Annotated in this window: 52 protein-coding genes, 2 tRNA genes and 1 other RNA gene (2 of these 55 running past the window's edge); 32 read left to right on the top strand and 23 right to left on the bottom strand. The window is 71.2% G+C overall.

Features of this window, described 5'->3' with window-relative positions; genetic code table 11:
• Both ABZU74_RS08140 and ABZU74_RS08135 read right to left on the bottom strand, forming a co-directional pair.
• Nucleotides 1–347, bottom strand: partial view of a hypothetical protein gene (locus ABZU74_RS08140; protein WP_355419699.1) — the 5' portion only. Its footprint begins 148 nt before the window's first position; 347 of the gene's 495 nt are visible here — the first part of the coding sequence; the start codon lies at nt 345–347; its stop codon lies beyond the left edge, outside the window.
• Between the two features lie 92 nt (nt 348–439).
• Nucleotides 440–994 carry a hypothetical protein gene (locus ABZU74_RS08135; RefSeq protein ID WP_355419697.1) on the bottom strand — a complete coding sequence of 185 codons (555 nt, stop codon included), beginning with the start codon at nt 992–994 and terminating at the stop codon, nt 440–442.
• Between the two features lie 24 nt (nt 995–1,018).
• Here ABZU74_RS08135 and ABZU74_RS08130 point away from each other — a divergent pair, with 24 nt between their 5' ends.
• A complete protein-coding gene (locus ABZU74_RS08130) occupies nt 1,019–2,836 on the top strand; it encodes a hypothetical protein (protein WP_355419695.1) in 1,818 nt (605 codons plus the stop codon).
• Between the two features lie 347 nt (nt 2,837–3,183).
• On the opposite strand, the gene ABZU74_RS08125 is transcribed toward ABZU74_RS08130, so the two are convergent.
• Together ABZU74_RS08125 and ABZU74_RS08120 are read right to left on the bottom strand one after the other, a co-directional pair.
• Nucleotides 3,184–3,375: a DUF397 domain-containing protein gene (locus ABZU74_RS08125; protein WP_355419693.1), complete on the bottom strand. Its 192-nt coding sequence runs from the start codon at nt 3,373–3,375 to the stop codon at nt 3,184–3,186.
• Nucleotides 3,366–4,133, bottom strand: a complete 768-nt coding sequence (locus ABZU74_RS08120) for a helix-turn-helix transcriptional regulator (protein ID WP_355419691.1) — start codon at nt 4,131–4,133, stop codon at nt 3,366–3,368. Before ABZU74_RS08120 ends, ABZU74_RS08125 begins: the two co-directional genes overlap by 10 nt.
• Before the next feature lie 191 nt (nt 4,134–4,324).
• Here ABZU74_RS08120 and ABZU74_RS08115 point away from each other — a divergent pair, with 191 nt between their 5' ends.
• On the top strand, nt 4,325–4,567 hold the full coding sequence (locus tag ABZU74_RS08115; RefSeq protein WP_355419689.1) for a flavin reductase: 243 nt from the start codon (nt 4,325–4,327) through the stop codon (nt 4,565–4,567).
• A 57-nt stretch (nt 4,568–4,624) separates the two neighbouring features.
• Here the strand turns inward: ABZU74_RS08115 and ABZU74_RS08110 are convergent, their stop codons facing one another.
• Nucleotides 4,625–5,461 carry a class I SAM-dependent methyltransferase gene (locus tag ABZU74_RS08110; RefSeq protein WP_355419687.1) on the bottom strand — a complete coding sequence of 279 codons (837 nt, stop codon included), beginning with the start codon at nt 5,459–5,461 and terminating at the stop codon, nt 4,625–4,627.
• A gap of 217 nt (nt 5,462–5,678) precedes the next feature.
• Between ABZU74_RS08110 and ABZU74_RS08105 the strand changes: the two genes are divergently transcribed.
• Together ABZU74_RS08105 and ABZU74_RS08100 are read left to right on the top strand one after the other, a co-directional pair.
• Entirely contained in the window at nt 5,679–6,026 is a 348-nt protein-coding gene (locus tag ABZU74_RS08105; RefSeq protein WP_355419685.1) for a YbaB/EbfC family nucleoid-associated protein, read from the top strand.
• Nucleotides 6,027–6,325: 299 nt separating this feature from the next.
• The gene (locus ABZU74_RS08100; RefSeq protein WP_355419683.1) at nt 6,326–6,472 is read left to right on the top strand and encodes a hypothetical protein; all 147 of its coding nucleotides are present in this window, start codon (nt 6,326–6,328) and stop codon (nt 6,470–6,472) included.
• Nucleotides 6,473–6,542: 70 nt separating this feature from the next.
• On the opposite strand, the gene ABZU74_RS08095 is transcribed toward ABZU74_RS08100, so the two are convergent.
• A tRNA-Ser gene (locus ABZU74_RS08095) sits at nt 6,543–6,627 on the bottom strand.
• A gap of 82 nt (nt 6,628–6,709) precedes the next feature.
• Between ABZU74_RS08095 and ffs the strand changes: the two genes are divergently transcribed.
• Nucleotides 6,710–6,799, top strand: an RNA gene (ffs, locus tag ABZU74_RS08090) — signal recognition particle sRNA small type.
• Between the two features lie 242 nt (nt 6,800–7,041).
• Entirely contained in the window at nt 7,042–10,143 is a 3,102-nt protein-coding gene (locus ABZU74_RS08085) for a DNA polymerase III subunit gamma and tau (protein WP_355419681.1), read from the top strand.
• Between the two features lie 62 nt (nt 10,144–10,205).
• Here ABZU74_RS08085 and ABZU74_RS08080 read toward each other — a convergent pair whose 3' ends face one another.
• A complete protein-coding gene (locus ABZU74_RS08080) occupies nt 10,206–10,901 on the bottom strand; it encodes a DUF998 domain-containing protein (protein ID WP_355419679.1) in 696 nt (231 codons plus the stop codon).
• A 202-nt stretch (nt 10,902–11,103) separates the two neighbouring features.
• Here ABZU74_RS08080 and ABZU74_RS08075 point away from each other — a divergent pair, with 202 nt between their 5' ends.
• The 7 genes from ABZU74_RS08075 (at nt 11,104) to ABZU74_RS08045 (ending at nt 18,256) form a co-directional block, all read left to right on the top strand.
• Nucleotides 11,104–11,412 carry a YbaB/EbfC family nucleoid-associated protein gene (locus ABZU74_RS08075; RefSeq protein WP_007466279.1) on the top strand — a complete coding sequence of 103 codons (309 nt, stop codon included), beginning with the start codon at nt 11,104–11,106 and terminating at the stop codon, nt 11,410–11,412.
• 8 nt (nt 11,413–11,420) lie between these two features.
• Nucleotides 11,421–12,014 carry a recombination mediator RecR gene (gene recR, locus ABZU74_RS08070; protein WP_030328135.1) on the top strand — a complete coding sequence of 198 codons (594 nt, stop codon included), beginning with the start codon at nt 11,421–11,423 and terminating at the stop codon, nt 12,012–12,014.
• A gap of 242 nt (nt 12,015–12,256) precedes the next feature.
• A complete protein-coding gene (locus ABZU74_RS08065) occupies nt 12,257–13,930 on the top strand; it encodes an ABC transporter substrate-binding protein (protein WP_355419677.1) in 1,674 nt (557 codons plus the stop codon).
• 97 nt (nt 13,931–14,027) lie between these two features.
• Nucleotides 14,028–15,035: an ABC transporter permease gene (locus tag ABZU74_RS08060; protein WP_355419675.1), complete on the top strand. Its 1,008-nt coding sequence runs from the start codon at nt 14,028–14,030 to the stop codon at nt 15,033–15,035.
• Between the two features lie 65 nt (nt 15,036–15,100).
• A complete protein-coding gene (locus ABZU74_RS08055) occupies nt 15,101–16,060 on the top strand; it encodes an ABC transporter permease (RefSeq protein ID WP_355419769.1) in 960 nt (319 codons plus the stop codon).
• 112 nt (nt 16,061–16,172) lie between these two features.
• Nucleotides 16,173–17,159 (top strand): ABC transporter ATP-binding protein, encoded by a 987-nt coding sequence (locus ABZU74_RS08050; protein ID WP_355419673.1) that lies wholly within the window; start codon nt 16,173–16,175, stop codon nt 17,157–17,159.
• Complete coding sequence (locus ABZU74_RS08045; RefSeq protein WP_355419671.1) at nt 17,156–18,256, top strand: oligopeptide/dipeptide ABC transporter ATP-binding protein; 1,101 nt, start codon at nt 17,156–17,158, stop codon at nt 18,254–18,256. The genes ABZU74_RS08050 and ABZU74_RS08045 overlap by 4 nt, the downstream gene beginning before the upstream one ends.
• A 74-nt stretch (nt 18,257–18,330) precedes the next feature.
• Here ABZU74_RS08045 and ABZU74_RS08040 read toward each other — a convergent pair whose 3' ends face one another.
• Together ABZU74_RS08040 and ABZU74_RS08035 are read right to left on the bottom strand one after the other, a co-directional pair.
• Nucleotides 18,331–18,720 carry a hypothetical protein gene (locus tag ABZU74_RS08040; protein ID WP_355419767.1) on the bottom strand — a complete coding sequence of 130 codons (390 nt, stop codon included), beginning with the start codon at nt 18,718–18,720 and terminating at the stop codon, nt 18,331–18,333.
• Nucleotides 18,714–19,355 carry an HNH endonuclease family protein gene (locus ABZU74_RS08035; protein ID WP_355419669.1) on the bottom strand — a complete coding sequence of 214 codons (642 nt, stop codon included), beginning with the start codon at nt 19,353–19,355 and terminating at the stop codon, nt 18,714–18,716. The genes ABZU74_RS08040 and ABZU74_RS08035 overlap by 7 nt, the downstream gene beginning before the upstream one ends.
• A 107-nt stretch (nt 19,356–19,462) precedes the next feature.
• Here ABZU74_RS08035 and ABZU74_RS08030 point away from each other — a divergent pair, with 107 nt between their 5' ends.
• Complete coding sequence (locus tag ABZU74_RS08030) at nt 19,463–20,956, top strand: MFS transporter (RefSeq protein WP_355419667.1); 1,494 nt, start codon at nt 19,463–19,465, stop codon at nt 20,954–20,956.
• Nucleotides 20,957–20,986: 30 nt separating this feature from the next.
• Here ABZU74_RS08030 and leuA read toward each other — a convergent pair whose 3' ends face one another.
• Together leuA and ABZU74_RS08020 are read right to left on the bottom strand one after the other, a co-directional pair.
• Entirely contained in the window at nt 20,987–22,738 is a 1,752-nt protein-coding gene (gene leuA / locus ABZU74_RS08025; RefSeq protein ID WP_355419665.1) for a 2-isopropylmalate synthase, read from the bottom strand.
• Nucleotides 22,739–22,975: 237 nt separating this feature from the next.
• Nucleotides 22,976–24,247 carry an MFS transporter gene (locus ABZU74_RS08020; RefSeq protein WP_355419663.1) on the bottom strand — a complete coding sequence of 424 codons (1,272 nt, stop codon included), beginning with the start codon at nt 24,245–24,247 and terminating at the stop codon, nt 22,976–22,978.
• A gap of 73 nt (nt 24,248–24,320) precedes the next feature.
• Here ABZU74_RS08020 and ABZU74_RS08015 point away from each other — a divergent pair, with 73 nt between their 5' ends.
• Nucleotides 24,321–25,307: an ArsR family transcriptional regulator gene (locus ABZU74_RS08015; protein ID WP_355419661.1), complete on the top strand. Its 987-nt coding sequence runs from the start codon at nt 24,321–24,323 to the stop codon at nt 25,305–25,307.
• Between the two features lie 12 nt (nt 25,308–25,319).
• Here the strand turns inward: ABZU74_RS08015 and ABZU74_RS08010 are convergent, their stop codons facing one another.
• Both ABZU74_RS08010 and ABZU74_RS08005 read right to left on the bottom strand, forming a co-directional pair.
• The gene (locus ABZU74_RS08010) at nt 25,320–25,859 is read right to left on the bottom strand and encodes a nitroreductase family protein (protein WP_355419659.1); all 540 of its coding nucleotides are present in this window, start codon (nt 25,857–25,859) and stop codon (nt 25,320–25,322) included.
• Nucleotides 25,860–25,943: 84 nt separating this feature from the next.
• Nucleotides 25,944–26,732, bottom strand: coding sequence for a hypothetical protein (locus ABZU74_RS08005; RefSeq protein WP_355419657.1), 789 nt, complete (start codon nt 26,730–26,732; stop codon nt 25,944–25,946).
• A gap of 258 nt (nt 26,733–26,990) precedes the next feature.
• On the opposite strand from ABZU74_RS08005, the gene ABZU74_RS08000 reads away from it, so the two are divergent.
• Both ABZU74_RS08000 and ABZU74_RS07995 read left to right on the top strand, forming a co-directional pair.
• Nucleotides 26,991–28,256, top strand: coding sequence for an aspartate kinase (locus ABZU74_RS08000; RefSeq protein ID WP_355419655.1), 1,266 nt, complete (start codon nt 26,991–26,993; stop codon nt 28,254–28,256).
• A 5-nt stretch (nt 28,257–28,261) separates the two neighbouring features.
• Nucleotides 28,262–29,323 (top strand): aspartate-semialdehyde dehydrogenase, encoded by a 1,062-nt coding sequence (locus ABZU74_RS07995; protein ID WP_355419653.1) that lies wholly within the window; start codon nt 28,262–28,264, stop codon nt 29,321–29,323.
• Between the two features lie 112 nt (nt 29,324–29,435).
• Here ABZU74_RS07995 and ABZU74_RS07990 read toward each other — a convergent pair whose 3' ends face one another.
• Nucleotides 29,436–30,845 carry a sensor domain-containing diguanylate cyclase gene (locus ABZU74_RS07990; protein WP_355419651.1) on the bottom strand — a complete coding sequence of 470 codons (1,410 nt, stop codon included), beginning with the start codon at nt 30,843–30,845 and terminating at the stop codon, nt 29,436–29,438.
• Between the two features lie 201 nt (nt 30,846–31,046).
• On the opposite strand from ABZU74_RS07990, the gene ABZU74_RS07985 reads away from it, so the two are divergent.
• Nucleotides 31,047–31,826, top strand: coding sequence for a phosphodiesterase (locus ABZU74_RS07985; protein ID WP_355419649.1), 780 nt, complete (start codon nt 31,047–31,049; stop codon nt 31,824–31,826).
• 7 nt (nt 31,827–31,833) lie between these two features.
• Nucleotides 31,834–32,484, top strand: coding sequence for a histone deacetylase (locus tag ABZU74_RS07980; RefSeq protein WP_355419647.1), 651 nt, complete (start codon nt 31,834–31,836; stop codon nt 32,482–32,484).
• 212 nt (nt 32,485–32,696) lie between these two features.
• Here the strand turns inward: ABZU74_RS07980 and ABZU74_RS07975 are convergent, their stop codons facing one another.
• Nucleotides 32,697–33,494 (bottom strand): alpha/beta fold hydrolase, encoded by a 798-nt coding sequence (locus ABZU74_RS07975; RefSeq protein WP_355419645.1) that lies wholly within the window; start codon nt 33,492–33,494, stop codon nt 32,697–32,699.
• A 277-nt stretch (nt 33,495–33,771) separates the two neighbouring features.
• On the opposite strand from ABZU74_RS07975, the gene ABZU74_RS07970 reads away from it, so the two are divergent.
• A complete protein-coding gene (locus ABZU74_RS07970) occupies nt 33,772–35,499 on the top strand; it encodes a bifunctional metallophosphatase/5'-nucleotidase (protein ID WP_355419643.1) in 1,728 nt (575 codons plus the stop codon).
• Between the two features lie 253 nt (nt 35,500–35,752).
• Here the strand turns inward: ABZU74_RS07970 and ABZU74_RS07965 are convergent, their stop codons facing one another.
• Nucleotides 35,753–37,036, bottom strand: coding sequence for an MFS transporter (locus ABZU74_RS07965; protein WP_355419641.1), 1,284 nt, complete (start codon nt 37,034–37,036; stop codon nt 35,753–35,755).
• A gap of 150 nt (nt 37,037–37,186) precedes the next feature.
• On the opposite strand from ABZU74_RS07965, the gene ABZU74_RS07960 reads away from it, so the two are divergent.
• The gene (locus ABZU74_RS07960) at nt 37,187–37,660 is read left to right on the top strand and encodes a hypothetical protein (RefSeq protein ID WP_355419639.1); all 474 of its coding nucleotides are present in this window, start codon (nt 37,187–37,189) and stop codon (nt 37,658–37,660) included.
• A 247-nt stretch (nt 37,661–37,907) separates the two neighbouring features.
• Here the strand turns inward: ABZU74_RS07960 and ABZU74_RS07955 are convergent.
• A tRNA-Pro gene (locus tag ABZU74_RS07955) sits at nt 37,908–37,984 on the bottom strand.
• A 220-nt stretch (nt 37,985–38,204) separates the two neighbouring features.
• The gene (locus ABZU74_RS07950; RefSeq protein ID WP_355419637.1) at nt 38,205–39,098 is read right to left on the bottom strand and encodes a metallophosphoesterase; all 894 of its coding nucleotides are present in this window, start codon (nt 39,096–39,098) and stop codon (nt 38,205–38,207) included.
• A 25-nt stretch (nt 39,099–39,123) separates the two neighbouring features.
• Between ABZU74_RS07950 and ABZU74_RS07945 the strand changes: the two genes are divergently transcribed.
• Complete coding sequence (locus ABZU74_RS07945) at nt 39,124–39,579, top strand: GatB/YqeY domain-containing protein (RefSeq protein WP_030328082.1); 456 nt, start codon at nt 39,124–39,126, stop codon at nt 39,577–39,579.
• Between the two features lie 112 nt (nt 39,580–39,691).
• On the opposite strand, the gene ABZU74_RS07940 is transcribed toward ABZU74_RS07945, so the two are convergent.
• Nucleotides 39,692–42,136, bottom strand: a complete 2,445-nt coding sequence (locus ABZU74_RS07940) for a transglycosylase domain-containing protein (protein WP_355419635.1) — start codon at nt 42,134–42,136, stop codon at nt 39,692–39,694.
• A 407-nt stretch (nt 42,137–42,543) separates the two neighbouring features.
• Here ABZU74_RS07940 and ABZU74_RS07935 point away from each other — a divergent pair, with 407 nt between their 5' ends.
• Entirely contained in the window at nt 42,544–42,864 is a 321-nt protein-coding gene (locus tag ABZU74_RS07935) for a WhiB family transcriptional regulator (protein WP_210780772.1), read from the top strand.
• Between the two features lie 5 nt (nt 42,865–42,869).
• On the opposite strand, the gene ABZU74_RS07930 is transcribed toward ABZU74_RS07935, so the two are convergent.
• Genes ABZU74_RS07930 through ABZU74_RS07920 form a run of 3 tightly spaced genes read right to left on the bottom strand, consistent with a single transcriptional unit; the run spans nt 42,870 to nt 45,789 of the window.
• Nucleotides 42,870–44,021, bottom strand: a complete 1,152-nt coding sequence (locus ABZU74_RS07930; protein WP_355419632.1) for an ArsA-related P-loop ATPase — start codon at nt 44,019–44,021, stop codon at nt 42,870–42,872.
• 53 nt (nt 44,022–44,074) lie between these two features.
• A complete protein-coding gene (locus ABZU74_RS07925) occupies nt 44,075–45,052 on the bottom strand; it encodes an ArsA-related P-loop ATPase (protein WP_355419630.1) in 978 nt (325 codons plus the stop codon).
• Between the two features lie 26 nt (nt 45,053–45,078).
• Nucleotides 45,079–45,789: a hypothetical protein gene (locus ABZU74_RS07920; protein ID WP_355419765.1), complete on the bottom strand. Its 711-nt coding sequence runs from the start codon at nt 45,787–45,789 to the stop codon at nt 45,079–45,081.
• A gap of 443 nt (nt 45,790–46,232) precedes the next feature.
• On the opposite strand from ABZU74_RS07920, the gene ABZU74_RS07915 reads away from it, so the two are divergent.
• The 7 genes from ABZU74_RS07915 (at nt 46,233) to ABZU74_RS07885 (ending at nt 54,139) form a co-directional block, all read left to right on the top strand.
• Entirely contained in the window at nt 46,233–46,715 is a 483-nt protein-coding gene (locus ABZU74_RS07915; RefSeq protein ID WP_355419628.1) for a hypothetical protein, read from the top strand.
• 44 nt (nt 46,716–46,759) lie between these two features.
• Entirely contained in the window at nt 46,760–46,915 is a 156-nt protein-coding gene (locus tag ABZU74_RS07910; RefSeq protein ID WP_007466198.1) for a DUF4177 domain-containing protein, read from the top strand.
• Nucleotides 46,912–47,373 (top strand): RidA family protein, encoded by a 462-nt coding sequence (locus ABZU74_RS07905; protein ID WP_091403351.1) that lies wholly within the window; start codon nt 46,912–46,914, stop codon nt 47,371–47,373. The genes ABZU74_RS07910 and ABZU74_RS07905 overlap by 4 nt, the downstream gene beginning before the upstream one ends.
• A 123-nt stretch (nt 47,374–47,496) precedes the next feature.
• Nucleotides 47,497–48,333: an MBL fold metallo-hydrolase gene (locus ABZU74_RS07900; protein ID WP_355419626.1), complete on the top strand. Its 837-nt coding sequence runs from the start codon at nt 47,497–47,499 to the stop codon at nt 48,331–48,333.
• The gene (locus ABZU74_RS07895; RefSeq protein WP_355419624.1) at nt 48,330–51,983 is read left to right on the top strand and encodes an adenylate/guanylate cyclase domain-containing protein; all 3,654 of its coding nucleotides are present in this window, start codon (nt 48,330–48,332) and stop codon (nt 51,981–51,983) included. Before ABZU74_RS07900 ends, ABZU74_RS07895 begins: the two co-directional genes overlap by 4 nt.
• Before the next feature lie 125 nt (nt 51,984–52,108).
• Nucleotides 52,109–52,612, top strand: coding sequence for a hypothetical protein (locus ABZU74_RS07890; RefSeq protein ID WP_355419622.1), 504 nt, complete (start codon nt 52,109–52,111; stop codon nt 52,610–52,612).
• Nucleotides 52,613–52,642: 30 nt separating this feature from the next.
• Nucleotides 52,643–54,139: a serine/threonine-protein kinase gene (locus ABZU74_RS07885; protein WP_355419620.1), complete on the top strand. Its 1,497-nt coding sequence runs from the start codon at nt 52,643–52,645 to the stop codon at nt 54,137–54,139.
• Here ABZU74_RS07885 and ABZU74_RS07880 read toward each other — a convergent pair.
• Nucleotides 54,126–54,467 carry a hypothetical protein gene (locus tag ABZU74_RS07880; protein ID WP_355419618.1) on the bottom strand — a complete coding sequence of 114 codons (342 nt, stop codon included), beginning with the start codon at nt 54,465–54,467 and terminating at the stop codon, nt 54,126–54,128. The genes ABZU74_RS07885 and ABZU74_RS07880 overlap by 14 nt on opposite strands.
• Before the next feature lie 168 nt (nt 54,468–54,635).
• On the opposite strand from ABZU74_RS07880, the gene ABZU74_RS07875 reads away from it, so the two are divergent.
• Both ABZU74_RS07875 and ABZU74_RS07870 read left to right on the top strand, forming a co-directional pair.
• Nucleotides 54,636–55,577: a transporter substrate-binding domain-containing protein gene (locus ABZU74_RS07875; RefSeq protein WP_355419616.1), complete on the top strand. Its 942-nt coding sequence runs from the start codon at nt 54,636–54,638 to the stop codon at nt 55,575–55,577.
• Nucleotides 55,574–56,412 carry the 5' portion of a hypothetical protein gene (locus tag ABZU74_RS07870; protein ID WP_355419614.1) on the top strand. It continues 370 nt past the right edge of the window, so only the first 839 of its 1,209 coding nucleotides appear in the window; it begins with the start codon at nt 55,574–55,576; its stop codon lies beyond the right edge, outside the window. Before ABZU74_RS07875 ends, ABZU74_RS07870 begins: the two co-directional genes overlap by 4 nt.

The following is a 56,412-nucleotide window of genomic DNA, read 5'->3' as shown; positions in this document are numbered from 1 at the left end:
TGTGGAGCGCGAAGTCGGCTGACCTCTGGATAGCGGTTCCAGACCTGGGCGACCGGCGAGCCCGCCGTTATGCCCTCCGGTGTCCGCATCGGTTCGCCGACCCAGAGCAGCACGAGTTTGTCCTCCATGAAGACCGGGCTGACCGTGTCGTGGCCGGCGAGCACCGGCCCGCAGGCATCCAGGCTGGTGCGCAGGATGCCGCGCCGGGTCAGCTCGTCTTCGGTGGCGCCGAACTCGATGTTCCGCAGGCCGTTCAGGTCGATGATCTCCACGCTGCCGGCGGGTCGGCCCTCCGGGATCGGCCCGGTTGGCGGTACGCCGCTGCCAGCGATCGAGGCGGCCGTCATCAGCATGGCTATAAACGCAAATTGTCGCAATTTCATGGAATCCCCCAGTCCCCAACGGAACGGGAGCGCTCAGGTTGCTGCCGATGGCCGGATTACTGGTTTTCCCACTGTTCGACCAGCTCGTCCCAGTAGTCGGCACTGAGTCGACGCCGCCCGTGGGCCAGCCAGCCGTCGGTGTTCCGCTCCAGGTGCAACCCCAGTTCGGCGAACGGGTCGATCCACGTGCCGGGCTCGACACCCAGTCGGGTCAGTGCCCCGTTGATCGGCCACTGTTCGCGCGGCGCGTCCAACTCGTCGTCGAAGCTCGGCCCCCAGGACAGCGCCCCGCCCAACCACACCGCCGCCGACTGGTAGCCCACGCCACCACCGAACTCCGCCTCCAGGTAGGCCACCGGCCCCGACTGTGACCAGCGGGTCAGCACCTCGACCAACGCCGTCGACAACACCAGGCCGAACGGTCGTGCGACGCTCCGGTCGTCCGTCGCGAAATCCGGCAGAGACCCGGTCAACTCGATCACCAACTGCGGGGTGACCGGCAGCAACGCGAAGTCCTGGCGCAGCTCGCCGAGGACCGCGTGATCCAGCTCGGCGGTCTGCTCGCGGAGCAGCTCAGCGTCCGCGACCACCGCGCTGAGCTGGTAACCCATCGAGCCCTCCGCCGTCCACAGCCTGTGGATAGAACATGTGTACGACGGATCCCGGGCCCGTCGGCTCCCGGACCGTACCCGTCGTCCGCGCCCGCCCCTCCAGCCCACTACCCGTTCGTCTCATTTCGGCAACCTAACCGCCCGCCTATGGTGTCGAGGCGCGCCTATCGAAACGGGGTCTATATGCGGCGAAGCGCAGCTTTTCTCATTCTTCCCACAGTTCTGGCCAGCCTGGTACTCAGCGCCCCCGCGAAGGCGGCGGAAGGGGTCCGGACCATCACCCGCGACGGCGTCGTTCTTCAACACCACAAGGTGTCCTGGATGAAGACGCCGACCCATTTTCGGGGCGCGGGTGTCGGCCGCTCCGACTTCGACGGCGACGGTGTCGACGACATCGCGGCCACCGGCGACCCGTCCGATTACACAGTGCCGAAGGAGCCCGCCGGCGTGGTCAACGTGCGCTACTCCTCGGCCCCGAAGGTTGACTACCTCATGGGCGTCCTGGGGGAAGGCGGCGGCTGCGTCTGTTTCGGCTTGGCGCTCGTGACGGGGGACTTCAACGGCGACCGTTTCGACGACCTGGCAATCGGCAACCCTGACGAGCCGGATCCCAAGAACAAGACCCACGCCGGCGGAGTCTGGGTCATTCCGGGTAGTGGCACTGGCCTGGCTGTGGACTCGGCAATCCACTTCAACCAGGATTCGCCGGGTGTTCCGGACAGTCCAGAGGACCTCGACCGATTCGGTGCTGCACTCGCGGCCGGTGACATCAACGGGGACGGCCGCGACGACCTCGCCATCGGTGCCTTCGGAGAGGCGATTGGAAGCAAGGCGACCGCCGGCGCGGTCACCGTCCTCTTCGGCGGGTCGGCCGGCCTCACAGGCACTGGGGCGCAGCACCTGCAGCAGGACCTGGCTGCGGTGCCCGGCGCGGCTGAGAGCAACGACCAGTTCGGCTACACGCTCGCGATCGGAAAGGTCGACAACAACAAGTACCACGACCTGGTCATCGGCACTCCTCGGGAGAACGACGGCGTGAGCTGGGACGGCAGTGGCATGGTCACCCTGATGTGGGGTTCGCCGAGCGGCGTGTCCTTGACCGGCGCCACCTCGGTCACGGGTTCGGTGGTGCAGACGAACGATGGGACCGACACCGTCGCGTGGTACCTGGGCGACGCACTAGCGGTTGGCGACGTGAACGGCGACGGGTTGGGCGAGGTGATCGCCGGAGCCCCCGGCGCCCAGACCCCGCACATCAATGGCGGCCTCGTCGCGGCTTTCACCGGCCGGGCCAGCGGCCTGTCCGGCAGCGGGGTGCAGATCATCACGCAGCGCACCGCCGGCGTACCGGGAGATCCTGGGAATGACGAATACTTCGGCGGTGCGCTCGCGGTCGGCGACGTGACTGGCGACGGCAGGGCGGACGTGCTCGTCGGTGCGCCCGGCGACCAAATCGGTTCCCGGACCGCGGCCGGCAGCGTCACCCTGCTCAAGGGGTCCGCCACCGGGCTGACGGGGGCCGGTGCCCAGGCGTTCGACCAAAACCACTCGGCCGTCCCGGACGGGTCCGAGAACGGCGACAAGTTCGGCTCCACCGTCGCCCTGCTGAACCTTGACCGCACCGGCGGGCTCGACGCCGTCGTGGCGTCGCCCGGGGAAGAGGTCAGCGGTGACCAGGGCGGGTACCCGTCCGGAGTGATCAATCCGTTCTACGGTTCGGCCAGCGGGCTCGTACCGCAGAACAAGACGTGGAGTGGCCGGTCCGAGCGGGCGGAGATCATCGGGCTCCAGCGTTACGGTCTCCGGATCGCCGGGCCGCAGAGCGGCGGCGGGTTGTTCTGAGCTGTGCACAGCAACGCCCGGTCGGTCTGTCATGGGCCGGCCGGGCGTTCGCGCGAGTCCCGGCCGTGAGCGTGCCGCCCGCCGACGGTCGACCGGCCCGCCCGCGACGCTCGACCGGCCTGTCGGCGACGGTCGAACCCGGCGGACAGGCGGTTGCACCGGCCCCTACCGGTACGACGGTGCCCGCCCATCAAGCCTTCCGGCATCAAGCCCCCAGATCTTGGACAGTTTCCGTTCCGCCGCCCGAACGGAAACTGTCCAAGATCTCGACGAAGTTGAGGGGGTGGGCCGCATCCGGGCCGTCAGGGCCGGGTAGCGGTCGGAACTGCGACGGTCGTCGAGGCCGTTCAGGCCCGCCGGGCGAAGTCGGTGACGAACGCGCGCCAGGCCGCTGGCGCGAAGGCGAGCGCCGGGCCGGTCGGGTCCTTCGAATCCCGTACGCCGATGACGCCGGGCAGGTTGTCGGCGACCTCGACGCAGGCGCCGCCGTTGCCGCTGCTGCGGCTGCTCTTGCGCCACCGGGCGCCGTTCAGCTCCATGACTCCGCCACCTCCTGGATGAGTTCGACCGACTGCGTGTGGGACAACGCCTCCCCGCGCACGTTCTCCCATGCCGCCATCATGGCGGCGATGTCCTCGGGGTCGCTAGCGACTTGTCCCTGAAGTTGGTTGTCGAGGTAGCCGGCGACCCGGTGGTCGTGGCTGTGCGCGATCACGAACGGCCCGTTGAGGCCGGCATAGGCGCCGACCGTGCTGGGCACGACGTGCACCCGGATGTGCGGCTCGACGCACGCCGCCGCCACGGCCAACAGTTGCTCGCGCATCGTCGACCGGCCGCCCACCGGGCGGCGGATGACCGCCTCGTCGACGACCGCCGTGAACTGCGGCGGGTCGTCGCGCTTGAGCACGCCCTGCCGGCCGAGCCGGACCGTGAGATGCCGCTCGATCTCACCCCGGGGGATCAGGCCCGCGCCGCCCAGCACCGCGCGGGCGTACGCCTCGGTCTGGAGCAACCCCGGCAGCACGGTCGACTCGAACCAGCGAAGCGACACCGCTTCGCGCTCGATCTCCTGCCACGGACGGAACCAGATGGGGTCACGACGTCGTGAAGTGTCCGGCCAGATGTCCGACACGTCCTTGTGGAGTGCCTCGGCGGCCGCCAGTCGGTGCCGCGGATGCGGGATGCGGTCCTCCGTCAACCAACGCCCTACGGTCTTCGGGTCGACGCCGACGGTCTCGGCGAGGGATTCGGTGGTGTGCCCGGTGTCGCTGAGCGCCACCCGAAGCGCGTCGTTCACGACTCCTCCATCAGATGTCCTGAATATCTGACGACCATATCGCTACGCGGTGTATCTGTCTCGTGACTCACCCGAGGGTGGTCCACAGAAGACGGCGCGACCGGTGGAGGCGCAGGAGCCCGGCGGCCGGCGTCAGTCCGGGGGTCGCCCCAACGGGGGCGGCCCCCGTCCACCACGAAGGAGGTCGGCCCGTGCCCCGCCGCCGCTACCGGAACCACCTGCCGACCCGACCCACCTGGCGCTGTGCCGCGTGCGGCATCGCCTGGCCCTGCTCGGCGGCGAAGCTGCGGCTGCTCGGCGAATACCGGCACGACCGGCTCGCGTTGACGGTCTACCTGGCGACGCTGCAAACGGAGGCCGGTGAACACCTCACCGACGTCGAGCCGGCTCGACTGACCGACCGCTTCCTCTCCTGGGCCCGCGCCCGCGCCTGATCGAGCGTCAGGCGAGGGCGCTTGGTCGAGCGTGAGGGGCCCGCGCTTGGTCGAGCGTCAGGGGCGCCAGATCGCCACCTCGATGTCGCTTCGTCGTTCGGCGAAGCTGCCGTTCCGTGCCGCGGCGGTCACGAGTCGGCGCAGGTCCGCCTCGAAGGCCGGGAGCCGGTCGGCGAACAGGTGTGGTGCCGCACTGGAGAGCGAGAACACCGCCGAGACGATCTCGTCCACCGAGCGCTGCACCACCATCCCCTGTTCGACGGTGATCCGGGTGGGGCCGGTGAAGCCGGCCGCGCGCATGATCTCCCCCTCACCGGACGGGGTGCCCGTCGGCAGCGACCCCTGCCCGGCCCGGCGGACCGGCCCCAGGTAGCTCGCCACCAGCTCGTCGATCCGCTGCCAGGGCGGTCGGGGGTACGGCAACGGGTCGTCGCCGGTCACACCCTGATGCGTAATGGCGCCGACGTGGACCCAGGCCCCGTCGGGCGTGAGCATGTCGCGGACACGACCAACCACGAGCGGTCGATCCATCCAGTGGAACGACTGGGCGAAGGTGACCACCCGGAACGTACCCAGGTCGGCCGGCAGGGCCTCGGCGCGCAGGTGCCGCCACTCGACGTTGCTGGCCCCGACCTCGTCGGCTCTGCGCTGAGCCTCGACGAGCATGTCCCGGTCCGCGTCGACGCCTACCGCCGCCTCGAACAGGGGCGCGAGCAGCAGCGTCACCGATCCGGGGCCGCAGCCGACATCAAGGAGACGGCCGGTGCCGTCGAGGCCGAGTGCGGCCCCGATCGCCTCGGCGAGGCTGGGCGGATAGGGCATCCGGCCGACGGTGTAGTGGCTGGAGCTGCCCGCGTACAAGGTCTCGTCCCACTCCCACATCGCGTCGGTCACGCCGTCGATGACACCACAGGGCAGGGCGTGCGGGCAGTCACCGACTCGCAGGTGGACAATCGTGCGGGCCCTCACATGTTAATCTCGCTCAGCTAAGCATGATCACCTTGAGCGACCGAGGGGACACATGACGGCCGAGGTTCCACACGCTGATGGGCTGCTGAACCCGGGCGGCGCCATGGATCGGCTCGCCGAGTGGAAGGGTCGCCTGGACCAGTTGGCGACCGCCACCGACGTGATGAGCGAGCGCATCCAGGAACTGCGGGTAACGGCCGCCGACGGCAACGGGTTGGTCGAGGTCACCGTCGACTCCGTGGGTGCGCTGGTCGATCTGACATTGGGTCAGCGAGTGCAACGGGTCGCCCCCGATGTCGTGGCCCGGACGATCATGACCACGATCGCCGTAGCCAAACGACAACTGGCCGACCGCGCTCAGGAGATCATCGGCGACACCCTCGGCACCGATTCGCCCGCCGCGCGAGCGATCGCCGAACGCGTCGGGCAGCAGTTGCGCGATGCCGAGCCCTCGGTTGGCGGCCCGGACGAGCCGCACGGCCGGTGGTAAGTCGGTGAGCGGCGGGTTCGAGGTCGACGCCGAACAGAACCGCCAGCACGCCCGCAACATCGAGGCGCTGCGCGCCCGCTTCGACGCGGTCAAGAACGCCAGCTCGAACATCACCCAGGACGACGCCGCGTACGGGCTGTTGTGCGGGTGGATCTCCGGGATTCTGGAGGGCCGGCACACCCGGCAGGACGAGCTGATCGCCTACGCCGAGGAGAACCTGTCCCTGGTCGTGAAGGGGTTGGGCACCACCGCCGACAACTACGCGAACGCCGACGTGGACTCCGACAACACGATCGAGGATGTTCGGCTGCCAGTTCGAGGGCGCGAAGGGTGCCGTCGTCGGCCCGGTCCTCGTCGACGAGGAAGCGACCCGGTCCCTCGGCGGCGCCGAGCTGGAGGCGTGGTTCTCGGCGCAGGGCGCGGAACACGTCCAGGTGGTGGGCTGACGCCACAGCACAGACGATTCAGGGCCGGTCCCGTCGGGGCCGGCCCTGTCGTTGGTGCTGCTCAGGCGAGCGGAGGATACGAGATTCGAACTCGTGAGGGTGTAAACCCAACACGCTTTCCAAGCGTGCGCCCTAGGCCTCTAGGCGAATCCTCCGCGAGCCAGGATACAGGCCCGTGTCGGCCGGGCCACCCCACCACCCCCTGAAGATCGACGGGCGGTCGGGTAGGCTTGGCGTCACCTCCCGTGCGGCGGTATCTCGTGAACCTCCCCAGGGCCGGAAGGCAGCAAGGATAAGCGAGCTCTGCCGGGTGCACGGGAGGCCTTTTTGTCTGTGGGCCGGTTGATCCACTCGGCATCCGTGATGTCGCGGTGTCCCGGCCACCCGGACACAGCGGTTTCCAGGAAGTCGAGTCGATCAAGCCCGGCGGTCCGGGAAGTCGAGTCGATCAGGCCCGGCGGCCGGAAAGCCGAGTCGATCAAGCCCGAAGGCCCAGGCGCCCCGGGGTGGTGGGTGGTCACCCGCGCCCGACCGGCGCAGAATGGCTCGGTCGAGAGGAGGCGGGACGAGTGACGCTGGCGCTCTACCGCAAGTACCGGCCGCGCACCTTCGCCGAGATGATCGGCCAGGAGCAGGTCACCGAGCCGCTGTCGCAGGCGCTGCGCAGTGGGCGGCTCAACCACGCCTACCTCTTCTCCGGGCCGCGCGGCTGCGGCAAGACCTCCAGCGCCCGCATCCTGGCCCGCTCGCTCAACTGTGAGCAGGGCCCCACCCCTGAGCCGTGCGGCAAGTGTGAGTCCTGCCGCTCGCTGACCACCGACGGCGCCGGCTCGATCGACGTCATCGAGATCGACGCGGCCAGCCACGGTGGTGTCGACGACGCCCGCGAGCTGCGCGAGAAGGCGTTCTTCGCGCCGGCCCGCAGCCGCTTCAAGATCTACATCATCGACGAGGCGCACATGGTCTCGACCCAGGGCTTCAACGCCCTGCTCAAGCTGGTCGAGGAGCCTCCGGAGTACGTCAAGTTCATCTTCGCCACCACCGAGCCGGAGAAGGTCCTCGGCACGATCAGGTCGCGGACCCACCACTACCCGTTCCGGCTGTACCCGCCGAAGGTGGTCCGGCCGTACCTGGAGCAGCTCACCCAGGCCGAGGGCGTCGCCGTCGAGCCGGCGGTCTTCCCGCTGGTGGTGCGCGCCGGTGGGGGCAGCATGCGGGACAGCCTCTCGGTGCTCGACCAACTCATCGCCGGTGCCGGCCCGGAGGGCGTCACCTACGCCCGGGCCGCCGCCCTGCTCGGCGTCACCGACGCCGCGCTGATCGACGAGATGTGCGACGCGTTGGCCGCCGGGGACGGCGCCGCCGCGTACGCCACCGTCGACCGGGTCGCCGAGGCCGGGCACGACCCGCGCCGGTTCGCCTCCGACCTGCTGGAACGGCTGCGCGACCTGATCGTGATCCAGCAGGTGCCGGACGCCGCCGCGAAGGGCCTGATCGACGGCCCGGCCGACCAGATCGAGCGGATGGCCGCCCAGGCTTCGCAACTCGGCCCGGCCACGCTCTCCCGTTGCGCCGACATCGTGCACGACGGCCTGGTGGAGATGCGCGGCACCACAGCGCCCCGCCTGCTGCTGGAGCTGATCTGCGCCCGGATGCTGCTGCCCGGCGTGGACGACTCCACCGGCGGCCTCCTCCAGCGCCTGGAGCGGATGGAACGTCGGCTCACCCTGGGCGGCACCGACACGCCGTCAGCCGCCGCCGGCTCCGCGCCGACCAACCACCCAGGGGTACGCCCACAGCCAGCCACCCCGGTCCCGGCTGCCGCCACCCCGGCACCCGTGAACGCCCCGACCTCCGCACCGCCGTGGGCGGTCGACCCGGCGGTGTCCCCGGCCCAGGGCGCCGCTGCCTCGGGCGCTCCCGCCCCGGCTGCTTCGGCCACCGGGGCACCTGCCTCGCCCGCTCCGACCTCCGGTGCACCGGCCTCGTACGTCTCGGCGGCCGACTCGCCGATCCCGGCGTCCCCCGGTGCGTCGACCGCCCCCGTCGACCAGGCCGTACCCGTCTCGCCCGCCGGGCCGGCCCCGCGCCGCGTGGTGCCACCGTCGGCGGTGTTGCCCGACCCGGCCACGCCCGCGCCGCCCCGACCGGGCGCGCCGGCCGCCGCGCTGGACGCGGTCGCGGTCCGCCGCGTCTGGCCCGACGTGGTCGGCAAGGTCAACCGGACCAACAAGCGGATCGCCGCTCTGATGCGCGATGCTGTGGTCCGCGAACTCGACGGCGACATGCTGGTGCTGACGGTGAAGTCCACAGTGCTGGCCAAGATGATGGCCGACCACGCGGCGGTGCTCACCGACGCGCTCTACGAGGAGTTGGGCGGGCGCTGGCAGATCCGGTGCGAGGTGGCCGGCGAGCGCGGTGGCGTGTCGCTGTCCGGCTCAGCCCGCTCGCAACCCGCCGCACCGGCCCGACCCGCCACCCCGCCGGCCACGCCGTCCGCCGCGACCCCGACGGCCGCCGGCCCGACGAGTGCGCCGCCAGCCGCGCCTGGCTCGCACCCCGCGCCAGGCGCGAGCCCCGTGCCAGGCGCGAGCCCCGTGCCAGGCGCGAACGCCGCGTCGGGCTCAAACGCCGCGTCGGGCTCAAACGCCGCGTCGGGCTCAAACGCCGCGTCGGGCTCAAACGCCGCGTCGGGCTCAAACGCCGCGCCGGGCTTCAGCGCAGCGTCAGGCGCGAACCCCGCGTCAGGCTCGAACGTCGTTCCTGGCTCCAACGCAGCGCCAAGTGCGAACGCCGCGCCAAGTGCGAACGCCGCCGGACCGGGGACTGTGGCATCCAACGCCCCGACCGCCGCTGCCAGGCCGACCAACGCCCCGCCCACCGCGGTGAACCCGACCGGCGCTGCCGGCCCGGCTTCGCATGGCGGTGGCGGCGCGGGTTCCGGTGGTCACGGTGCCGGTCGGCAGGGTGCAACGTCGTCCGCTCCGGCGGCGGACGACGAGGGCGACTGGCCGGAGGCTGCCCGCCCCGGCGGCGGTGCCCCGGCCACCGAGGCGACGGATGACGAGGACTGGCCGGAGGCCGCCCGACCCGGCGGCGCGTCGGCCGGAAACGACTCGTCCGCAGCGGCGTCGACCGGCACGAATGGCGGCGGCCCGAATGGCGGCGGCCCCAACGGCGGCGGCACGAACGGCAGCGGCTCCAACGGCGGTAACCCCAACGGCGGTGGCGCGAGCGGCACCGGGCCGGGCGGTTCGGGCGGTCCCGGGGCGGCGGCCGGTGGCGGTAAGCCGGGCGGGCGGGGTAACCCGACACCGGCGGCCCGGCAGCCGGCGACAGCCGGTGGTGCACCGGTGAGCAGTGCCATCGCCGCGGCTCGCGCGGCGGCGGCGGGGCGCGGTGCGCGTACCGGAGCGGCAGCCCGGCCTGTCGCGGACGCCGAATGGGCCGGCGAGCCGCCCTACGACCCGGACTTCGACGGCCCGGCGCGGGCCGGCCGGCCCGGCGGTGCGGCGGCGGCCCCGGCCTTTGAGGGGTTCGACCCGGGCGACGAGCCGTTGGACGAGATCATCGACGAGAAGACCGCGCGGGAGTCCAGCGAGGAGCAGGCGGTACGGCTGCTCCGGGAGACCTTCGGCGCCGAGAAGATCAACGAGGTCGACGCCCGCTAACAGCCCCGCCCGGCACCGTCGATCATGGAGTTGTGGTGGGTGGCAAATCCCCCATCGCTGGTCTATTCAGGCACCACAACTCCATGATCGACGCGGGCGGGGGCGGGGGTGCGGGCGGGGGCGGGGGCTTCGGCCAGCAGGACACCCAGGGCGCAGGCCCAGAGTGGGAAGGGTAGGACGGCTACCCGTTCCATGCCGCCGACGCCGATCCCTGGGCCCTGCTGGGCGAAGAACAGCACCGTCCCGACCAGCGCGATGAGCCCGGCGGTGAGGGTGAGCCGTCGCCACCGACCGAGCGTCGTGCTGTGTGGTGCGAATCCGGCGAGGAGCAGGCCGATGTTGCCCAACCCCATGATCAGGAATGCGCCGAGGACGTGCAGGTTCTCGTCGACGTCGGCCGGGTAGACGGCCGCCAGGGCGTAGCCGCCGGCGGCCAGCAGCAGCAGTGTCTGGGCCGAGCGCACCACCGGGCCGCGGCCGAGGATCTGCCAGGTCAGCAGGAGCCCGACGACGAGCAGTACGGCGGTGGCCAGTGTCGCGGTGTTCATCAGTGGGTGCCACGGTGAGCAGACGTAGCGGGGGCGGGTGGTGTCCCAGATCCCGCAGTGGGCGTTGCCGAGGTCGCTGATGTTGTGGGTGGCCCAGCTGTAGGTCGGCTTGCGCCACCGCAGCCCGGTGATCAGGCTGGCGACGAGGAAGATGGGCGCGGCCGCGAGCCAGCACAGCGCGCCGACCCGGCCGGTGCGGTTGAGGTTCATGCCACGAGCAGACCAGTGCGACGGCTCCCTGCGCACTACCCCCAGATGGCCGGTTCGGGGTAGTGGTAGCCGTACCCGGAAGGTTCGGCGTGGGCGGACGCACCGGGCGGGGCGAGGTCGGTCCCAGCGGATAGGCTGGTCGGCGGTCGAGCAGACGAGTGCGAGAAGGAGCCATCCCGTGCGCCCAGGTGGACAGCCGAACATGCAGCAGATGCTGAAGCAGGCGCAGAAGATGCAGCAGCAGATCGCCGCCGCCCAGGCCGAGCTGGCCGAGGCCGAGCTGACCGGCACCGCCGGTGGTGGGCTGGTCACCGCGACCGTCTCCGGCTCCGGCGAGCTCAAGGCCATCAAGATCGACCCGAAGGCCGTCGACCCGGACGACGTGGAGACGCTTGAGGACCTGGTCGTCGCGGCTGTGCACAACGCCGCCGAGGCGGCCCGGGAGCTGACCGAGCGCAAGATGGGCCCGGTCGCCGGCGGCATGGGCGGCCTCGGCCTGCCCGGTTTCTGAGCCGGCAGATGTACGAAGGTGCCATCCAGGATCTGATCGACGAGCTGGGGCGGCTGCCGGGCGTGGGCCCGAAGAGCGCTCAGCGGATCGCGTTCCACGTCCTCTCGGCTGATCCGGCCGACGTCAACCGGCTGGCCGGCGCGCTGCGCAAGGTCAAGGAGCTGGTGCGGTTCTGCACGACCTGTTACAACGTGGCCGAGTCCGAGCAGTGCCGGATCTGCCGCGACCCGCGCCGCACCGACGAGGTGCTGTGCGTGGTGGAGGAGCCCAAGGACGTGGTGGCCATCGAGCGGACGGGTGAGTTCCGCGGTCGCTACCACGTGCTGGGTGGCGCGATCAATCCGCTGGAGGGGATCGGTCCGGACAATCTGCGCATCCGGGAGCTGATGATCCGGCTCGGTGGTGGCGGGGTGCGGGAGTTGATCCTGGCCACGGATCCGAACACCGAGGGCGAGGCGACCGCCACCTACCTGGCGTTGATGGTGAAGCCGATGGGCATCTCGGTGACCCGGCTGGCCAGTGGGCTGCCGGTCGGCGGCGACCTGGAGTATGCCGACGAGATCACCCTGGGCCGAGCCTTCGAGGGTCGCCGGGCCGTCTGAGGCCGTACTTGCGAGGGTGGTGCCGTCGGCGACGGTGCCACCCTCCGCGGCATCCGGCCGTACACGGATCGATGTGTCGCCCCATGCATCCGCCGTGCCGTGGACTGTCAGACCCCCGCGGAAGGTGTCGGCTTGGTAGCGATTGCCTCCCGGCCGTTTCCCTTCACGTGTGACATGTCATAGCCTCCCGCACACGGACCGAGCCACAACTCGGGTGGTCATGCGCATGACAGAGGTGAGAGATGCAGGCGAGAAGGCTTAAAACGGCTGTGGCCATCGCGGCCGTTGCCGCTCTGGCGGTCGGCGCGGCCGGCTGCGCGGAGAGCGAGCGCGACGGGGACAGTGGCGAGGCCAAGACTGGCGGCACCTTCATCTTCGCGGGTGCCGGTGACCCGAAGAACTTCGATCCCATCTTCAACGATGACGGTGAGTCGTTCCGGCCGGTCCGGCAGATGTTCGACACCCTGGTGAGCCACAAGCCGGGCACCGCTGAGCTTCAGGGCGGCCTGGCTGAGAGCTGGGAGCACGACCCGGCCGGCAAGGTCTGGACGTTCAAGCTCCGCCAGGGCGTGAAGTTCCACGACGGTACGCCGTTCAACGCCGCCGCGGTCTGCTTCAACTTCGACCGCTGGTACAACATGAAGGGCGCTGCCGCCCAGTCCCAGATGATCTACTACATGGACGTCTTCGGGGGCTTCGCCAAGAACGAGAACGAGGCCGCCGGCAAGCCGGTCTACAACAAGTGTGAGGCGCAGGGCGACGGCACCGCGGTCGTCACGCTGAACCAGTACAAGGGCGCCTTCCCGGGTGCGTTCGCGCTGACCTCGCTCTCGATCGCGAGCCCGGAGGCGCTGAAGAAGTACGACGCCAACACGGTGAAGCAGAACGGCGACTCGTTCGAGTACAGCGCCTTCGCCACCACCAACCCGGTCGGCACCGGCCCGTTCACCTTCGGTGGCTGGGACAAGGCCAAGAACGAGATCACCCTGAACCGGAACCCGGACTACTACGGCGAAAAGGCCAAGGTAGACAAGATGATCATCAAGATCATCAAGGACGAGAGCACCCGCAAGCAGGAGCTTCGTGCCGGCACCGTCCAGGGCATCGACTTCCCGGCCCCGGCCGACCGCAAGGCGCTGGAGGGTGAGGGCTTCCAGGTCATCAACCGCCCGGCGTTCAACATCCTCTACCTCGGCCTGAACCAGAAGAACCCGAAGCTGAAGGACCTGCGGGTGCGCCAGGCGATCGCCTACGCGCTCAACCGTCAGCAGCTGGTGCAGACCAAGGGCCCGGGTGGCGCGAAGGTCGCCGACGAGTTCCTGCCGGACACCGTGCTCGGCTACGCCCCGGACGTGCAGAAGTACGAGTACAACCCGGAGAAGGCCAAGCAGCTCCTCAAGGAGGCTGGCGCCGAGGGTCTGACGCTCAACTTCTACTACCCGCCGGACGTCTCCCGGCCGTACATGCCGAACCCGCAGGAGATCTTCACCGTCCTCGCCAACGACCTGCAGGCCGTGGGCATCAAGGTCAACGGTGTGCCGCGCCCGTGGAACGGTGGCTTCAAGGACGACGTGCAGCAGTTCGGCAAGCACGACCTGCACATCCTCGGCTGGACCGGTGACTACAACGACCCGGGCAACTTCGTCGGCACGTTCTTCGGCCGGGCCAAGGCCGAGTTCGGCGACCAGTCGATGACCGAGATGTTCGACGCCATCACCAAGGCCGACGGCACCGTCGATGACGCGGGCAAGAAGGCAGCCTGGGAGCAGGTCAACCGGGACATCGCCGCCAAGTGGCTGCCGGCCGTGCCGGTCTGGCACGCCCCGCCGGCCATCGTCGTCACCAAGGATGTCAAGGGCCTGGTGGCCAGCCCGCTGACCGACGAGCGATTCAACACGGTCAGCATCAGCAAGTGACGTCCCTCGGCTGAGGCCGTAGGCGTGATCGGCCCGGGTCCGGGGTTCCTCCCGGCCCGGGCCGATCCGCGATCTTTGAGAGTCTGGTGTGTGAGAGATGTTGCGAGTCATAGTCCGCCGCCTGTTGCAGCTGGTGGTGACCCTCATAGCGCTGTCGGCGTTGATCTTCGTCTGGCTGCGGAACCTGCCCGGCGGTCCGGTCGAGGCGCTGCTCGGCGAGCGGGCCACGCCCGAGCGTCGCGTGTTGCTGACCAAGGCGCTCGGCTACGACCAGCCGATCCTGGTGCAGTACGGCAAGTTCATGCAGCGGGTGGTGACCGGCGACTTCGGCAACTCGATCCGGACCGGTGACCCGGTCACCGAGGTGATCGCCCGCGCCTTCCCGGCCACCATCGAGCTGGCCATCGCCGCGATGATCATCGCCGTCGGCCTCGGTGTGCCGCTCGGCTACCTCGCCGCCCGCTGGCGCGGACGGTGGCCGGACAACCTCACCATCGCCGGCACCCTGCTCGGCATCTCCATCCCGATCTTCTTCCTGGGCTATCTGCTCAAGGACGTCTTCACCCAGAACATCCACTGGTTCCCGCCGTCCGGGCGGCTCACCACCGGACTGGAGAACACGAACGTCACCGGATTCTTCGTGCTCGACGGCCTGTTGACCCGGGAGTTCGACGCCAGCGCGGACGCACTGTGGCACCTGATCCTGCCGGCGATCACGCTCGCCACCATTCCGCTGGCGGTGATCGTGCGGATTACCCGGGCCAGCGTGCTCGACGTCCTGAACGAGGACTACGTACGGACCGCCGAGGCCAAGGGTCTGCGACACCGTACGATCCGCGGGCGGCACATCCTGCGCAACGCGCTCCTGCCCGTGGTCACGACCATCGGCCTGCAGACCGGTGCGCTGCTCTCCGGCGCGGTGCTCACCGAGAAGGTCTACAACTGGGGCGGCATCGGCACGCTGATCACCGACTCGATCAGTGGCGGCCGGGACTACCCGGTGCTCCAGGCGATCATCCTGCTGGCCGCGCTGGTCTTCGTGGTGGTCAACCTGCTGGTCGACCTCTCCTACGCCTTCATCGACCCGAGGGTGCGTGTGCGATGAGTGACCCGATCACCCAGGCCGGCACGCCGGCTCCCCGCCCCGGGGACGACAAGCCACGTCCCGGCATGAGCGAGCGCAGCATCGGCCTGCTCGGCGACCGCAAGAGGGCACGGCTCGACCAACTGGCCCAGGCGAGTGCCGCCGACCGGGGCGGGATCAGCCTCGTCCGCGACGCCCTGCGCCGGCTGCGGCGTAACCCGGTGGCCATCGTCGGGGGCGTCATCGTGGGGCTGTTCGTCCTGGTGGCGATCTTCGCTCCGCTGATCGCACCGCACGACCCGGTGCAGCGCTTCGACGAGCTGACCAAGGGCCTCACCGTGGACACCATCCCGGGGGCCAGCAGTGGGTTCCCGTTCGGCTCCGATCCCCTCGGCCGGGACTTCCTGTCCCGGATGATCTACGGGGCCCGGCAGACGCTCTTCGTGGGCGTGCTCGCCACCCTCATCGGTCTCGTGCTCGGCGTGCTGATCGGCGCGATCGCCGGCGCCTTCGGCGGCTGGGTCGACGTGGTGCTGATGCGCCTCACCGACGTGATGCTGGCCCTGCCGAGCCTGCTGCTCGCGATCACCCTGGTCGCGATGGCGAGCCGGTCGAGCCAGTGGACTGTCATCTTCGCGGTGGCCATCGTGAGTGTGCCGATCTTCGCCCGGCTGCTGCGCGGCTCGATGCTGGCCCAGCGGGAGAGCGATCACGTGCTCGCCGCCCGCGCGCTCGGCGTCAAGGAGCACAACATCGTGCTGCGGCACATGCTGCCCAACTCGCTGACCGCGGTGATCGTGCAGGCCACCCTGACGTTCGCGGTGGCCATCCTGGACGCCGCGGCGCTCTCCTTCCTGGGTCTCGGCGACCCGGACATCAACCGGGCCGAGTGGGGTCTGATGCTCGGCGTCGACGGTCAGCGCTACTTCGAGGTCCGCCCGGAGTTGGCGTACTACCCCGCGCTCGCGATCATCGTGGTCGCGCTCGGCTTCACCCTGCTGGGTGAGGCGATGCGCGAGGCGATCGACCCGAAGAACCGGCGGTGACCACCGTGCGCGCAACCAGCACGATTGGCGTCCGCCTTCGGCGAGCGCGGGGAGTGAGCTTGCGAGGCCCGCAGTCGCGAGCGAAGAACCACAGCAGTGAGGAAGTGACCCGATGAGCCTGCTCGACGTCCGTGACCTGAGCGTCGTGTTCCAGCGGCGAGGCGAACGACCGTTCACCGCCGTCGACAAGGTCAGTTTCACAGTGGAGCCCGGGCAGACCGTCGGCCTGGTCGGGGAGTCTGGCTGCGGCAAGAGCGTGACCAGCCTGGCCATCATGGGCCTGCTGCCCAAGCGGGGTAACAAGGTCACCGGGGAGGTGCTCTTCGACGGCACCGACCTGCTCAAGCTGCGGCCGGACGACATGCGCGACCGGCGTGGCCGGGAGATCAGCATGATCTTCCAGGACCCGCTCTCCTCGCTGAATCCGGTCATCCCGATCGGCATCCAGGTCGCCGAGGTGTTGGAGCGTCACCAGGGCCGCGACCGCAAGCAGGCGCTGCGAGAGTCGCGGGACCTGCTCGACGCGGTCGGTATCCCCGATCCACAGCGGCGACTCAGCGAGTACCCGCATCAGATCTCCGGTGGAATGCGCCAGCGCGCACTGATCGCCATCGCGCTGGCCTGCAAGCCTCGGCTGCTGATCGCCGACGAGCCGACCACGGCGCTCGACGTGACCATCCAGGCGCAGATCCTCACCCTGCTCAAGCAGTTGGTCGACGACACCGGCACCGCGCTGGTCATGATCACGCACGATCTGGGCGTGGTGGCCGGGCTGTGCGACACCGTGAACGTGCTCTACGGCGGCAAGGTCGTCGAACGGGCGCGACGGCACGAGCTGTTCGCGCACGCCCGGCACCCGTACACGCACGGGCTGCTCAACTCGGTGCCCCGGCTCGACTCACCGCGCGGTGAGCGGCTGCACGCGATCCGTGGGTCGGTTGGCGACAACATCCCGTGGGTCGAGGGGTGTGCCTTCGCGCCGCGGTGCGACAACGTCGTGGACGCGTGCCTGGAAGGGCCTCCGCCGCTCGAACCCACCGCCAGCGGTGGTGACCTCCGCTGCAACAACCCCGTCTCCGAGGAGGTGGCGGTCCGATGACCGAAGAGACCACTCCGCTGCTCGAGCTGCGCGACGTCAAGGTCCACTTTCCGATCAAGAGCGGCCTGCTCTTCGACCGGACCGTCGGATATGTCTACGCCGTGGACGGCGTGTCGCTGAGCATCCGCAAGGGTGAGACCTACGGCCTGGTCGGTGAGTCGGGCTGCGGCAAGTCGACGCTGGGCCGTGGCCTGCTGCGGCTCGTCGAGCCCACCGATGGCGAGATCGTCTTTGACGGCATCGACGTGCGCGGTCTCAAGGGCGAGGCGATGCGGAAGGCCCGCCGCCGAATGCAGATGATCTTCCAGGATCCGCTCTCCAGCCTCGACCCCCGACAGTCCGTCGAGTCCCTGCTGGTGGAGGGCCTCAAGGCGCACGGGTTGGCCGGCGACAAGGCGGAGACGAACCGGCGACTGCGCGAGACGCTGGAGGCGGTCGGCCTGCCGGCGTCAGCCCTCAGCAAGTACCCGCACGAGTTCTCCGGCGGCCAACGCCAGCGGATCGGCATTGCGCGGGCACTGGTGCTCAACCCGGACCTGATCGTCGCCGATGAGCCGGTCTCCGCGCTGGACGTGTCGATCCAGGCCCAGGTGCTCAACCTGCTCGAGGATCTGCAGAACGAGCGCGGCCTGACGTATTTGATCATCGCGCACGATCTGGCGGTGGTCCGGCACATCGCCGACACGGTGGGCGTGATGTACCTGGGCGGGTTGGTGGAGGAGGCGTCCAGCGACGACCTCTACCGCGAGCCGATGCACCCCTACACCCGGGCGCTCATGTCCGCGGTGCCGGTACCCGACCCGGTGGTGGAGGACCGTCGAGAGCGGATCCTTCTTGCGGGCGACCTGCCCTCGCCGACCAACCCGCCGTCGGGCTGCCGGTTCCACACCCGGTGCCCGTGGGCGCAGCCGACCCGGTGCGCCGACGAGCGGCCGGAACTGCGTGACGTGGTCGGCGGGCATCGGGTGGCCTGCCACTTCGCCGAGGACATAGCGGCCGGCCGGATCCGGCCACACGAGGTCGAGGTGGAGTTGGTGCGCCCGACCGACGGCACCGGCCCGGTCGACCCGCCGGGCGAGCTGATCCCGACTCCGTGACGCCGCCAGGGGCCGTTCGGTACCGGACGGCCCCTGGTCCGCGACGCGGGCAGCTCAATCCGGTGTGGGCACGCTCAGCCCTCGGGGCGGTTCAGCAGCCCCACCGCGACGCCGTGCACCGCGTCCAACCCGGCCGGGTCGGCCAGCGTCACCGATGTGCCGGTCACCGCGTACCACTCGTCCGCGTCCTTGTACTGCACCCGCAGGGTGACCTTGCCGTCCGCGTACTCGGTGCGCAGCGTCAGGTCCCCGGTGACGACGCCGACCTCGTCGGTCATCACACCACCGGGGCCGGGCACGATGTCGGTGGTGCGGCTCTGCGGGCCGGCCGGGCCGCCCGAATCCGCGACCATGCCGGCACCCGGCACGGCGGCGGGGGTCTCGGCGGTGCCGTCGGCGGTCATGCCGGCGGCGGACGGGCCACTCTCCTCGGCGGCGGTCACGAATCGCTCCCCACTCAACAGCCCTCCAACATGTCGGTCAGGGCGGCCTTCTCGGCGCTGGTCACCGTCAGCCGCCAGTAGTGCTTGACCGTCACCCAGTCCTGGGCGTATTTGCACCAGTAAGATCGGTTTGCCGGCTTCCACTGCGACGGGTCCTGGTCACCCTTTGCCCGGTTCGACGAGGCGGAAACCGCGAAAAGCTGCGGACGTGTGGTGTCGTTGGCGAAATCGCCACGCTTCGCGTTGTCCCACTCGTCGGCACCCGAACGCCACGCGTTGGCCAACGGCACCATGTGGTCGATGTCCACGTCGGAGGGATCAGAGAAGCTGCGACCGTCGTACACGCTCTCCCAACGCCCACCGACCACGTTGCAGCCGGAGAGCTTCACGTCCTTGCCGTCGCGTTGGAGGATGCTGTCCCGGACATCGCAGTTCTTGCCGGTGTCCCGCCAGTGCGGGAAACGCTCCCGGCTGTAGCCCTTCATCGAGCCGGCGGTAGCGACGGTGAGCTCACTCAGCTGCTCCGCGGCGTTGCCGCCGCCGTCGCTCGGCGGCGGCGTGGTCGGCTCATCCTGCGGGACGCAACCGGCCACGCCGAGCGCCAGCGCCGCGGCAAGCGCGGCCACCGCCGCTCGCGGTCCTGATCTGGTACGCACAGACGACACCTCTCCAGCTTGGGGGCTCCCGGCGATTGCGCACAGTACCCGGGCACGGTTTCGGCGTTTCGTGGCGTCTCCCACATGATGCAGGGCAGATTGGTGGGATGACCGCACCCGTACCGGCGACCGCCCTCCGGATGGGCACCACCGCCGGCCGGGGCACGCTGCTCGCCGCCGTACTCGCCTCTGGCATGGTCTTCCTCGACAGCACTGTCGTCAACGTGGCGCTGCCGAAACTCGGCCAGGACCTCGGCGCGAACGTGGCCGATCTCCAATGGACCATCAACGGCTATCTGCTGATGCTCGCGGCGTTCGTGCTGCTCGGTGGTGCGCTCGGGGACCGCTTCGGCCGGCGACGAGTCTTCCTCATCGGCGTGGTCTGGTTCACCGCCGCCTCCGTGCTGTGTGGGCTCGCCCAGGGCACCGGTTGGCTGATCGGGGCCCGGTTCCTCCAGGGCGCCGGGGGCGCGCTGCTCACGCCCGGGTCGCTGTCGGTGCTCCAGGCGAGCTTCCACCCCGACGACCGGGGCCGGGCCATCGGCGCCTGGGCCGGACTGTCCGGGGTGTCCACCGCGCTGGGCCCGTTCATCGGAGGCTGGCTGATCGACGCGCTCTCCTGGCGCTGGATCTTCTTCCTCAACCTGCCGATCGCCGTGCTGGTGCTGCTGGCCGCCCTGCGCTGGGTGCCGGAGAGCCGGGACGAGAGCGCCTCCCGGACCCAGGGAAAGGGCCGCACCCGACGCCGGTTCGACGTCGCCGGAGCCCTGCTCGGAGCGCTCGCGCTCGCCGGCGTCACCTACGCCCTGATCGACGCGCCGGCCCGCGGGTTCGACTCCGCCGAGGTGCTGATCGCGGCAGTGGTCGGGGTGCTCTCCGCGGTGGCCTTCGTGCTGCTGGAGCGGCGGCGCGGCGACGCGGCGATGCTGCCCACCGGGCTGTTCAGCAGCCGCCTCTTCTCGGTGCTGAACCTGTTCACAGTCGTCGTCTACGCGGCGCTCGGCGGCTTCACCTTCTTCTTCGCCGTCTACCTGCAGAACGTCGTCGAGTGGTCGGCCTTCCGCACCGGCATCGCGTTGCTGCCGATGACCCTGCTGCTCCTGGTCGGGTCCGCCCGGGCCGGTGCGCTGTCCGCGCGGATCGGCCCCCGGCTGCCGCTCGCCATCGGACCGGTGATCGCCGCCGTCGGCCTACTGCTGCTGCGCGGCGTCGGACCGGGCGCGTCGTACTGGCGGGACGTGCTGCCCGGGGTGCTGCTCTTCGGCATCGGCCTGACCCTGGTGGTGGCGCCGCTGACTGCGTCGGTGCTGGCCGCCGTGCAGGACCGGTTCTCCGGGGTGGCCAGCGGGTTCAACAACGCCGCGTCCCGGGCCGGCGGCCTGCTCGCGGTGGCGGCGCTGCCGCTGCTGGTCGGGCTCTCCGGCGGCGGGTACGAGCAGAAGGCCGAGCTGACCGACGCGTTCCGGGCCGCGATGGAGTGGTGCGCAGGGCTGCTCGTGGCCGGGGCGGTGCTGGCCCTCGTGCTGGTCCACCGACCGCCCCGGAAAGCCCCGCCGTCCCAGCCCTGCCATTCGCTGCCCGCCGCCACGCCCCCGAGGTAGCGAACCACCCCGGGGACGCAGCGTCTGCGATCAGCGGCGCGCGCGATTGACGGCGCTGGTGACCGCCTTGATCGACGCGGTGACGATGTTGGCGTCGGTGCCGACGCCCCAGACCGTCCTCCCGTCCACCTCACACTCCACGTACGCGGCGGCCTGCGCGTCACCACCGGAGGAGAGCGCGTGCTCGTGGTAGTCGAGCACCCGCACGACAACCCCGACCGACTGGAGCGCGTTGACGTACGCGTCGATCGGGCCGTTGCCGACCGCGGCGAGGGACCGCTGCTCGCCGCCCACACCGACCTGGGCCTCGATCTCGACCTTGCCGTCGGCCGTGCCGATCGTGTAGCCAGCCAGCCGGACCGCCGGGTCGGGCTGGTGGTCGAGCAGGTAGTGCGTCGCGAAGATCTCCCACATGGCCCTCGGGTCGACCTCGCCGCCGTCGTGGTCGGTGACCTGCTGCACCACCCCGGAGAACTCGATCTGGAGCCGGCGCGGCAGGTCCAGTTGGTGCTCGCTCTTCATGATGTACGCGACGCCGCCCTTGCCGGACTGCGAGTTGACCCGGATGACCGCCTCGTAGGTGCGGCCCAGGTCCTTCGGGTCGATCGGCAGGTACGGCACCGCCCAGGTGTGCTCGTCGACCGGCACGCCGGCCGCCTTCGCGTCGGCGGCGAGGGCGTCGAAGCCCTTCTTGATCGCGTCCTGGTGCGAGCCGGAGAAGGCGGTGTAGACCAGGTCGCCCGCGTACGGGTGGCGCTCGTGCACCGGCAGCTGGTTGCAGTATTCGACCGCTCGCCGGATCTCGTCGATGTTCGAGAAGTCGATCATCGGGTCGATGCCCTGGGAGAAGATGTTTAGCCCCAGGGTCACCAGGTCGACGTTGCCGGTGCGCTCACCGTTGCCGAACAGGCAGCCCTCGATGCGGTCCGCGCCGGCGAGCAGGCCCAGCTCGGCGGCGGCCACGCCGGTGCCCCGGTCGTTGTGCGGGTGCAGGCTCAGCACCACGCTGTCCCGGCGCGGCAGGTGCCGGTGCATCCACTCGATCGAGTCGGCGTACACGTTCGGGGTGGCCATCTCGACGGTGGCCGGCAGGTTGATGATCAGCGGCCGGTCGGGGGTCGGGTCGATCACGTCGATCACCCGGGAGCAGACCTCCAGCGCGTACTCCAGCTCGGTGCCCGTGTAGGACTCCGGCGAGTACTCGTAGAAGATCTCCGTGTCCGGAGTGTGGATCTCCGCGTACTTCTGGCAGAGCCGCGCGCCGGTGGTGGCGATGTCGGCGATGCCGTCCCGGTCCAGGCCGAAGACCACCCGCCGCTGCAGCGTGGAGGTCGAGTTGTAGAAGTGCACGATGGCCCGCTTCGCGCCGCGCAGCGACTCGAACGTCCTGTCGATCAGGTGCTCCCGGCACTGCGTGAGGACCTGGATGGTGACGTCGTCCGGGATCATGTCGTCTTCGATGAGCTGCCGGACGAAGTCGAAGTCGGTCTGGCTGGCCGACGGGAAGCCGACCTCGATCTCCTTGTAGCCCATCTGGACCAGCAGCTGGAACATCCGCCGCTTGCGCTCGGGCGACATCGGGTCGATCAGCGCCTGGTTGCCGTCGCGGAGATCCACCGCGCACCAGCGCGGGGCGGCGTCGACGGTGCGGGTGGGCCAGGTGCGGTCCGGCAGGTCGACCCGGAACTGCTCCTGGTACGGCTGGTAGCGGTGGTACGGCATCCGGCTGGGGCGCTGCCGGGCGATCGGATCGGTGTCAGCGTCGGTGACAGGTTGAGCCATCTCAGAGTGCTCCCTGGAACATGTGGCGTCAGCAGATCGGAAGGTGTCGGCGGGTTGCCGGGCGACGGTGCGCGGCGGTGCCGAGAGGAAACTCAGATGTGCTGGACGGCGCGATGCGACTCCGCGACGAGGTGCCGGCCGGTCAGGCCTCGTCGCGGCGGCTAAGGAGAAGAAGCGCCTGCCACATGACCAGGTCACCCTACGTGATGGGACGGGGGGTGGAAAGGCCGGTCCGGACTATGGGATCGATGTCATCATCGGCTCCGGGGCCTGGGAACCCAGCCTCGGCGTCCGTTCGGCCCAGGCCACGGCGGGCACGATCGCCGCTCCGACCAGCACGAAGATCGCTGCCGTCGGTAACCAACCCCAGCCGCCGGTGGTCACGCCGAGCGCGGTCAACCCCGCCGGGGCGATCAGATACTGCACCTGCTCGCCGAGCCGCAGCGCCCCCACGTACGCGCCGCGTTGGTCGTCCGGCGGGAGGGTGGCGGTGAGCCCCCAGGCGCCCGCCGACTGGATCAACTCGGCCAGGATCAGCAGCGTCGCGGCGGCCACCAGCACCACGACGGTGAGCAGGCCCCTGGTGACCCCGGAGATCGGCAGGACCAGACAGGACACGGCGATCAGCAGGCCCCCACGACGGGAGGCCCGCGCCGCGCCCGCGGCGGTGTCGGCACCCCGGCTGACGCGTACCTGGAGCAGCACGATCAGGACCGTGTTGAGCAGCACCAGAGCGGCGATCACCGTCTTCGGGGCGTCGGTGTGAGTGAGGATCCACAGCGGCATCACCGTCAGGTAGAGCACCCCGTGCGCGGTGAGCAGCCCGGACAGCAGGGACACCGCCATGAACGGCCGGTCCCGCAGCACGGCGAGCCGACCCATCGGCTCCACCGGCCGGGCAACCTGCGGCAGTCGGGGCAGTCGTCGTACGAACAGGGCCGTCACCAGGATCACCGCCGCGATGAACCAGACCATTCCCCGGTACGCCTCGATCGTGTCCACGGCCAGCACCAGGCCGCTGATCACCGCGCCCAGCCCGAAGCCGACGTTCAGCGACGAACGCTGGTACGCCATCGCCGTGACCCGTTCGGCAGGCGGGAGCGCGTTGATCGAGTAGACCTGCCGGGCCACGCCTGTCGACGCGTCCACCGCCGCCAGCGCCACCACCACGGCGAGGAAGCTCGCGAATCCGCCCACGAACGGGTACGACGCGAAGAGCGCCGCGTCCAGCACCAGCCCGACCGCCCAGACCCGCTGCGGCCCGTACCGGTCGGTGAGCCCGCCCAGCGGCACCGTGCCCAGCAGCGACACCCCCGCCGCAATGGACAGGCCCAGCCCGACCTGGGCGGCGCTGAGCCCGAGCGCCCGGGTGAAGAAGACGGCGCTGCCGGCGTGGAACAGGCCGCTGCCGACGGCGTAGACCATGGCCTGCACGGCCAGCGCGCGGGTCAGCCCGGCCGGCGGTACGACGTTCTGGACAGCGGTGCGGATGGTTTCTCTGGCCCCCATGGGTCGGGAGTGAACCGTGCCCCCATGGGGTCGGTCGAGCCTTTTAGGCTGGACCGAATCCTGCGGGGTGTGTGTGTCCGAGTTGCGCTTCAGCCTGGCCGACGTCGCGGGTGTGCGGCTCGCCGTGTCGCCGGTCAACGAGACGGTCATGAGCATGTGGGCGCTGGCCAGCCCGATCCGCTACGCGGTGCACCTGCCCTGGATCGACCGGGCCCGGGTGACGTTGCGTCGTCCCGAGGTGGCCGACCGGGTCCGACCTCTGGTGGGGTTGGTCGTGCCGGGTCGCTGGCTGCCCGACTTCCTCACCCCGGCGGCCCGACCGAACGTGGAGATGGCCGAGCAGCTCGACCAGATCGCCGCGACGCCACCGGCCGTGGTGGTCCAGGACCTGCTGTCGACCACCTGGCAAAAACCGCTGAGCCCGTTCGGGCGGGCGCTGCTCGCCGACCCCGGCGGGCTGCTGCCGCAGGTCGTCGACGCGGTGCGGGTCTGGTACGACGAGGCGATCGCCCCGGACTGGCCGCGGATGCGGGCGCTGCTCGACGCCGACGTGGCGTACCGGGCCGCGCAGCTCGCCGAGAGCGGCGCCGGTCGGTTCTTCGAGCAGCTCCACCCGAGCCTGCGCTGGCACGGCGACCGGGTGATCAGCGACGACACGTTCGAGCGGGACTTCGACCTCCGCGGTCGTGGGCTGGCGCTGAACCCGACGGTGTTCACCGAGCAGCACGTGCTGTGGAACCTGCTGGAGGATTCGCTGCCGGCCGGCGCGTACCCGGTTCGTGCCGTCGGGACGCTCTGGGAGGCGACCGCGCCACCCCCCGGCGACCCACTGGCACGGGTGATCGGGCCGGGCCGGGCCGCGCTGCTGCACCTGCTCGAGACGGCGCTGACCACCACCGACCTGGCCCGACTCACCGGGATGTCCGCCGGAAACGTCTCCCAGCACCTGGCCGCGCTGCACGGCGCCGGCCTGGTCAACCGGTCTCGACAGCGCCGGCACGTGCTCTACCGCAACACCGAGGCCGCGACGGTCCTGTTACGCGCCAGCCGGGGCGAGTAGGCCGGTGGCCGATCAGCCGAGCAGGAGGTCGGCCAACGGTCGGCGGCGGCGGAGGCCGGTCTCCTCGGCGACGAGATCCGCCGGCAGGCTGAGTGGGTCGCCGAGCTGCCCGACGACGAGCACCGCGTACGGCCGCACGTCGGTGGGAAGGTGCAGGTCGGAGGCGAGTCCGGCGCGGTCCACGGTCAGCACCTGCCGCACGTGCAGCCCCAGCGCGGTGGCCTGCACGGTGAGATGAGCGACCGCCTGGCCGAGGTCGTACGCGATCCCGTCGGCCGGCGCGGCGTCCGGGTCGACGTGCGCGGCGAGCAGCAGCGCGGCGGCCCGGTGCGCCCAGCGTTGGTCGGGCTCGGGCAGGTTGACCAGGATGCGCTTCCACGTCTCGTCGTTCCGGTAGCCGAGGGTGAACCGCCAGGGCTGGCGGTTGCCCAGGGAGGGTGCCCAGCGGGCCGCCTCCAACAGGGAGGAAGCGTCGGCCGCGCTCAGCTCCTCGGTGGGGTGGAACGCCAGTGGACTCCAGCGGTAGGCGAGCAGTGGGGTGAGGTCGACCATGGGGTAGATCGTCCCGTATGGGTGATTCGCCGCTCAGGACGGGGTGCCTAAATGTGGGCAAGAGCACCCGTAACGGGACGAAGATCAGGGCGTTCCCGCGCCCGGGCTCTCCGACGGATCCGGGGTGGGTGGCGCCGCGGTGTCGAGCGGCTCCCGGTCGACCACCACCGGCCCGGCCAGCTGCACGGTGGCCGGTGCCGGGCCGGGTGGAGCGGCAAGCCTCAGCGTCCCGGCTGCGGTTCGGACGCCGGTCGGCGTGCCGTCCCGGTCGTAGCAGTAGATGCCCACATCCAGCGGAGCGTTGAGCGAGGCCGAGGTGGAGTCCACCGAGTAGCAGGTGCCGGTGACGCCCTCGGGTGCGTCGGCCGGGGCGACCGCCAGGGGGGAGCGTCGGTCGGTGAGCACGTCCAGCCAGTCGGTGAGCAGGTGCTGGACCCGGGGGTCCGACCGGCGTGGCACCACGTCGTCGCGATCACCCAGGCGTACGCAGCTCGCCGACTCGCTGTGACCGGCCGACGGCAGGGCGCACTGGAACAGCCCGTCGGCAGTGCCGGCCATCGAGACGTCGGCGGTGCCACCCAACGCGCCTCCCGGCACGTCGACCCGCCAGCTGCCGTCGTTCGCGCTGGTGAACACGATTGTGCGATCCGGCTGACCCGCCTGGCTGTACACGTACTGGGCCACCAGGTGACGGTCCTGAGCCGCCGCGGTCAGCGCGGCCAGCTCATCCCGGGCGGCGTCCACCTCGACCGGCGCCGGATCGGCGGGCGGCGGAGCCGGTGGCTGCTCGGTGGTGCAGGCGACCAGGAGTGCCGGCAGGGCGAGGACGAGCGGCCCGAGCACGCGGCCGGCCGAGCGGTTGAGGACGGGCACCGGCCCATTCTGGTGGGTGCGGGCGGTCGGTGGGTGCCGACGCGTGCCGGGCTCGTCCCGGCGTGTCGGACGGGCCGTCCCGGCGTACCGCCCGACCTGGTGGGAGCGGCCTGGCCGGGCCCGCGCGGGCCGGATGGTGGGATCACCTGACCCGGCGTCGTTACCTGCCGGATACCCTCATGGGGTCTGACACGCGCCGCCGGCCCCGGTTCCGGCGGCGTCGGCACGCTCAGGGTCGCTGGGAGGGAGTGCACCGTCGTGGCACTCGTGGTGCAGAAGTACGGCGGGTCCTCCGTCGCCAACGCCGAGCGGATCAAGCGGGTGGCCGAGCGCATCGTCGCCGCCCGCAAGGCCGGCGACGACGTGGTGGTGGTGGTCTCCGCGATGGGCGACACCACCGACGAGCTGCTCGACCTGGCCAACCAGGTCAGCCCGCTGCCGCCGGGCCGCGAACTGGACATGCTGCTCACCGCCGGGGAGCGGATCTCCATGGCCCTGCTGGCCATGGCCATCCACAACCTGGGGTACGAAGCCCGCTCGTTCACCGGTTCGCAGGCCGGCGTGATCACCACCTCGGTGCACGGCCGCGCCCGGATCATCGACGTCACCCCCGGGCGGCTCAAGGGCGCGCTCGACGAGGGGTCGGTGGTCATCGTGGCCGGCTTCCAGGGCGTCTCGCAGGACACCAAGGACGTCACCACGCTGGGCCGCGGTGGTTCGGACACCACCGCCGTGGCGCTCGCCGCCGCCCTGCACGCCGACGTCTGCGAGATCTACACCGACGTGGACGGCATCTTCACCGCCGACCCGCGGATCGTGCCCAACGCCCGGCACATCCGGCACATCACCTACGAGGAGATGTTGGAGCTGGCCGCGTGCGGCGCGAAGGTGCTGCACCTGCGTAGCGTGGAGTACGCCCGGCGGGCGGGGTTGCCGATCCACGTCCGTTCGTCATACTCGACCAACACCGGCACGATGGTCACCGGATCGATGGAGGACCCTTCCGTGGAGCAGGCACTGATCACCGGGGTCGCGCACGACCGCAGCGAGGCCAAGATCACGATCGTCGGGGTGCCCGACGAGCCGGGTGCCGCCGCGCGGATCTTCGACACCGTCGCCGGTGCCGAGATCAACATCGACATGATCGTGCAGAACGTCTCCACCGAGGGCACCGGCCGGACGGACATCTCGTTCACCCTGCCCAAGGCCGACGGCCCCACCGCGATGGCGGCGCTCAGCAAGATCCAGGAGCCGGTCAAGTTCAAGGGTCTGCTCTACGACGACCACGTCGGCAAGGTCTCGCTGATCGGCGCGGGCATGCGCTCGCACCCCGGGGTGGCGGCCGGCTTCTTCGCCGCGCTCGGTGCGGCCGGGGTCAACATCGAGATGATCTCCACCTCCGAGATCCGGGTCTCCGTGGTCTGCCGGGACACCGACCTCGACGCCGCCGTCCGCGCCATCCACGACGCGTTCGAGCTGGGCGGCGACACCGAAGCCGTGGTCTACGCGGGGACGGGTAGGTAGCGCCGATGACGGCGCTGCCCACCCTCGCCGTGGTCGGAGCGACCGGTGCCGTCGGCACCGTGATGTGCGAGCTGCTCACCGGGCGGCGCAACGTCTGGGGTGAGATCCGGCTGCTCGCCTCCGAGCGCTCCGTCGGGCGCCGGGTGCGCTGCCGCGGCGAGGAACTCGTCGTCCAGGCGCTGACCCCCGAAGCGTTCGATGGGGTCGACGTCGCCATGTTCGACGTGCCCGACGAGGTCAGCGCCGAATGGGCGCCGATCGCCGTCGCCCGGGGCGCGATCGCTGTCGACAACTCCGGCGCGTTCCGGATGGACCGCGACGTCCCGCTGGTCGTTCCCGAGATCAACCCCGAGCAGGTCCGCAACCGGCCCCGGGGCATCATCGCCAACGCCAACTGCACCACCCTCGCGATGATCGTCGCCGTCGCGCCGCTGCACCGCGAGTACGGCCTACGAGAGCTGGTGCTCGCCTCCTACCAGGCGGTCTCCGGCGCCGGTCAGTCCGGCGTCGACATCCTGCACGACCAGCTCACCAAGGTCGCCGGCGATCGGGCGCTCGGCTCACGCACCGGCGACGTACGTCAGGCGGTCGGCGACGACCTGGGCCCGTTCCCGGCACCCATGGCGCTCAACGTGGTGCCCTGGGCCGGCTCGCCGGCCGACAGCGGCTGGTCATCGGAAGAGATGAAGATCCGCAACGAGTCGCGCAAGATCCTCGGCCTCCCCGACCTCAAGGTCTCCGCCACCTGCGTCCGGGTGCCGGTGGTCACCGCGCACTCGGTGGCGGTGCACGCGGTCTTCGCCACCGAGGTCGACGCCGAAGGTGCCCGCGAAGCGCTGCGCAACGCCCCCGGGGTGATCCTGGTCGACGACCCCGCGGCCGGGGAGTTCCCGATGCCGATCGACGCCGTCGGCACCGACCCGTCCTGGGTCGGCCGGATCCGCCGCGCCCTGGACGACCCCCGCGCCCTCGACTTCTTCGTCACTGGCGACAACCTCCGCAAGGGCGCGGCCCTCAACACCGCGCAAATCGCCGAACTCCTCGCCAAAGAACTCCGCACCCCCTAACCGCCCAGCGCGGCGATCTTGCAGTTTCTGTGCTGGCACAAGGGGTTAAAGCGACAAAACGCCAACCCAAGTGCAAGATCGGCGCGGAAGTGCGGGGTGCGGAGCGCGGGGGTTAGGCGGCGGAGAGTTGGACGCCGTCCCGGCCTTGACGTTTTACCGCGTAGAGCGCTTGGTCGGCTCTCTTCAGAGTGCGGTCGGGGGTCTCGCCGGGGCGGGGCAGGGCGACGCCCACGCTGATCGTGCGGCCGATGTGTCGGGCCGCCTCGGTGAGCCGTTCGGCGATCCGGACCGCCTCCTCCGGACGACTCACCTCGATCACCGCGACGAACTCGTCGCCGCCGATCCGGTACAACTCGTCGCCGTGCCGCAGCGCCCCCTCCAGCGCCCGGGCCAACCCGACCAGCACCCGGTCGCCGGCCTGGTGGCCGTACGTGTCGTTGACGGTCTTGAAACCGTCCACGTCGATCGCCAGCAGGGCCGTACGCCCGGGGGTGGCGGCCGCGATCCGCTGCCCGAACGGGCCGGTGTGCCGCAACCCGGTCAGCGGGTCCGAGCTGGCCTGCTCCCGCAGCCGGGTCAGCGTGCGCAGTCGGTCCAGGCTCGTCCAGGCCTGCCCGGCGAGCAACTCCATCAGGCTGACAGTGGTCGGGTCCGGACGCAGGGCTCGTTCGTCGGCGACCAGCAACACCCCGCCCGCGTCCGTCGGACCGACCGGCACGGCGACCAGTGTGCGTACTCCCGCCCGGGTCAGCGGACGGTAATCCTCGGTCGGGGGATGTCCGGCCTCGCCCAGCGTGTACCCGGCGCCGTACCGGTGTGCCCTGTCGACCATCCGGTCCAGGGCGGCCGGACCCGCCCCGGCCAGCTCGGCACGGATCCGGGTCTCCAGGTCACTCGGCGTCGCCGGGGACGGGCCGACCTGACCGCCGATCAGCAGCAGCGCGGTGGAGAGAGTGGAGACCTCCCGGGCGGCGCGAGCCGCCGCCCCCATCACCTCCCCCTCGGTCGGCGCGGAGGAGAGCGCGGCGGCATGCCGGAGCAGCTTCTCACTGCGGCTCTCCGCCGGTGGGCCACCGAGAACGGCGATCCGCGCACCGAGCCCGTCGGCCAGCCGCTGCGCGGTCTCCCGCCACGGCTCCAGGTCGGTCGGCTCACTCCACTGCAGGTCGAGTACGCCGATCGCCCGGCCCGTCGGATCCAGGACCGGTACGCACAGCTCGGCGGTCACGTCCGGGCGTATCGGTAGGTAGTCCGGGTCGACGGTGACGTCCGGGACGACGGCAGGAACGCCGGTGGCGTACACCCGGCCGACGATGCCGGTCCGTGCCGGCACTGTGGCGAAGACCTGCCATGCCCCGGTCGCCGCGACGCAACGCAGGCGGTCATGGACCGCCAGCAGCACGGAGATGGTCGCCGGGGTGTGGCGGGACAGCGCGGTGACCGTCCACCGACACGCCTCTGGCGTGCTGGACGCCATCGGCAGGCGGACGGTGACGTCACGGATGACTCGCTGATGATCCACTCGCACGTCGTTCCAGGTAGGGGAGGGGCCCGGCCAACGCCGAACCGCTCGATCAAGCGTACTCACGGCGGCGCGGACCAGCCCGGCTTCGTACACACGTGCTATCCACAGGCTGTGGACGCAGCCTGTGGACGCATGCCCCCCCGGGGATGCCGCCCCTGGCGATAGCGTGGAGCATCCCGGCGCCGAGGAGGCGAGCCCGTGCTCATCGCCCAGCTCAGTGACCCCCACCTGACCACCGGCCTGCTCGCCGCCGAACCGGCCGCCGGGTTGCACCGAGCGCTCGGCCGGGTGCTCGCCTTGCGACCCCGACCCGACTGCGTGGTGATCAGCGGCGACCTGGTCGACCACGGGCAACCCGACGAGTACGCGGCGCTGCGCGAGGTGATCGGCCGGTTCCCGCTGCCGGTGCACCTGGCCACCGGCAACCACGACGACAGGGAGTCCCTGCTCGACGCGTTCGGCGGCACCCCGTGGCTCGGCGGTGGCTTCTCGGCCTACTACCACGTCGACCACGAGGCGGCGACAGTCGTGATGCTCGACTCGCTCGTCCCCGGCAGCGACGGCGGCCAACTCGGCGAGGAACAACTCGGCTGGCTCGACGGGGTGCTGGCCGGGCGGCCCGAGGCGCCCGCCCTGGTCTTCCTGCACCACCCACCGGTCGCGGTCGGCATCCCCGTGGCGGACTCCATCCGACTCGCCGACGGGGACGCGCTCGCCGAGGTGATCGCTAAGCACCGGCACGTCGTACGGGTCGGCGCCGGCCACCTGCACCGCCCGGTCACCACGGCGTACGCGGGCACGGTCCTCACCGTGGCCCCCAGCACGTGGAAGCAGTGCACGCTCACCATGAGCGCCGACGAGCAGATCGGTTGGGTCAACGAGCCCACCGCCTTCCTGCTGCACGCGGTCGAGGCCGGCGGCTGCGTGACCCACACCGTGCAGGTGAGCCACTCCGCCGGGCAGACCTGCGGCTTCTGAGGGCGTCATGCTGGTCTGGTACGTCTCGTACGGCTCGAACATGCACGCCGCCCGGCTGGCCTGGTACATCGGCGGCGGCTGCCCGCCCGGCGGAAAGCGGGCGTACCCGGGCTGCCGCGACCGGCGTCCACCGACCCGGTCCGCGCCGGTGTCGTTGCCCGGCGGCATCTACTTCGCCGGCGAGTCCGGTGCCTGGACCGGCGGCATGGCCTTCTACGACCCGCACCTGCCGGGGGAGGCCGCGGCCCGCGCCTACCTGGTCACCCTGGAGCAGTTCACCGACATCGCGGCCCAGGAGATGTACCGTCCGCCGGGCGACACTGCCGACCTGATCCCGGCGACCGGCGCGGCCATCGACGTCGCCGTCGCCAACGGACGGGCCACCCTCGGCCCGGGGCGGTACGAGACGCTGATCTGCCCGGGCAGCCGGGACGGCGTTCCGATGCTCACCTTCACCGCCCCCGACGGGGCGTCAGCCGTGCGGTGCCGACCACCGGCGCCGGTCTACCTCGGCATGATCGCTCGAGGGCTACGCGAGTCGCACGACTGGCCGGCCGAGCGGATCGCCACCTACCTGGCGGCCCGGCCCGGCGTGGCGGACGCCTGGCCACCGGACGCCGTAGCGGCCCTGGTCAACGAGGCGCTGTTCGACGGCTGACCCGCCGGGTTCCTGCCGTCCGCGCCAGCGCTCGCCGGCTCGCGCTCCGTCGCTCGGGCGGTGCGTTGCCCGCGCGCTGCGCGGCTCGGGCGGTGGGCGGCTCGTGCGGTGGGCGGCTCGTGCGGTGCGCTGCCCGCACGGCGCGCGGCTCGGGCGGTGCGCTGGCCGGGCGGGGCGCTGTCCGGCGCTCGCCGGGTGGGGCGCTGGTGCGGTCAACCGAGCAGGAACTCGCGCAGCGCGGGGGCCAGCGTCGCAGGCGGCACGTCGTGGAAGCCGCCGTCGAGGCTGACGGACCGGCCGCCCGGGACGGCCTCGGCCGCCGCCCGACTCGCGTCCCGCAACCATTGTGGACTGCCGGTGCTGTCCACCGCGAGGGTCGGCACGGTGATGGCCGCCAGCCGTTCCGCGGGGAGTTGCCCTCCGGCGGTGACGATCGCGTCGTACACAAGAGTGTGCGCGACCGCCGTCAGCCCACCCCACATCGGTTGCGACCGCATCGCGGTGATCTGCTCGGCCGGCAGCCCCACCGAGGCGCTGAGGAAGGTCTCCACAGCGCCGTCCCGGTCGTCGGCGGCGATCAGCTCGATGAGCTGCGGGGTGATGTCCTTTCGGACGCCCGCGTGCGAACCAACCTGAAACGGTGGCTCGAACATGACCAACCTGGTCACCGGCAGGCCCTGTGCGGTGGCGAGGGCGGCCAGGACGGCGCCGGAGGAGATGCCGTAGACGGCGGCGGAACCGCCTGCCGCCGCGATCAGAGCGGCCAAATCGTCGATCTCGCGGCCGACCTCGTACGGTGCGGTGTCGCCGCTGAAGCCCCGACCTCGACGGTCGTAGCCGAAGGCGGTGAAATCCGGTGCCAACGCCGCAGCCAGGTCGCGGGTCGCGTTGCGATCGGAAAACGCGCCGCCGACCAGGATGACCGCTGGCCCGGCACCGGACCGCTCAAACGCGATGGGCGTGCCATCGACCGATCGCACCTGCTCCGCCACCGGCGTGGTTCCGCTCACGATGCCGCCCCCAGTCCTCGTTGGCTGTCCCGTCCTTTCTAGACCCTGGGTCCGACGTTGTCCGGCAGACCGCGTTAAACGTGATCGATAGCCGCCCGCGGGTACGCGCTGCTCGGATGTGCTGCCTGGGTCGACCCGTCGGCCTGCGGATGAGAGGCTGTCGGGGCGGGGGCCATGCTCAACCGCCGCCATCCGCGACCCTTCCGACGGCGTCCGTCGGCGGCCCGGTCGACCCAGAGGCCGGGCACCGTACGCGCCGATTCTCACGAGGAGATCCATGTTCATACCCGGGATGCGTCGGGCCGCTGTTGGCCTGACCGCGCTCGCGGTGGCCGCTTTCGGCGCGGTCGCCACCAGCCCTGAGCAGGCCGACGCCGGGCCGAAGCCGGTCGACGTCACCCTGCTCGCCCTCAACGACTTCCACGGCAACCTCGAACCGCCGAGCGGGTCCAGCGGCACCATCGCCGGCCAGACCGCGGGTGGCGTCGAGTTCCTGGCCACCCACCTTGCCGAGCTGCGTGCCGCGGCCAAGAAGCAGAACACCATCACTGTCGCCGCCGGTGACCTGATCGGCGCGTCCCCGCTGCTCTCGGCCGCGTTCCACGACGAGCCGACCATCGAGGCGCTGAGCATGGCCGGGCTGGACTACGCCAGCGTCGGCAACCACGAGTTCGACGAGGGCGCCGCCGAGCTGCTGCGGATCCAGAACGGCGGCTGCCACCCGGTGGACGGCTGCGCCGACGGCACCCCGTACCAGGGCGCCGGCTTCCAGTACCTGTCCGCGAACGCCTTCAAGACCGCGACCGGCGAGCCGCTGATGGCACCGTACGCGATCCACAAGGTGCAGGGCGTCAAGGTCGGCTTCATCGGGATGACCCTGGAGGGCACCCCGCAGATCGTCAGCCAGCAGGGCGTCGCCGGCCTCAGCTTCGCCGACGAGGCGGACACCGCCAACCGGTACGCCCGTGAGCTGCGCCGCAAGGGCGTGGAGACGATCGTCGTGCTGCTGCACGAGGGCGGCGCCCAGGCGGCGACCGGTGGGATCAACGACTGCGTCGGGATGACCGGCCCCATCGTGGACATCACCAACCGGATGGACCCGTCGATCGACGTGGTGGTCAGCGGGCACACCCACCAGGCGTACAACTGCGACATCAACGGCAAGCTGGTCACCAGCGCCAGCTCGTTCGGTCGCCTGGTCACCGACATCGACCTCAAGATCGATCGCCGGAGCGGCGACGTGATCTCCGCCGCCGCGAACAACGTCGTGGTCACCCGCGACGTCGCCAAGGACCCGAAGCAGACCGCGCTGATCGACCGGTACAAGACGGTGCTCGGCCCCGTCGCCGACCGCCAGGTCGGCGTGACCGCCACCCCCCTCCCCACGACGCAGGAGAATCTGCTCGGCACCTGCTCACCGCAGGTGCCCAACTCGTGCGGGGAGTCGCCGATCGGCAACGTGATCGCCGACGCGCAGCTCGCCGCCACCGATGACGAGCAGGGCGCGGTTGCCGCCCTGATGAACCCGGGTGGGGTGCGGGCCGCCCTGGACGCCGGCCCGGTCACCTACGGGGAGGCGTTCACGGTGCAGCCGTTCGCCAACAACCTGGTGACGCTGGACCTGACCGGCGCGCAGCTCTACTGCGTCCTGGAGCAGCAGTTCGTCACCGGCCGGACGTTGTACCCGTCCTCCACCCTGCACTACGTGGTCGACCTGAACGGCACCAGCGCCACCGCGGCCGACCCGTGCGCCGGCACCCGCGTGGTCCGGGGCAGCCTCACCATCGGCGGTACCGCCGTCGACACCGCCGCCACCTACCGGGTCACTGTGAACAACTTCCTGGCCGGCGGCGGTGACGGCTTCAGCGCCCTCACTGCCGGGACGGACCAGGTCACCGGCCAGATCGACCTGGACGCGTTCGTGGCGTACCTGACCGCCCAGTCGCCGGTCTCCGCGCCGGCGCTGGACCGGATCCGCACCACCGCCGAGGTCCCCGCCGCCTGACGGCCGACCTCGCGATCATCGGGTCCCGGAGCACCAGCTCCGGGGCCCGACCCGTCCCCGACACCGCCGCGTCCCGCGCGTGCCCGCGCGTCGCCCAGCCCGCGCCCGGCAAGATCACGCTCGAACATGGATGTAGTGGTGTCGAGGGTGCCGGGATGCCACTACATCCAGGATCGAGCGCGATCTTGGTGCGGGGTGCGGGGTGCGGGGTGCGGGGTGCGGGGTGCGGGCCGTGCCGGGGCGGTGTTCGGGGTCAGGCCGGGGTGGGCGTGGGGGCGGGGGACGCTGGTGCGGTCGTCACCAGGCCGTCCTGCTCGGTGGTGAGCAGCCGGCGCAGGGAGAGCGCGACCAGGGAGGCGACCAGGCAGCCGCCGACCACCGTCGCCACCCAGAGCATGCCGTTGGCGGCGCCGATGAGTGGGCCGGCGGTCACCGGACCGATCACACCGCTGATTCCGAAGATCATCGAACTCATGGCGTTGTACCGGCCGCGCAGCTCGTCGGTGGCCAGAGCGTTGGTCAGTGCGGGCATCACCGGGGACAGCATCGTCTCGCCGAAGCCGAAGATCGCCGAGCAGAGCACGACACAGAGGGCGGCCAGCACGGCGCTCTCACCGCTGACCAGGCCGGCCGCGCCGAGAACCAGCCAGGCGGCGGCGAACACCGCCCCCACCACGGCCAATGCCCGGGTGCGGCTGCGCCCCTCGATCCGGCGGATCACCAGCAGTTGCGCGAGCACGATCATCACGGTGTTGGCCGCCAGCGCCCAGGCCACGACCCGCGGGTTCACCTCGGCCACCCGCACGGCGTACGCGGCGAAGCCCACCTCCACCTGCGCGTACCCGCAAGTGGTGAGGATCAGGCCGAAGATCACCAGTCGGCGGAACGGGCGGTCCCGGAGCACCGTCAGGTAGCCGCCGGCTGACGGCTCGTCGACGCTCCGGCGCTTGCCGAGTCGGTGGCCCACGCCGGGCAGGGTGAGCAGGATCAGCGCCGGCATCAGGTAGGTCACCGCGTCCAGCAGGTAGATCGTCTGGAAGGTGCCGGGCCGGGCGGTGTCGACGATCGCGCCGGAGGTCATGCCACCGATGCCGATGCCGAGGTTGAGCAGGGCGAAGTTCAGCCCGAAGACGCGTTGCCGCTCATCGTCGTCGGTCAACGACGCGAGGATGGTGTTCTGCCCCGACCAGATCGCCGAGCTGCCGACGGCGATCACCGTCATCACCAGCAGGGCCGAGCCGGTCGAGTGGACCAGCGCGAGCGAGCCGGTGCCGATTGCCTCGATCAGCAGGCAGGGCACCACCACCCGACGGGCGCCGATCCGGTCGATCAGCGTCCCGCCCAGCGGCGACAGGGCCAGGGTGACCACGCCGTACCAGCCGATGACGAGCCCGGCACGGGTGTCGGTGAGCCCGCGTACGTCGGTCAGGTAGATGAACAGGAACGGCAGGGTAAGACCCCGCCCGATCGCCGACAGCAGGGTGCCGAGGAGGATCCGGCGAGCTTCCGAACGACGGGGCAGGGCACGACGCAGCATGCCGGCATTCTGTTCGGTGGGTCTGACGCCACGCGAACCGTTTAGGCCACGCCTCGCGGTCACCGGGACCGTCGGGTGACCAATCCCACGTTGATCCACTCGCCGTGATCGCGGTCGGTCGGTGTCCGCCGGGTCTGCGATGCTGGCTCGATGACCGGCACCTGGCGACATCTGCCCGCTACCGCCCGCGCCATCGCGGTGACCGCCACGGCGGCCGTCGCCGCCGCCCAGGCCCACGACGGTCAGGCGTACGACGAGGCGGTCGGCGGTCTCGCCGCCGACGAGCGTTCCGGTCTGGTGCTCGGCGCGGTGGTTCGGTTGCTGCTGGAGGAGAGCCACCCGGACGGGTTGACCGGCGACGACATCCGCCAGGTGTTGACCCGCTGCGTGCAGGAGTCGACGCGGTGGCGTTCGGATGTGGACCCGCACGTGGTGCTCGTCCTGCTGGCCGGCGCGCTCGGGGTGTACGACCCCGACGGCGACGAGTCACCTCCGGACGCGGCGGCGCTGGCCCGGCACGCCCCGCTACTGGTGGCCGACCTCTTGGCGACGACCAGCGTGCCACTGGGCGACTACCTGGCCGCCGCGTTCGCGGAGATCGAACGCACCGAACGGCAGGACTGACAGGCACGCGAACGCCGTTGAGAAGGCGCCGAACTCCCCGCGTACGAGGAAACGGCCCGGTCGTTCGGACCGGGCCGTTCCCTCTTGCTCACTCGCCGCGGCCCCCCGAGCGGGCCGCCAGGGCCCTCGAAGCGGGCCCGCCGCCGCGTCGCTCATTGCTGCTTTGTCACCGCCTCCGGCGGAGCAGTCATCACCGGAAACGAATCAAGGCCCCTCGCGTGGAGGGGCCTTGACCTTTACTTACCTCTGGTCGGGGTGGCCGGATTCGAACCGACGACCTCTTCGTCCCGAACGAAGCGCGCTACCAAGCTGCGCCACACCCCGAGGCGTGCCGACAAATAGTAGCCCACCCGCCCCGATGGTCAAACTCGGTACCCCCGCCGACCGGACCCGTCAGCGCGATCGCTGGCCGGGCTGGTTCGTTGATCGACTCGGGTTACAGGAAGCCGGGCTGTCGACGTGACCAGGACACCCCAACTTTCAGGAACCCGAGTCGATCAACGACCGCTGCCTGGTCCCGCCGCGACGGCTGGCGCGAGAGGGGTCAGCGGGGGATGAGGGTGAGGATGCTGGCCTCCGGTGGGCAGGCGAAGCGGACCGGGGCGGTCGGGTGGGTGCCGAGGCCGGCGGAGACGTGCAGCCAGGAGTCCGAGCCAGGCCACCTGTGCAGGCCCTTCGCCATCGAGCGGGGCAGGCCGCAGTTGGTCACCAGCGCCCCGAAGCCCGGTACGCACACCTGACCACCGTGGGTGTGCCCGGCCAGCAGCAGACCGAAGCCGTCCGCCGCCATCTGGTCGAGCACCCGTGGCTCGGGTGAGTGCGTCAGCGCGATGGAGAGGTCCGCCGAGGACGACACCGCGCCGGCCACGGAGGGGTAGTCGTCCCGGTCGATGTGCGGGTCGTCCACGCCGACCAGGTCGAGCTGTCGGCCGCCGGCCTTCAGCATCGTCCTGGCGTTGTTGAGGTCGACCCAGCCGGCGCCGGTGAAGACCTGACGCAGCTCCTCGTAGGGCAGCTCGACGCCTTCGGTGTACTCCCGGTCGGGCAGGAAGTAGGTGAAGGGGTTCTTCAACACCGGCCCGGTGTAGTCGTTGGAGCCGAACACGAACGCGCCCGGGTAGTCCAGCAACGGTTGTAGGGCCCGCAGCACCCCGGGGACCGCGGCCGGGTGCGCCATGTTGTCGCCGGTCACCACCACCAGGTCGGGGTCGAGGGCGGCCAGCGACGCCACCCAGCGCTGCTTGCGCGCCTGGTCGGGCATCATGTGCAGGTCCGACAGGTGCAGTACGCGCAGCGGCTCCGCGTCGGCCGGGAGCACCGGCACGTCGTACCGCCGCAGGGTGAACATGTTGCGCTCGATGAGCGACGCGTACGCGAGGGTTGCCGCGCCGATCGTGGCGGTTCCGGCGGCGAGCCGGAATAGTGTGCGCTTTCGCATGGCGTTCAGGGTAGTTTGACCGTCCATGAGCACGCTGAAGGACCGCCTCACTGCCGACATGCGTTCCGCGCTCAAGGCGCGCGACGAGCTGACCACCTCCACGCTGCGGATGGCCCTGGCCGCCGTTGGCACCGCCGAGGTCGCCGGCAAGGCCAAGCGCGAGCTCACCGATGACGAGGTGCTCGCGGTGCTGACCAAGGAAGCCAAGAAGCGTCGGGAGGCGGCCACCGCCTTCGCCGACGCCGGCCGTGCCGAGCAGGCCGCGAAGGAGAGCGCCGAGGGTGAGGTGCTGGACCGCTACCTGCCCAAGCAGCTCTCGGACGCCGAGCTGACCGAGCTGGTGTCGGGGGCGCTCGCCGCGGGCGGCTTCACCGGCAAGGCCCAGATGGGCCCGGCGATGAAGGCGGCCCAGGCCGCGGTGGCGGGCCAGGCCGAGGGTGGCCGGGTGGCCGCCGAGGTACGCCGACAGCTCGGTCTCTGACTCAGCGGGTCAGCGGCGCGGCAGCACGTGTCGCAGCCGCTCGCTGATCCGGACAGACGAAACGGGCGGGCACCCGAGGAGGGTGCCCGCCCGTTGTGTCCTACTGGTCGGCTCAGCCGTTCGGACGGCCGTTGCCGGGTCGTCCGGGTTGGTTGCCGGGTTGGCCGCCCGGGGTGCCGCCGGTGTTGCCCGGCGTACCGCCGCCGCTGCTGACCTGGATGGTGACCACGCCACCCTTGATCGTGCGTCCGTCCGGGCTGGTGCCGGCCGCGTCGCCCGCCTTGCAGGAGGACGGCACCTTGGCGCTGGAGACGACCGGCTCGAAGCCGGCGCCCTTGAGCCGGGACTTCGCCTGATCCACCGAAACGCACTTCACGTCGGGGATGCTGCGCTGGTCACCCTCGGAGATCTTCTGGCCCGGCGGCTCGAACTGGATCCGCGGTTTGCCCTTCATGGCGTCCCGCAGGGTTTCGTACACCGGCGGGTTGATGCCGTCCTTCTCCTTGTGCTTCATCTTGACGTTCGTCTGCGGCCAGTCCGGGTCGGCCATGATGCCGGCCACCGAGTACTGCCTGGTCATGGCGACCAGCGCGGCCGTCTTCTCCGAGTCGGTGGTGCCGGACTTACCGGCCACCGGCGCGTCGACGATGTTCTTCACGACCGCGGCCGTGCGGCTGCCACCGCACTTGGTGGTGCTGGAGTTGTCGCCGACCGGGCAGCGGGCGGCGTCCACGGCGGCGCGGGCCACCTCGGTGCTGAACCGCTTCTCGCAGCGCGGGTTGGCGATGTCCAGCTTGTTGCCTTCCGGGTCCCGAATTTCCTGCACCGGAATCGGCTCGCAGTATTTGCCGTCCGCCGCGAGAGTCGCGTACGCGTTGGCGAGGTCGAGCGGCGTGGTGGAGGAGACGCCCAGGGTGAAGGCACCCCACTGGTGGGCGGCTTCCTTGGTCGCGGCGAACTTGGCGTCGTTGCTCGCCCGGAACTGGATGCCGGCCCGCCGAGCGGCGTCGACCACGTTCTCCGCACCGACCTGCTGCTGGAGCGGCACGAAGTAGGTGTTGATCGACGCGCTGAAGGCACTCCACATGTTCTGCACGCCGCCGGCCTTCAGGCCGGAGTTGGTCGGGCAGTAGAAGTGGGTGCCCTTGCAGGCCGCCGGGCTGCTGCTGTCGATGATGTATTCCGACTTGAACTGCTGCGGCGCGTTCATCGAGTAGCTGAGCGGAATGCCCTTCTCCAGCGCGGCCACGATGCTGAAGATCTTGAAGGTCGAGCCGGCCTGGTAGCCGGTGATGCCGTTGCCGCCGGTGAGCAGCGGGTTGACCGTCGCCGGGTAATTGCCCCGGATGTTCTTCCTGCTCTTCGCGGGATCGCTGGAGATCTTGTTCTTCGGGTTCTTCGGGTCGTCGAGCTTGAACTGCCGGTTGACTGCGAGCGCCCGCACCCGGCCGGTGCCCGGCTCGACGACAGCGACCATTGCCGCTTCCTTGCTGTTCACGCTCTTGGCCTTACGGACCGCCTTGTCCGCGCCACGCTGGGCCTGGACGTCGATCGAGGTCACGACGGTGTAGCCGCCGCTCTTCAGCCGGCGCTCCCGGTCGTACGTGGTCGAGCCGAACGTCTCCTGATCCATCCACCAGCGGTAGAAGTAGTCGCAGAAGAAGCCCCACTCGTTGACGTTGGCGGCGACGCAGCCGTTCGGGGTGCGCTTGTCCTTCACCACCAGCTTGGTCGCCTTGGCGACGTCGGCCTCCTGCTGGGTGATGGCCTTGATGTCGACCATGTTCTGGATGACGTAGTTGCGCCGATCCAGCGCGAGCGGGTAACCGGCCTCGGTGGTCGGATCGTTCGTCGTCGGCGCCTTGACCATGCCGGCCAGCAACGCCGCTTCCTCGATCTTCAGCTTGCTCGGTGGCTTACCAAAGTAGACCTGGCTGGCGGCGTAGATGCCGTACGCGCCGTTGCCGAACGAGGCGAGGTTGAGGTAGCGGGTGAGGATTTCGTCCTTGGAGAATTCCTTGTCGACCTGGAGGGCCAGCCGCATCTCGCGGAGCTTGCGGGCGCTGGTGTCCTCGGTCGCCGCGACGACGTCCGCCGGGTGGGTGGCCGAGTAGGCGATGGCCAGCCGGACGTACTGCATGGTCAGCGTCGAGGCGCCCTGCCGGCCGGAGCCTTCGCTCTGGTTGTTGACGAACGCGCGGGCGACACCGTTGATGTCGACGCCATTGTGCTTGTAGAAGTCATGGTCCTCGGCCGCGATGATGGCCTTCTGCATGTACGGCGAGATGTCGGGGAGCTTCACGTCCCGTCGGTTCTCGTCGTACATCGTCGCGAGCGGTGTCTTGCCGTCCGAGGCCAGCAGGTAGCTGATCTGTGGCGCGCGGGCCACCGTCAGCTCCGTGGGCAGGGCACCGAACGTCTCGGCGCCGGCTTTCGCGGCCAGGCCGGACATCGCTACCGCGGGGAAGGCCGCCGCAGCGACCACCACGCCGGCCAGCAGGCCACACACGAGTAGCGATGCGGCATTGGTCAGCACATTGTGGTCACGTTTCCGCATCCAGGTCACCTCGACAGGGTACGCGAGTAGGGAACGAGGGGCGCTGGGGCGTTCTTTCCCCATTTCCTGCGCGCGCTGCCCTCGTTGTGCTAAACGCACGACCCCCGGTACTTGGTTGCGTGTGACCTGGCGTGAGTCTCCTCCGATTCGGTGAGGCGGCGCAGCGTTATCGCCGACCTCGGCGGGGTAACCGGCGGTCGAAGGCCCGGGAAGCCGGGAGTGTCCGGAATGATGGATTTCGTCGACAACGTTGCGTAATCGGTCGACTACAGAGCATGATGGGGGCGGCGACAGCGCCACATGTCGTCCGCGCCGCCTTGGGGAAGGCAGGCCGGGCGATCGGGGGGAATTGCCGGCTGACGTGCATCGACGAGGTCGGTAGGTACTGCAAGGGGGGACGTGTACACATGGGCATGATCACTGACTGGCCGTCGCTGGCGGCGTGTCAGAACGGGGACCCGGACGCGTTGTTCGTACAGGGCGCCGAACAGAACGTGGCGAAGCGGATCTGCCGGAGCTGCCCAGTTCGGTACGAGTGCCTGGCCGACGCGCTGGACAACCGGATCGAGTTCGGTGTGTGGGGCGGCATGACCGAACGCGAACGGCGGGCGCTACTGCGTCGTCACCCGCAGGTGACGAGCTGGCGCAAGATGTTCGAGGCCGCGATGAAGAAGAACAGCAAGGACAAGACTGGCAAGGACAAGATTCTCGTCAGCGCGGCCAACTGACGCGATCACGGCCGGCTGATCGCCGCGCCGATCGTCCGTAGCCCGTCGACGTCGTGCACGTCGGCGGGCTGCGCCGTAACCGAAACCGCCGGCACGGCTGGGAACGCCTCGCTGAAGCGCGCCGCGACCTGCTGTTCGCGTACCGCCTGGCGGGCCAACGTCGCGTGCGCCCGCAGCACGTCGGCGGTGGCCTCATGCCCACCCAGCTCGGTCAGCCGCTCGGCGGCGACCCGGCTCTGCTCGGCGTCCAACTCCGGAACCGCCGGGCGGTGCACCCGGTTGAGCACCAGGCCGGCCAGCGGCATCCGCTCGTCCCGCAGCCGGCCCGCGAAGTAGGCGGCCTCCCGGACCGCGTCCGGCTCCGGGGTCGCGACCAGCAGAAAGGCCGTCTCCCGCGCCTGCAGGATGCGGTACGTCTGCTCGGCGCGCTGCCGGAACCCACCGAACATCGAATCCAGTGCCGCCACGAAGCCGGACAGGTCGGTGAGCAGCTGCGCGCCGAGCACCTTCTGCACCACCTTCGAGAACATCCCGAACGACGCCGTGACCAGGCTGAACATGCTCCGGCCGCCGCTGCGCGCCGGGGCCAGCAGCAGGCGCAGCATCCGGCCGTCGAGGAAACGGGAGAGTCGAGCCGGCGCGTCCAGGAAGTCCAGTGCCGAGCGGGACGGTGGCGTGTCCACCACGATCAGGTCCCATTCGCCCCGGGCGTGCAGCTGACCCAGCTTCTCCATCGCCATGTATTCCTGCGTGCCGGCGAAGGTCGAACTCATCGCCTGGTAGAACGGGTTCGCGAAGATCTCGGCGGCCTTCGTCGGGTCGGTGTGCTGCAGCACCACGTCGTCGAAGGTGCGCTTCATGTCCAGCATCATGGCGTGCAACTCGCCGCCGCTGCTCTCGACGTCGATGCCCTTGACCTGGCGAGGGGTGTTGTCCAGCTCGGTCAGGCCCAGCGACTGGGCCAGCCGGCGGGCCGGGTCGATGGTGAGCACCACAGTTCGCCGGCCGTGGTGCTCGGCGGCCCGCAGCGCCAGCGCCGCGGCCGTGGTCGTCTTTCCCACTCCGCCGGCGCCGCAACACACGACGATCCGCACGCCGGGGTCGGCGAGGATCTGGTCGACGTCCAGCTGCGGCGCCGCGTCTTCGGAAGGCACCAATCGAGCGTATCGGGCCGGTGGGTCCGTCCGCCCGTGCTGCGCTCAGGTGTGAGTCATTCGGCGCGAACGAGGGCCTGGGCCAGCATCGCGAGCCCCGCCCGGTCCACCCCGTCGGGCAGCAACGGCAGCTCGATCATCGGCAGCCCCAACTCAACCAGGTCGGCGCGGAGCGAATCCTCCAGTTCGCGACGGATGAGCTGGTCACGTGCCTCGTCATGCAGCCCGGCCACGATGTCCCGATCGGCCGGCAGCCCGGCCGCGACCAGCCCGCGCTTCAACTCCGCGGCGGTGACCGCCGGGCCGGCAGGCAGCGGGGGTCGGACCCCGTTGACGAGCACCTTCCCGACGCTGAAGCCGAGGGCGGTCAGGTCGGCTATCGCGTCCACCGTCTCCTGGATCGGCATCTCCTCCAGCAGCGTGACCACGTGCACCGCGGTCATCGGGGACCGCAGCAACGCGGCGACCCCCTCGCTCTGGGTCTTGATCGGGCCCACCTTGGCCAGCCGTGCGGTCTCCGCCGTCACGTTGAGGAACCGGCCGATCCGCCCGGTCGGCGGGGCGTCCAGCACCACGGCGTCGTACGCCCGCCGCTGCCCGTTGGTGCGGGTGGTGGCCTCCTTCACCTTGCCGGTGAGCAGGACGTCCCGCAGGCCGGGCGCGATGGTGGTGGCGAAGTCGATGGCGCCGAGCTTGCGTAGTGCCCGGCCCGCCGCGCCCAGTTTGTAGAACATGTCCAGGTACTCGAGCAGCGCCTCCTCGGCGTCCACCGCGAGCGCGCGCACCTCACCGCCGTCCGGTGCGTCGGCGAGGTGCCGTTCCTCGTAGGGCAGCGGGTCGATGCCGAACAGCTGGGCGATGCCCTGCCGCCCCTCGACCTCGACCAGCAGGGTGCGCCGGCCACCGGCCGCGAGCGCGAGGGCCAGCGCCGCCGCCACGCTGGTCTTACCGGTGCCGCCCTTGCCGGTCACCACGTGGAGACGGGCGGGCCATCCGGTACCGGCCGGGTCGATCGGGCGCTCAGCTGCACACACCCGTCGAGCCTATCCAGGCGTGGCGGTCAGGCGACCTCGCAGACCCACCAACCCGTCTTCTGCACCACAGTGAAACGCAACTCCTGGTCGGCGACCTTCTCGTCGGCGGTGGTCATGGTGAGCCGGGTGGAGACGGTGGCCCGTTCGCCGGTCTGGTTGTCCACCTTCGGGGTGGTCCACCGGAAGCGTGGGTTCTGGTAGGTGGAGGCGTACTTCTCCACCTCGGCCACCTTCGCGGCGATCTTGTCGTCGTCGCGGGAGGCGGCGCAGACCCGACTGGCCGCCTTTGTCGCGTCGCGATCCTTGTAGACCGCGGTGAGGAACTCGTCGACGGCGACCGCCGGCTCCTTGGCGCCCTCGCCGGTCTCGGCATTGCGCAGGGTCAGGAAGGCCACCACACCGCCGCCCACGCAGAGCACCATGATCACGACCAGGGCGATCGCCGCGATCAGCAGGCCGCGCTTCTTCTTCGGCTCGGCCGTGCCCTGGTAGGGCGGGGGGACCGACGCGGGGTTCGGGGCGCCCGGCTGCGTCGGCGCGCCGGCCGCGGCGGGGCCGTCGGGCGCTTCCGGCTGCCCGGCACCGCTGGGCTGCCCGGGGAAGGCCTGCTGCCCGGCACCGGTTGGCTGCCCGGGGAAGGCCGGTGAGCTGGGGGCGGCGGGGAGCGCCGGCTGGGCGGGGGATACGGGGAGGGCGAGCTGCCCGGGCGGCGGGGCGGGGGCTGGCTGCCCGGGGATGGCCGGCGCGCCGGGCTGGCCGGCGGGATCCGGGTGGGCCGGCGGGTGAGCGGGTGTGCCGGCCTGGTCGCCGCTGGGCGGGTGGGTCATGTCGTTCCCCCAGGGGTGCGGCGCCCGCCGCCACCCCTGGCGCCGAGCGTGATCGAGCGGGCGGCCGGGCGCAGCGCGACCGTCCGACCGGAAGGGTAGCGGTCGATGACGGGGTCGGTGGCGCCCCTGCCGTCCGGGCGGCCCAGCGATCCGGTGAGTCGTACCCGGGTCGGTTCCGGTGTCGGGCCCCCGACCTGCACTGTGTCGCATATGTGACTGTTGGTGACCTCTTGTGCGCGTCCTGTTGGCGGGACTGCGGCCACAGACCTACCTTCGTCCCGGTGCGGGGGCCGGAACGGACGAACGGGTCCGGGCCGGAAGCATGGTCCGAGAGGTACGACCGGAGGCAGTGCATGCGCGACGCGGACAACATCCCTCGCACCCAGTTCCCTACGAACGACCGGCCCCGCCGGCCCGGGTCCGTGGTCGAGGCCGGCGGGCAGGTCACCAACCAGCCGATCAACGAACGGTCGTACCGTCGGACGCCGGAGCAGTCGGAGACGGCCCGGATGCCGAGCCAGCCCGCCGAGCGGACCCGCGAGGACGACGAACCGGGCTTCGTGATCCACCTGCCGATCCGGGTGCCGAATCTGGCGGCGGCGACCGTGCTGGCCGGTCGGGTCGCGGTTTCCCTGGGCTTCCTGCCCGAGCTGGACGCCGGCGAGACCACCGTCTCCAACGCCGACGATCAGAACAACAGGCACCGGGTCTTCTGTGACCTGCTGCTGCCCGACCGGTCCCGCTGCCCCCAGGGATACGAGCACGAAGGGCGCTGCGGGGAGCTGCCGGCCGCGCCGGAGCAGCGTCCCGTACCTCGTCCGGCCAGCGGACCGTAGGCTGTCCCTCGAACAATTCCGCACCGAGAGGGAGCCCTTCAGCGATGCAGAAGTGGGAATACTCCACGGTCCCCCTGCTGGTCCACGCGACCAAGCAGATCCTCGACAACTGGGGCGAGGACGGGTGGGAACTCGTCGCCGTGGTCCCCGGCCCGAATCCGGACCAGCTGGTCGCCTACCTGAAGCGGCCGAAGGCGTGAGCAACGGTCCGCACGCGAAGCTCGCCGAGCTCGGTCTCGACCTGCCCGAGGTCGTGCCGCCGGTGGCCAGCTACGTCCCGGCCGTGCAGTCCGGGCAGCACGTGTACGTTTCCGGCCAGCTGCCGATGGCCGAGGGCAAGCTGCTCGCGACCGGCAAGGTCGGCGCCGGGATCTCCGCCGAGCAGGCGAAGGATCTGGCCCAGCGCTGCGCGCTCAACGCGCTGGCCGCTGTCGACTCGCTTGTCGGCCTGGAGAACGTGGTCAAGGTGGTCAAGGTGACCGGGTTCGTGGCCTCCGCGCCCGGCTTCACCGGTCAGCCCGCCGTGATCAACGGTGCTTCCGACCTCTTCGGCACCGTCTTCGGGGAGGCCGGCCGCCACGCGCGCAGCGCGGTGGGCGTGGCCGAACTGCCCCTCGACGCCCCGGTCGAGATCGAGCTGATCGTCGAGGTCGCCTGACGCGTCCCCATCGCCCCGCGGTCTTGCACTTCCTGCTCGGACGAAAGCCCTGAACGGGGATGAATCAGGGGCGGCGAGTGCAAGATCGTGGGGTGTGGCGAGCGGGGTCGTACGATCGCAGCCATGAGCGGGCACGTGACGGGGGCGGTGGCGGCGCTTGCCGACGAGTTGCCCCGCTGGGTTTCACTGCTGCGTGCGCCGAACCCGGGGCCGATGACCCTCGACGGCACCAACACCTGGATACTGCGCGCCCCGGCGGCCGAGTACGCCATCGTGGTCGACCCGGGGCCGGCCGACGAGGGGCACCTGACCCGGATCGCCGAGCACGGCCCGATCGGGCTGATCCTGATCACCCACGGCCACCCCGACCACACCGAGGGCGCCGCCCGGCTGAGCGAGCTGCTCGGCGGGGTGCCCGTCCGCGCTGTCGACCCAGCGCACACCATCGCCGCCGAGCCGCTGAGCGAGCCGGGCGAGCGCCTCGGTGACGTCGGTCTGCGCATCAGTCTGTTGCAGACGCCCGGGCACACCGCCGACTCGGTCTGCTTCCTGGTCGAGCACGACGACGAGCGGGTGGTGCTCACCGGTGACACCATCCTCGGCCGGGGCACCACCGTCGTCGCCCACCCGGACGGGCACCTTGGTGACTACCTGAGCAGCCTGGAGCTGCTGTCCGCGTACCCGGGGATCGCGGCGCTGCCCGGACACGGCCCGGCGCTGGCCGACTGCGCCGCCGCCGCCAGTTTCTACCTCGCCCACCGTCGTGCCCGGCTCGACCAGGTCCGGGCGGCGGTCGCCGCCGGCGCGCACACCCCCGCCGACGTGGTGGCGACGGTCTACGCGGACGTGGACCGCTCACTCTGGTGGGCGGCGGAATGGTCGGTCTGTGCCCAACTGGAGTATCTGGGCGTGGACACCGGGGAATCCGCGCCCGGGGTCAGTGGGTTGGAGCACATGTGACCTGCCCCGTGTGTGGAACCGTTGCCGTTCCCGGCGCGCGGTTCTGCCACAACTGTGGCGCCGCGCTGCCGGCCGCCGCCACGTTGCCGGCGGCCGAGCGACGGGTGGTCACCGTGCTCTTCGGTGACCTCTCCGAATTCACCTCCTGGTCAGAGGACCTCGACCCGGAACGCGTCGGCGCTGTCACCGACCGAGTCCTCGCCGCCCTCGCCGGTGCGGTCAAGACGTTCGGCGGGCACGTCGACAAGCTGACCGGTGACGGCATCATGGCGGTCTTCGGCGCCCCGGTGGCGCACGAGGACGACGCCGAACGTGCCGTTCGGGCCGCCCTGTCCATGCAGCGGGCCGTCCGCCGGGTGCTCGACGACGAGCGGGGCGGCGGCGCGCCGCTCGGGCTGCGGGTCGGGCTGAACACCGGCGACGTCATCGCCGGCATCCAGGCCGCCATCGAATACACGGTCATCGGCGACACGGTGAACACCGCTGCCCGGCTCGCCGACGCCGCCGCGGTCGGGGCCGTCTACGCCGGTGGACGCACCGCCGCGGCCACCAGGCACGTCTCCTCCTGGCGGGCGCTGCGCCCGCTGCGGCTCAAGGGCAAGCGTGAACCAGTCGAGGCGTACGAGCTGCTGGGTCTGCTGGACGCGCCGGGCACCCGCTCGGGGCTCGGCGACGAGGCCCCGTACGTCGGCCGGGAGACAGAAATCGGTCGGGTCGCCGGCCGGCTCGCGGAGGTGATCGACCAGGGCGACCCACGGGTGCTGCTGATGACCGCCGAGGCGGGTATCGGCAAGTCCCGGTTCGCCGCCGAGGTGGAGCGCCTCGCCGCCGGCTACGACGTCGGAGCTGGCCGGTACGCCGCGCACACCGGGGCCCGGGTGCTGTCGGTGCGCTGTGCCGCGTTCGGGGAGCGGCGACGGCTCGCACCCCTGGCCGACCTGGTGCGGGCCGCCGTCGGTCTGCCGAGCGACGCGTCCACCGCGTTGACCCGCCCGGCGGTGGAGGAGCGGCTGCGCCGGCTCGGGCAGCGGCTCGCCCGCTCGGGTGCGGAGACCGCGCCGATCGCCACGGAGCAGCTGCTCGCCCTGCTCGGCTACGCCGAACTCCCGACGCACGGCGGCACCGACAGCGGGGAATGGGGCGGCTCGGGCACCCCGGCCGCGGATGCCGAGGTGGTGCCGAACGCGGTCGCCGACCTGCTCAGCGGGCTCGCCTCGGAGGCGCCGCTGGTGATCGTGGTGGACGACCTGCACGATGCCACCGCCGAAACGATCAGTGCCCTCGGCTTGACCCTGTCCCGGCTCACCGGCCCGGTGCTGGTGCTGCTGCTCGGCCGCCCCGAGTTGGTGCGTACCGCCGGCGCGCTGACCCGGGTCGCGGACGCCGAGGTGCACTCGCTGCCGCCGCTGCGCGGTGCCGACGCGGCCCGGCTGCTCACCAGTTACCTCGGCGGCGGCAAGCTGCCGCAGGCCGACACCGACCGGTTGCTCGCCACCGCGCAGGGCAATCCGTTCTACCTGGCCGAGCTGGTCACCCTGCTGATCGAGCGCGGGGCGCTCACCACCGAATCAGTGCGCGGTGCCGCTGCCGCGTCAGTGCGGGGTGCCGCACCGGAACGGTCCGGCGCGGGCGAGCGGGAGCAGAGCGGGCCGGCCGGTTGGCGGTTGGTGCCGGGTTCGCTGGGCAGCCGGCTGCTCTCCCGGGACCTCGCCGCCGTGCTGGCGGCCCGCATCGACGCCCTGCCGCCGGACGCCCGGTCGGTGCTGCGCGACGCGGCGGTCACCGGTGACACGGTGCCGACCGGCGCGCTGGAGGCGATGCGGGAGCAGCGCAGCGGTCGCGACGGCCGGCCGTCCGCAGTGGTCGCCGTCGAGCTCGACCGGGCGGTCGAGGAGTTGCTGCAACGCCGGATGCTGCACCGTTCGCGTACCGGCTACTCGTTCGCGACCCCGCTGATGCGGGAGGCCGCGTACGCCGGGGTGAGCAAGGCCGAGTTGGCCGAGCGGCACGCCGCGTTGGCCCGCTGGGCGGCGCCGGTGGACGAGACCACGGCCAGCGCCGTGGGCGGGTTCACCGACGAGGCCCGGGACGACTTCGTGGCGACCCACGTCGAGCGGGCCGCCACGCTCGCCGACGCGGTGAAGCTGCGCCCGGACGCGCCGGCCCGCGCGGTGGTTCCGCTCGGCGTCGCCGCACTCGGCCGGGCCGCCCGCCGGTCGCTCTCCGCCGGTGAGCCGGCAATGGCCGTCGAGTACGCCGAGCGCGCCACCGAACTGGCCCGCGACGGGGTGCCGGCAGCCGACCGGGTGGTGCACGCGCGGGCGTTGCTCCAGGTCGGCCGGGTCACCGACGCGTTGGCGTACGCCGAGAAGATCGCCGCGAACGCGGGGGACGAGGCCACCCGGGTCAGTGCCCTGCTGCTGGCGGGGCAGGCCCAGGAGACCCTCGGCGACCAGGGCCGGGCGGTGGCCGCCTGGCAGGAGGCGTTGCAGGTGGCCACCGAGGGTCGGCTGCCCACGCAGCGCGCCACGGCGATGCGCCGGCTCGGCATGGCCGACTTCGTGGCGGGGCGGCTGAGTCAGGCGAGCAGCCGGTTGGCGGCCGCGTACCAGGTCAGCCTCGGCGCGCAGGACCGACGCGGGCAGGCGTGGTCCCTGCAGAACCTGGCCTGGGTGACCACCACCCGGGGTGACTTCGCCGGCACCGACGCGGTGCTCGGCCGGGCTGCCCGGCTCTTCGCCGAGTTGAAGGACCCGTACGGGCGGGCCTGGCTGCGCGGCACCACTGCGTTCGCCCGGCTGCTCGCCGGCCGACTGCGCGAGGCGTGTCGGATGGCGCAGGTGTTCCTGCCGTTCGGCGAGCGGGTCGGCGAGGCGTGGGCGGTCGGCACGTTGCGGGCGGTGGCGGCGTTCGCCACCGCCGAGCTGGGTGACCTGGCCGAGGCGGACCGGGAGGCCCGGCGGGCGTACCGGGAGTTCGCCGCCGCCTCCGACGACTGGGGGCGCGGGTTCGCCCTGGTGGTCCGGGCGGTGGTGGCGCGCGGGTTGGGCGAGCCGGAGCACGCGGCTGACCTGCTCACCGACGCCCTGGCGTACGCGGAGCGCACCTCGCATCCGCTGCTCACCGGGATGGCCGGGACACTGCGCGGCTTCGTCGCGTTGGACATGGGCGACTGTGAGACGGCCGAGCGGGTGGCCCGTGGGGTGCTGACCGCCGTGGAGCCGCACAACCCGCAGGCCCCGGCGCAGGTGGCGCCCCGGGTGCTGCTGGCGACGGCCCGGCTCGCCGCGGGTGACTCGGCGACAGCGGTCGGGCTGCTCGCCCCGGTGGCCACTGCCGCAGCGAACGCGCCCTCGCTGCTCTTCTCCCGCCGCCAGACGATGGCCCAGTACGCTGCGGCGCTGCTCGCCCACGGTCAGCGGGAGCAGGCGTTGGACTGGGCTCGCCGAGCGGTCACCGCCCCGGCCGAGGACGTGCGCAGCCAGGTGATCGCGGCGAGTGTGCTGGCCGAGGCGTTGGCCGCCTGCGGGTACCCGGAGGAGGCGCTGTCCTGTGCGCAGGAGGCGGTCCGCCTGGCGTACGCGACCGAGCAGCGCAGTGAGCGTGCCGCAGCCGACGCCCTGCACTCCCGCCTGACCGCACTGGTGTGACCCGCTCCGGGAGTGTGCAGGTTTTGCCGGTTCTGGGGATGTGGTGGTCGGGGTGAGCGGCTAGCGTGTCACCACCGCGTACGGGTCCACAGTGGTGACCGTCGCCGTGCCTGGGGAGGCCCTTCATGAAGCTGCCGCGATCCATCGCGGGCTGGACCATCGCGGTCTTCGGCGTGTTGGCGCTGGTGATGGGCACGGTGGGGCTGCTCTGGCCGGAGGCGCAGCTGCGCATGCTCGGGTTCGAGGTGCCGGCGACCCGGGCCGTCGGTGACCACACCGGGACGTTCCTGCTGGCGTCCTCGATGGCGGCCTTCAACATGGGCGTCTACTACCTGCTCGCCACGGTGACCGAGTGGCGGGTGTTCTACCGGTTCACGGTGGTCTTCCGGCTGGTCACGTTCACCGTGTTCACCATCGCGGTGCTGGCCGACATCGCGCCCGACCGGTTCTTCGGGGTGGCGGCGTGGGAGGGGCTGGGAGCCGTGGCGACCGCCATCGGTCTGTGGCTGGATGCCCGCCGGGGCGTCCCGGCCGGTGGGGTCGGATCGTCCGAGGGTGTCGGACCGGCTGCGGTCGCCGAGGAGGGTACCGGTCCCGCCGGTGCGACTCCGGCGGACGCGGTGCGCTGAGCCATCGGTCGGGTTGGGTATTTTCGAGCGGTGACCGACACCCCGACCGGCGGCCCACCAGTGCCGATCGTGCCTGGCCTGACTGATTTGCGGGTCTTTGCCAGGGGCGGGTACGCGACCGTCTACCAGGCCACCCAGATCTCGGTGGGTCGCGAGGTCGCCGTCAAGGTGGAGAACCGGACGCTCGACAGCGAACGCGATCAGGCCCGCTTCCTGCGCGAGGCGCGGGCGGCCGGCCGGATGTCCTCACACCCGCACGTGGTGGACCTCTTCGACGTGGGGGTCACCGTCGATCAGCACCCCTACCTGATCATGGAGCTCTGCGACGGCTCGTACGCCGAACGGATGCGCACCTCGCCGCTGGGCCCGGTGGAGGCCCGCGACCTCGGCATCAAGATCGCCGACGCGCTGGCCCACTCGCACGCCGCCGGGGTGCTGCACCGGGACGTGAAACCGGCGAACATCCTCCACTCGGCGTTCAACTCGGCGGTCCTCGCCGACTTCGGGCTCGCCGTCCTCGCCGAACACCGGGACGCCTCGGTCACCCTGGAGGTGCTCACCCCGGCGTACGCGCCGCCGGAGATGTTCAGCCACAGCCCGCCGTCGCCGGCCGTCGACGTGTACGCGCTCTGCGCCACCCTCTACGCGGTGATGCACGGCCGGCCGCCGCGCTGGCAGTCCGAGCGCAACCCGAGCCTGGTCACCGTGCTGGAGATGTTCAACCAGCCGCTCCCCGCCCTACCCGGGGTGCCGGACGAGCTGATCGACGTCCTGCGCGTCGGCATGGCCAACGACCCGGCCGAGCGTCCCTCCGCCCTGGAGTTGCACGACCTGCTCACCAACCTGCCCCTCGGCTCGCCGGCGGCACCTGTCAGCGGCGCTCCGGTCAGCGGTGGCGCGACGCTCTCCGGCCCGTACGCGGCCAGCCCGCCGGTGCCCCGCCCGCCCATCGAGGACACTCAGCGAACTCTCCCCACCGGTCGACGGTGGCGGCGCTGGCTCTTCGGCGGTGCCGGGGTGCTCGCGCTCGCCGCCTCCGCGACCGCCGGGGCCTGGGTCGCCGACCGGGCGCCACCACTCGCCCCGTACCCGTCGGCCACCCAGATCGCCGCACCGGCGACCGGCCCGCTGCCCGGCTGTGCGACCGGCAGCGGTGCGCCCACCGCCCTGCCCGAGGGTGCCCGGTGCCTGCCCGAGCTGGAGTGCTTCGGCCCGATGCGGATCCGCGGCAGCCGCGCCGAGGCGGCTCGGCTGTCCTGCGCCGGCCGACACACCTGGGAGACGTACGCCGAGGGCATCCTGCCGGTGTCGCTGATCGGCGCCGACTACGACGAGGTGGCCGCCGCTGAGCCGGTGCGGCAGGTGTGCAGCGCCACCACGTTCAGCCTGACCACCGGGATCGCCGAGGCGACCGGCTGGCACCTGGAGGTGCTACCGCCGGTCGACGGGAGCATCGACCGGACCTACCGCTGTCTGGCGGGGCGCGGCGTGGACGCGCTCACCGCGCCGACGCTCACCGGCCGCTGAGCCCGTTCGACCCGCGTCGACGGTCACGCACCGCACGCAACGCGTCCCGGCTGTCCAGGGCGTCGAGGGTGTCCGCGTCGATCCCGTACGGCATCAACTCGGGCGGCCCGACGGCCGCCGACCGGTCCGCCGGCTCCGGGTCGTCGACCTGACGAGCGGCGGAGACCGCGACCCCGGCCACCATGGTCATTAGCACGCAGAGCAGCGCGAGAACCACGCCGAGTAGATCCTGTCGGCGCCACACGACCAGCATGACCAGCGGCGCAAGGGCTCCCAGCGCGGCGAGCACCGCCACCGTGCGCGCATCGGGTCTGGGCAATCGGCTCACCCGTCCAGCATGTCGCGACGAGGCCGGCTGTCAACCGCAGAGCCGACCGCCGCGCCGATCGACGTCGATCCGAGTGACGCGCCCGGCCTGGCCCACGGCACCCACACAGACTGGACGGAAACCGCTACTCTCGGTGTCCCGCAGGCTCTCCCGGCAGCGAGGTCGCCCATGAACCCAGGCAGTTCGCAGTCCCGGCTCCGCTCGGTCGCGTCGACGCTGGCGGTCGCCCTCACCCTCGTGCTCGCCGCCGCCGCCGGTTGCGACAGCCGGGGGGAACCTGACCTGCCCTCCGTGCAGGAGAAGATGCGCGAGACGCACATCTACGGCCAGTCGAAGCTGCGGATCGGTGTCGCCACCAACGAGCCGCTGATGGGCGAGTTGCGCAACGGCCAGCACGTCGGGTTCGACGTCGAGATCGCCAGGTACGTCGCGGCCTCCCTCGGCTACGAGGGGGAACAGCGGCTGGAGTTCGTGTCGGTCGCCACCGAGGACCGCATCCCGTCGCTGCAAGGTGGCACCGTCGACCTCGTGGTGTCCAGCTTCTCCATGACGGAGGACCGTAAGAAGCTGATCAGCTTCGCCGGGCCGTACTTCGTCACCACCCAGGAGGTGATGGTGCCGGTCCGACTCAAGGACAAGATCCGCACCATCGAGGATCTGCGCGACCCGGCCTACAAGGTCTGCACCAGCGGCGGCTCCACCACCGAGGCTGAGCTGGAGAAGCACCAGGTCAAGACGTTCGTGGTCAAGGACGTCGGCGACTGCGTCGATGGCATCCGGAAGGGCCGGTACGACGCGGTCAGCTCCGACGAGTCGATCCTCGCCGGTTTCCTGGCGAGCTTCCCCAAGGAATTCGAGATCGTGGACATGCCGTTCGGCACCAGCGAGTTGCTGGGCATCGGTGTGCCGATCGGTGATCCCGCGCTGCGCGACCTGGTCGCGTACTTCCTGCAGAAGAGCTACCAGCAGGGCCGTGACGGAGATGCCAGCCCCTGGCAGACCGCGTACAACCGGACCCTGGGCCCGTGGCTGAAGGCCGAGAAGCGCCAACCGCAGCCGCTGGAGGTGCCGAAGCTTGTCGACTTCGACGACAAGGCGCCCGCGAAGTGAGCGCGGCGCCGACCGCCACCGGCGGCGACGGGCCGGTCCCGCCGCCCCGCACGTCAATACCCGGCGGCGCCGCCCCGACAATCGACGGTACGGCCGTGGCGCCGTCGGCCGTCGACGGTCCAGCGGCCGTTGCGGGAGGTGAGGTCGCCTGGCCGGCCGCCGTGCCGGTCGCCGAACCGGCCGAGCCCATCGTCGCCGACGTCGAGCCCGGGCGGGTCCGCTGGGATCCGGCCGAGCGGCGCGCCCGGGCCAGCCAGTCGTTCTGGACGGCCGTGGTGGGCGTACCCGCGATCTTCTCGGTGCTCCGCCTCGGCGTGGAGGCCGGCGGTGAACTCCAGACCACGCTGCTGCTGGTGGCCAACGTCGGGCCGGTCAACCTGCTCGCCGGCTTCCTGACCACGGCGGCCCGACTGCTCTCCACCGGCCTGGTCGCCGTCTTCGCGCTCGGCGCAGTGCTGGCCGTCAGCGCGGATCGGCTTCCACCGGGCACACGTCGCCGCCCGCTCTTCGCCCGCTGGGCCGACATCACCCCGGCCTGGGTGGTGCTGGCCAGCTTCCTGCTCGCCCTGATCACCTGGCCGTTGCTCTACCTTCCGCTGCTGCTGCCGGCGTTCGTGGCCGCGTTCCAACTGCGCCCCGGGCGGCTGCACGAGCGGGTCGTGCCTCGGGTGCTGATTGTCGGCGCACTGCTCGCCGGGTACGGCTGGCTGATGCTGCCCACGCTGCGCCAGGCGGTGCAGCAGGGCGATGAGTGGCTGGTGCTGGCGCTCATCGTGGTGCCTCCGCTGCTGGCCCTGTTCATCGCGGGGCCGCTGCCGGGCATGGTGATCCGGCC

It is taken from the genome of Micromonospora sp. NPDC005171 (assembly GCF_040608575.1).
Classification (GTDB): domain Bacteria; phylum Actinomycetota; class Actinomycetes; order Mycobacteriales; family Micromonosporaceae; genus Micromonospora.
Note: the sequence above shows the minus strand (reverse complement) of the source record. Positions and strands in the feature narration are given on the sequence as shown.

Excerpts from the sequence above, each read along its gene's own strand:
- ABZU74_RS08135 (WP_355419697.1), bottom strand. The coding sequence starts at position 994 with ATGGGTTACCAGCTCAGCGCGGTGGTCGCGGACGCTGAGCTGCTCCGC.
- ABZU74_RS08125 (WP_355419693.1), bottom strand. The coding sequence starts at position 3,375 with ATGGAGCTGAACGGCGCCCGGTGGCGCAAGAGCAGCCGCAGCAGCGGC.
- ABZU74_RS08100 (WP_355419683.1), top strand. The coding sequence starts at position 6,326 with ATGTTCGGCTGCCAGTTCGAGGGCGCGAAGGGTGCCGTCGTCGGCCCG.
- ABZU74_RS08080 (WP_355419679.1), bottom strand. The coding sequence starts at position 10,901 with ATGAACCTCAACCGCACCGGCCGGGTCGGCGCGCTGTGCTGGCTCGCG.
- ABZU74_RS08075 (WP_007466279.1), top strand. The coding sequence starts at position 11,104 with ATGCAGCAGATGCTGAAGCAGGCGCAGAAGATGCAGCAGCAGATCGCC.
- recR (WP_030328135.1), top strand. The coding sequence starts at position 11,421 with ATGTACGAAGGTGCCATCCAGGATCTGATCGACGAGCTGGGGCGGCTG.
- ABZU74_RS08065 (WP_355419677.1), top strand. The coding sequence starts at position 12,257 with ATGCAGGCGAGAAGGCTTAAAACGGCTGTGGCCATCGCGGCCGTTGCC.
- ABZU74_RS08060 (WP_355419675.1), top strand. The coding sequence starts at position 14,028 with ATGTTGCGAGTCATAGTCCGCCGCCTGTTGCAGCTGGTGGTGACCCTC.
- ABZU74_RS08055 (WP_355419769.1), top strand. The coding sequence starts at position 15,101 with ATGAGCGAGCGCAGCATCGGCCTGCTCGGCGACCGCAAGAGGGCACGG.
- ABZU74_RS08050 (WP_355419673.1), top strand. The coding sequence starts at position 16,173 with ATGAGCCTGCTCGACGTCCGTGACCTGAGCGTCGTGTTCCAGCGGCGA.
- ABZU74_RS08045 (WP_355419671.1), top strand. The coding sequence starts at position 17,156 with ATGACCGAAGAGACCACTCCGCTGCTCGAGCTGCGCGACGTCAAGGTC.
- ABZU74_RS08030 (WP_355419667.1), top strand. The coding sequence starts at position 19,463 with ATGACCGCACCCGTACCGGCGACCGCCCTCCGGATGGGCACCACCGCC.
- leuA (WP_355419665.1), bottom strand. The coding sequence starts at position 22,738 with ATGGCTCAACCTGTCACCGACGCTGACACCGATCCGATCGCCCGGCAG.
- ABZU74_RS08020 (WP_355419663.1), bottom strand. The coding sequence starts at position 24,247 with ATGGGGGCCAGAGAAACCATCCGCACCGCTGTCCAGAACGTCGTACCG.
- ABZU74_RS08010 (WP_355419659.1), bottom strand. The coding sequence starts at position 25,859 with ATGGTCGACCTCACCCCACTGCTCGCCTACCGCTGGAGTCCACTGGCG.
- ABZU74_RS07995 (WP_355419653.1), top strand. The coding sequence starts at position 28,262 with ATGACGGCGCTGCCCACCCTCGCCGTGGTCGGAGCGACCGGTGCCGTC.
- ABZU74_RS07980 (WP_355419647.1), top strand. The coding sequence starts at position 31,834 with ATGCTGGTCTGGTACGTCTCGTACGGCTCGAACATGCACGCCGCCCGG.
- ABZU74_RS07970 (WP_355419643.1), top strand. The coding sequence starts at position 33,772 with ATGTTCATACCCGGGATGCGTCGGGCCGCTGTTGGCCTGACCGCGCTC.
- ABZU74_RS07965 (WP_355419641.1), bottom strand. The coding sequence starts at position 37,036 with ATGCTGCGTCGTGCCCTGCCCCGTCGTTCGGAAGCTCGCCGGATCCTC.
- ABZU74_RS07960 (WP_355419639.1), top strand. The coding sequence starts at position 37,187 with ATGACCGGCACCTGGCGACATCTGCCCGCTACCGCCCGCGCCATCGCG.
- ABZU74_RS07950 (WP_355419637.1), bottom strand. The coding sequence starts at position 39,098 with ATGCGAAAGCGCACACTATTCCGGCTCGCCGCCGGAACCGCCACGATC.
- ABZU74_RS07945 (WP_030328082.1), top strand. The coding sequence starts at position 39,124 with ATGAGCACGCTGAAGGACCGCCTCACTGCCGACATGCGTTCCGCGCTC.
- ABZU74_RS07940 (WP_355419635.1), bottom strand. The coding sequence starts at position 42,136 with ATGCGGAAACGTGACCACAATGTGCTGACCAATGCCGCATCGCTACTC.
- ABZU74_RS07935 (WP_210780772.1), top strand. The coding sequence starts at position 42,544 with ATGGGCATGATCACTGACTGGCCGTCGCTGGCGGCGTGTCAGAACGGG.
- ABZU74_RS07915 (WP_355419628.1), top strand. The coding sequence starts at position 46,233 with ATGCGCGACGCGGACAACATCCCTCGCACCCAGTTCCCTACGAACGAC.
- ABZU74_RS07910 (WP_007466198.1), top strand. The coding sequence starts at position 46,760 with ATGCAGAAGTGGGAATACTCCACGGTCCCCCTGCTGGTCCACGCGACC.
- ABZU74_RS07900 (WP_355419626.1), top strand. The coding sequence starts at position 47,497 with ATGAGCGGGCACGTGACGGGGGCGGTGGCGGCGCTTGCCGACGAGTTG.
- ABZU74_RS07890 (WP_355419622.1), top strand. The coding sequence starts at position 52,109 with ATGAAGCTGCCGCGATCCATCGCGGGCTGGACCATCGCGGTCTTCGGC.
- ABZU74_RS07875 (WP_355419616.1), top strand. The coding sequence starts at position 54,636 with ATGAACCCAGGCAGTTCGCAGTCCCGGCTCCGCTCGGTCGCGTCGACG.